44 protein-coding genes (1 of these 44 only partly in view) are annotated in these 44,489 nt (G+C 57.5%); 30 read left to right on the plus strand and 14 right to left on the minus strand.

Annotated elements, in window-relative coordinates; all coding sequences use genetic code 11:
* From BFP70_RS04710 to BFP70_RS04740, 7 genes are all read left to right on the plus strand, one after another.
* Positions 1–280: the 3' end of an ABC transporter substrate-binding protein gene (locus BFP70_RS04710; RefSeq protein WP_066010213.1), read on the plus strand. It extends 1,304 nt beyond the left edge of the window; the window shows 280 of its 1,584 coding nt (coding positions 1,305–1,584); its start codon lies beyond the left edge, outside the window; the stop codon is at positions 278–280.
* A gap of 93 nt (positions 281–373) precedes the next feature.
* On the plus strand, positions 374–1,312 hold the full coding sequence (locus tag BFP70_RS04715) for an ABC transporter permease (protein ID WP_066010214.1): 939 nt from the start codon (positions 374–376) through the stop codon (positions 1,310–1,312).
* Positions 1,312–2,181 (plus strand): ABC transporter permease, encoded by an 870-nt coding sequence (locus BFP70_RS04720; protein ID WP_066010215.1) that lies wholly within the window; start codon positions 1,312–1,314, stop codon positions 2,179–2,181. The genes BFP70_RS04715 and BFP70_RS04720 overlap by 1 nt, the downstream gene beginning before the upstream one ends.
* Before the next feature lies 1 nt (position 2,182).
* Positions 2,183–3,805 (plus strand): ABC transporter ATP-binding protein, encoded by a 1,623-nt coding sequence (locus tag BFP70_RS04725; RefSeq protein WP_066010216.1) that lies wholly within the window; start codon positions 2,183–2,185, stop codon positions 3,803–3,805.
* 11 nt (positions 3,806–3,816) lie between these two features.
* The gene (locus tag BFP70_RS04730) at positions 3,817–5,325 is read left to right on the plus strand and encodes a M81 family metallopeptidase (protein WP_066010217.1); all 1,509 of its coding nucleotides are present in this window, start codon (positions 3,817–3,819) and stop codon (positions 5,323–5,325) included.
* The gene (locus tag BFP70_RS04735) at positions 5,325–6,482 is read left to right on the plus strand and encodes a M20 aminoacylase family protein (RefSeq protein ID WP_066010218.1); all 1,158 of its coding nucleotides are present in this window, start codon (positions 5,325–5,327) and stop codon (positions 6,480–6,482) included. Before BFP70_RS04730 ends, BFP70_RS04735 begins: the two co-directional genes overlap by 1 nt.
* On the plus strand, positions 6,479–7,630 hold the full coding sequence (locus BFP70_RS04740) for a M20/M25/M40 family metallo-hydrolase (RefSeq protein ID WP_255356589.1): 1,152 nt from the start codon (positions 6,479–6,481) through the stop codon (positions 7,628–7,630). The genes BFP70_RS04735 and BFP70_RS04740 overlap by 4 nt, the downstream gene beginning before the upstream one ends.
* A gap of 22 nt (positions 7,631–7,652) precedes the next feature.
* Here the strand turns inward: BFP70_RS04740 and BFP70_RS04745 are convergent, their stop codons facing one another.
* Positions 7,653–8,201: a cupin domain-containing protein gene (locus BFP70_RS04745; protein ID WP_066010219.1), complete on the minus strand. Its 549-nt coding sequence runs from the start codon at positions 8,199–8,201 to the stop codon at positions 7,653–7,655.
* 147 nt (positions 8,202–8,348) lie between these two features.
* On the opposite strand from BFP70_RS04745, the gene BFP70_RS04750 reads away from it, so the two are divergent.
* The 3 genes from BFP70_RS04750 (at position 8,349) to BFP70_RS04760 (ending at position 12,118) form a co-directional block, all read left to right on the plus strand.
* Positions 8,349–9,713, plus strand: a complete 1,365-nt coding sequence (locus tag BFP70_RS04750) for an aspartate aminotransferase family protein (protein ID WP_066010220.1) — start codon at positions 8,349–8,351, stop codon at positions 9,711–9,713.
* Between the two features lie 195 nt (positions 9,714–9,908).
* The gene (gene tig, locus BFP70_RS04755) at positions 9,909–11,243 is read left to right on the plus strand and encodes a trigger factor (protein WP_066010221.1); all 1,335 of its coding nucleotides are present in this window, start codon (positions 9,909–9,911) and stop codon (positions 11,241–11,243) included.
* Between the two features lie 245 nt (positions 11,244–11,488).
* Positions 11,489–12,118: a VPLPA-CTERM sorting domain-containing protein gene (locus BFP70_RS04760; RefSeq protein ID WP_176715493.1), complete on the plus strand. Its 630-nt coding sequence runs from the start codon at positions 11,489–11,491 to the stop codon at positions 12,116–12,118.
* Between the two features lie 103 nt (positions 12,119–12,221).
* Here the strand turns inward: BFP70_RS04760 and rplI are convergent, their stop codons facing one another.
* The 5 genes from rplI to uraH all read right to left on the minus strand — a co-directional run bounded on the left by rplI (position 12,222) and on the right by uraH (position 15,362).
* Positions 12,222–12,830 carry a 50S ribosomal protein L9 gene (rplI, locus tag BFP70_RS04765; protein ID WP_066010223.1) on the minus strand — a complete coding sequence of 203 codons (609 nt, stop codon included), beginning with the start codon at positions 12,828–12,830 and terminating at the stop codon, positions 12,222–12,224.
* A gap of 12 nt (positions 12,831–12,842) precedes the next feature.
* Complete coding sequence (gene rpsR, locus BFP70_RS04770; protein WP_066010224.1) at positions 12,843–13,067, minus strand: 30S ribosomal protein S18; 225 nt, start codon at positions 13,065–13,067, stop codon at positions 12,843–12,845.
* Positions 13,068–13,088: 21 nt separating this feature from the next.
* Positions 13,089–13,442, minus strand: a complete 354-nt coding sequence (rpsF, locus tag BFP70_RS04775; protein ID WP_066010225.1) for a 30S ribosomal protein S6 — start codon at positions 13,440–13,442, stop codon at positions 13,089–13,091.
* A gap of 168 nt (positions 13,443–13,610) precedes the next feature.
* A complete protein-coding gene (locus BFP70_RS04780; RefSeq protein ID WP_066010226.1) occupies positions 13,611–14,846 on the minus strand; it encodes a urate hydroxylase PuuD in 1,236 nt (411 codons plus the stop codon).
* A gap of 159 nt (positions 14,847–15,005) precedes the next feature.
* On the minus strand, positions 15,006–15,362 hold the full coding sequence (gene uraH / locus BFP70_RS04785) for a hydroxyisourate hydrolase (RefSeq protein WP_066010227.1): 357 nt from the start codon (positions 15,360–15,362) through the stop codon (positions 15,006–15,008).
* Between the two features lie 111 nt (positions 15,363–15,473).
* On the opposite strand from uraH, the gene puuE reads away from it, so the two are divergent.
* Positions 15,474–16,889: an allantoinase PuuE gene (gene puuE / locus BFP70_RS04790; RefSeq protein ID WP_066010228.1), complete on the plus strand. Its 1,416-nt coding sequence runs from the start codon at positions 15,474–15,476 to the stop codon at positions 16,887–16,889.
* A gap of 9 nt (positions 16,890–16,898) precedes the next feature.
* Positions 16,899–17,738 (plus strand): bifunctional allantoicase/(S)-ureidoglycine aminohydrolase, encoded by an 840-nt coding sequence (locus BFP70_RS04795; protein WP_066010229.1) that lies wholly within the window; start codon positions 16,899–16,901, stop codon positions 17,736–17,738.
* A gap of 33 nt (positions 17,739–17,771) precedes the next feature.
* Here the strand turns inward: BFP70_RS04795 and BFP70_RS04800 are convergent, their stop codons facing one another.
* From BFP70_RS04800 to BFP70_RS04810, 3 genes are read right to left on the minus strand one after another with little or no spacing between them, the layout of a single operon-like run.
* A complete protein-coding gene (locus BFP70_RS04800; RefSeq protein WP_066010230.1) occupies positions 17,772–18,128 on the minus strand; it encodes an ArsC/Spx/MgsR family protein in 357 nt (118 codons plus the stop codon).
* Complete coding sequence (locus tag BFP70_RS04805; RefSeq protein WP_066010231.1) at positions 18,119–19,177, minus strand: quinone-dependent dihydroorotate dehydrogenase; 1,059 nt, start codon at positions 19,175–19,177, stop codon at positions 18,119–18,121. Before BFP70_RS04805 ends, BFP70_RS04800 begins: the two co-directional genes overlap by 10 nt.
* Entirely contained in the window at positions 19,174–19,509 is a 336-nt protein-coding gene (locus BFP70_RS04810; RefSeq protein WP_066010232.1) for a DUF952 domain-containing protein, read from the minus strand. The genes BFP70_RS04805 and BFP70_RS04810 overlap by 4 nt, the downstream gene beginning before the upstream one ends.
* Positions 19,510–19,677: 168 nt before the next feature.
* Here BFP70_RS04810 and BFP70_RS04815 point away from each other — a divergent pair, with 168 nt between their 5' ends.
* The 3 genes from BFP70_RS04815 (at position 19,678) to BFP70_RS04825 (ending at position 24,839) form a co-directional block, all read left to right on the plus strand.
* The gene (locus tag BFP70_RS04815) at positions 19,678–21,249 is read left to right on the plus strand and encodes a bifunctional UDP-sugar hydrolase/5'-nucleotidase (protein ID WP_066010233.1); all 1,572 of its coding nucleotides are present in this window, start codon (positions 19,678–19,680) and stop codon (positions 21,247–21,249) included.
* Positions 21,250–21,392: 143 nt separating this feature from the next.
* Positions 21,393–22,652: a glycerate kinase gene (locus BFP70_RS04820; RefSeq protein WP_066010267.1), complete on the plus strand. Its 1,260-nt coding sequence runs from the start codon at positions 21,393–21,395 to the stop codon at positions 22,650–22,652.
* A 207-nt stretch (positions 22,653–22,859) separates the two neighbouring features.
* Positions 22,860–24,839: an enoyl-CoA hydratase/isomerase family protein gene (locus BFP70_RS04825; RefSeq protein ID WP_066010234.1), complete on the plus strand. Its 1,980-nt coding sequence runs from the start codon at positions 22,860–22,862 to the stop codon at positions 24,837–24,839.
* On the opposite strand, the gene BFP70_RS04830 is transcribed toward BFP70_RS04825, so the two are convergent.
* Positions 24,840–25,055, minus strand: a complete 216-nt coding sequence (locus BFP70_RS04830) for a hypothetical protein (RefSeq protein WP_066010235.1) — start codon at positions 25,053–25,055, stop codon at positions 24,840–24,842.
* A 219-nt stretch (positions 25,056–25,274) separates the two neighbouring features.
* Between BFP70_RS04830 and BFP70_RS04835 the strand changes: the two genes are divergently transcribed.
* Positions 25,275–25,526, plus strand: a complete 252-nt coding sequence (locus BFP70_RS04835; protein WP_066010236.1) for a DUF2312 domain-containing protein — start codon at positions 25,275–25,277, stop codon at positions 25,524–25,526.
* 78 nt (positions 25,527–25,604) lie between these two features.
* Here the strand turns inward: BFP70_RS04835 and BFP70_RS04840 are convergent, their stop codons facing one another.
* Positions 25,605–26,240 carry a GntR family transcriptional regulator gene (locus tag BFP70_RS04840; protein ID WP_066010237.1) on the minus strand — a complete coding sequence of 212 codons (636 nt, stop codon included), beginning with the start codon at positions 26,238–26,240 and terminating at the stop codon, positions 25,605–25,607.
* 107 nt (positions 26,241–26,347) lie between these two features.
* Here BFP70_RS04840 and BFP70_RS04845 point away from each other — a divergent pair, with 107 nt between their 5' ends.
* Entirely contained in the window at positions 26,348–27,010 is a 663-nt protein-coding gene (locus tag BFP70_RS04845; RefSeq protein ID WP_066010238.1) for a pyrimidine 5'-nucleotidase, read from the plus strand.
* Between the two features lie 236 nt (positions 27,011–27,246).
* A complete protein-coding gene (locus BFP70_RS04850) occupies positions 27,247–28,467 on the plus strand; it encodes a UbiH/UbiF family hydroxylase (RefSeq protein WP_066010239.1) in 1,221 nt (406 codons plus the stop codon).
* A gap of 23 nt (positions 28,468–28,490) precedes the next feature.
* Here the strand turns inward: BFP70_RS04850 and BFP70_RS04855 are convergent, their stop codons facing one another.
* Positions 28,491–30,794 (minus strand): M23 family metallopeptidase, encoded by a 2,304-nt coding sequence (locus BFP70_RS04855; protein ID WP_066010240.1) that lies wholly within the window; start codon positions 30,792–30,794, stop codon positions 28,491–28,493.
* A gap of 12 nt (positions 30,795–30,806) precedes the next feature.
* Entirely contained in the window at positions 30,807–32,204 is a 1,398-nt protein-coding gene (locus BFP70_RS04860; RefSeq protein WP_066010241.1) for a hypothetical protein, read from the minus strand.
* Between the two features lie 262 nt (positions 32,205–32,466).
* Here BFP70_RS04860 and BFP70_RS04865 point away from each other — a divergent pair, with 262 nt between their 5' ends.
* From BFP70_RS04865 to BFP70_RS04890, 6 genes are all read left to right on the plus strand, one after another.
* Positions 32,467–32,964 carry a PaaI family thioesterase gene (locus BFP70_RS04865; protein ID WP_066010242.1) on the plus strand — a complete coding sequence of 166 codons (498 nt, stop codon included), beginning with the start codon at positions 32,467–32,469 and terminating at the stop codon, positions 32,962–32,964.
* 166 nt (positions 32,965–33,130) lie between these two features.
* Entirely contained in the window at positions 33,131–34,096 is a 966-nt protein-coding gene (locus BFP70_RS04870) for an aspartate carbamoyltransferase catalytic subunit (protein WP_066010268.1), read from the plus strand.
* The gene (locus BFP70_RS04875; protein WP_066010243.1) at positions 34,089–34,508 is read left to right on the plus strand and encodes a hypothetical protein; all 420 of its coding nucleotides are present in this window, start codon (positions 34,089–34,091) and stop codon (positions 34,506–34,508) included. Before BFP70_RS04870 ends, BFP70_RS04875 begins: the two co-directional genes overlap by 8 nt.
* 63 nt (positions 34,509–34,571) lie before the next feature.
* A complete protein-coding gene (pyrC, locus tag BFP70_RS04880; protein WP_066010244.1) occupies positions 34,572–35,855 on the plus strand; it encodes a dihydroorotase in 1,284 nt (427 codons plus the stop codon).
* On the plus strand, positions 35,852–36,439 hold the full coding sequence (gene plsY / locus BFP70_RS04885) for a glycerol-3-phosphate 1-O-acyltransferase PlsY (protein ID WP_066010245.1): 588 nt from the start codon (positions 35,852–35,854) through the stop codon (positions 36,437–36,439). The genes pyrC and plsY overlap by 4 nt, the downstream gene beginning before the upstream one ends.
* A 76-nt stretch (positions 36,440–36,515) precedes the next feature.
* On the plus strand, positions 36,516–36,935 hold the full coding sequence (locus BFP70_RS04890; protein WP_083217356.1) for a DUF805 domain-containing protein: 420 nt from the start codon (positions 36,516–36,518) through the stop codon (positions 36,933–36,935).
* A 98-nt stretch (positions 36,936–37,033) separates the two neighbouring features.
* On the opposite strand, the gene BFP70_RS04895 is transcribed toward BFP70_RS04890, so the two are convergent.
* A complete protein-coding gene (locus tag BFP70_RS04895) occupies positions 37,034–38,404 on the minus strand; it encodes a glutamate--cysteine ligase (protein WP_066010246.1) in 1,371 nt (456 codons plus the stop codon).
* A 255-nt stretch (positions 38,405–38,659) separates the two neighbouring features.
* Between BFP70_RS04895 and gorA the strand changes: the two genes are divergently transcribed.
* The 6 genes from gorA (at position 38,660) to BFP70_RS21315 (ending at position 44,187) form a co-directional block, all read left to right on the plus strand.
* A complete protein-coding gene (gorA, locus tag BFP70_RS04900; RefSeq protein ID WP_066010247.1) occupies positions 38,660–40,015 on the plus strand; it encodes a glutathione-disulfide reductase in 1,356 nt (451 codons plus the stop codon).
* A gap of 101 nt (positions 40,016–40,116) precedes the next feature.
* Complete coding sequence (gene hflK / locus BFP70_RS04905; RefSeq protein ID WP_066010248.1) at positions 40,117–41,271, plus strand: FtsH protease activity modulator HflK; 1,155 nt, start codon at positions 40,117–40,119, stop codon at positions 41,269–41,271.
* Positions 41,271–42,161, plus strand: coding sequence for a protease modulator HflC (gene hflC, locus BFP70_RS04910; RefSeq protein WP_066010249.1), 891 nt, complete (start codon positions 41,271–41,273; stop codon positions 42,159–42,161). The genes hflK and hflC overlap by 1 nt, the downstream gene beginning before the upstream one ends.
* A gap of 134 nt (positions 42,162–42,295) precedes the next feature.
* Positions 42,296–43,582 (plus strand): AcvB/VirJ family lysyl-phosphatidylglycerol hydrolase, encoded by a 1,287-nt coding sequence (locus BFP70_RS04915; RefSeq protein WP_083217357.1) that lies wholly within the window; start codon positions 42,296–42,298, stop codon positions 43,580–43,582.
* A gap of 271 nt (positions 43,583–43,853) precedes the next feature.
* On the plus strand, positions 43,854–43,988 hold the full coding sequence (locus tag BFP70_RS21310) for a hypothetical protein (protein ID WP_255356591.1): 135 nt from the start codon (positions 43,854–43,856) through the stop codon (positions 43,986–43,988).
* 46 nt (positions 43,989–44,034) lie between these two features.
* Entirely contained in the window at positions 44,035–44,187 is a 153-nt protein-coding gene (locus BFP70_RS21315) for a transposase (protein WP_255356592.1), read from the plus strand.
* The last annotated feature ends 302 nt before the right edge of the window (positions 44,188–44,489 follow it).

The raw sequence follows: 44,489 nt of genomic DNA on the forward strand, positions 1-44,489 counted from the left end.
GGCCAATATCATGTTGAACGGGCGGGGTGATAATGCCTGGTTCGGCTGGCCCGAAGATCCGGAGATCGAAGGCTTGCTGAGCGATTATGCCGCTGCAACTGATTTGGACGGACAAAAATCCGTAGCCGAACAGATTCAGGCCCATGTGATGGACAATGTGAATTACATCCACCTTGGTCAGTATTACTCCCCCTCGGCATGGCGTTCCGACACGTTGTCCGGTGTCAGCGAAGCCCCGTTCCCAATTTTCTGGGGCCTTGAGAAAAGCGTTTCAAACTGATCGTTTTGGCGATGACCGTGAGGGGCGCTGTGGCGGCCCTCACTTCCTGACCGGATCTGCCCTTCGCAGACCGTCCGACCGGAAGGACCCCCAATGCTTTATCTGTTACGCCGCGCGCTTGCCGCCATTCCGGTGATGCTGGTCGTGGCCGTCTTTGTGTTTTTGCTGCTGCGGCTTACCCCAGGCGATCCGGCTGCCATTCTGGCAGGCGATATGGCCACGCCAGAGCAGCTGGAGCGGATCCGAACCTCGCTGGGATTAAATGAGCCGCTGACCGTGCAATTCTTCGGCTGGATGGGTGATTTACTGCGCGGTGATTTTGGCACGTCGCTGATTTCGGGAAAGCCGGTATTGGATCTCGTCGCCGACCGGATGTGGCCCACAATCTGGATTGCTTTGATCACCATCACGCTTTCGGTCATCATTGCCGTACCAATGGGCGTAGTGGCCGCGTGGAAACATAAAACCTGGATTGATCATATCGTCATGACATTTTCGGTGTTGGGGTTTTCCATCCCGGTATTTGTCATTGGCTATCTCCTGATCAAACTCTTCGCCCTGGATTTGAAATGGTTGCCGGTGCAGGGCTATGTGGCGCCGTCCAAAGATATTGCGGGCTTTGCCGCGCGTTCCGTTCTGCCGGCGCTGACACTGGCGTCGATTTATATAGCGCTGATTGCACGGATGACCCGCGCCAGCTTGCTTGATGTGCTGGGCGAAGATTACGTTCGCACCGCCCGCGCCAAAGGGTTGACGGAAAAGCGCGTTCTGTTTCGCCATGCGCTGCGCAATGCCGCAGTGCCAGTGATGACCGTGATCGGGACCGGATTTGCCCTGTTGATTTCGGGCGTTGTGGTCACTGAATCTGTGTTCAACATCCCTGGTCTGGGACGGCTGACAGTCGACAGTATCTTTGCGCGTGACTACCCCGTCATTCAGGCGCTGATCCTATTGACCTCTGGCATCTACGTTTTGGTCAACCTGTTGATTGACCTATCTTATTCCCTTCTTGATCCAAGGATCCGCTACTGATGGCCGAGAAAACTTTGCGGGCTGCCTTTCCGATCTTTACCCGCAAGATCACCGCCCATGTGGGAATTGCACCGATCTTGGCCGCTGTTGTATTGGCATTGATCGTCCTGGGCGCGCTTTTGGCGCCGTGGGTCGCGCCACATGACCCGATCGCGCAAAACCCGATCATGCGGCTGAAACCACCGGGACCGGACTTCTTGTTGGGCACGGATGCCTATGGCCGCGATCTGCTGTCGCGGGTGATTTATGGCGCGCGTGTGTCGTTGCTAATCGGGTTGGGTGTGACCGTGATGGCCGTGGTTCTGGGGCTTGCAATCGGTCTGGTATCAGGCTTTTTCCGGGTCGCGGATGCGATCATCATGCGGATCATGGACGGGTTGATGGCCATGCCGTCGGTCCTGCTGGCAATTGCGATCGTGTCGCTGATGGGCGCATCGATCTGGACCGTGATGGCGGCGATCACCATTCCCGAAATTCCCCGCGTTGTGCGACTGGTCCGCTCTATTGTGTTGGGGGCGCGCGAGGAACCCTATGTTGAAGCAGCGATTTCGCTGGGAACTTCGATGCCGCGGATTTTGTGGCGCCACCTGATGCCCAACACATTTGCACCGCTGACGGTTCAGGCCACCTATGTCTGCGCATCGGCGATCCTGACGGAGGCGATCTTGTCCTTTCTGGGCGCGGGCGTCAGTACCGAAACCCCCACCTGGGGCAATATCATGGCCGAGGCGCGGATCTATTTTCAGCTGAAACCGTCCCTGATCTTATGGCCCGGTGTCGCGCTGTCACTGTGCATCTTGTCGATCAACCTTTTGGGTGATGCCGCCCGCGATATCTTGGATCCACGCATGGGCAAACGGGAGAATTGAGATGAGCATTCTGGACATCCAAGACCTGCATGTCAGCGTCGATCAGAAAGACGGCGCGACGGTCGTTCGCGGGATCTCGTTGCACATCAACGCCGGTGAGACAGTCTGTCTGGTTGGTGAAAGCGGGTCTGGCAAGTCAGTTTCGTCTTTGTCAACGATGGGCCTGTTGCCCAAAGGCACGCTGAAAGTGACATCAGGAAAAATCCTACTGGAGGGCGAAAACCTTCTGGATCTGTCGCCTGCACAGCTGCGCGACCGCCGCGCCAGCCGTATGTCGATGATCTTCCAAGAGCCGATGACCGCGCTGAACCCTGTGATGAAAGTGGGCGATCAGATTTCCGAGGTTTTGCAAGCCCATACCAAACTGTCCAACGCCGAGGCGCATACACGTGTGATGGAGATACTGAATCATGTCGGCCTGCCCGATATTGAACGGATTGCAAAATCCTATCCGCATCAACTGTCGGGCGGACAGCGCCAGCGTATCATGATCGCTATGGCGCTGATTTTGGAACCCAAGCTGCTGATTGCTGATGAACCTACGACCGCGTTGGATGTCACTACGCAAAAGCAAATTTTAAAACTTATCAAGGACTTGCAGGTCAAACATGGCACTGCGGTTTTGTTCATCACCCATGATATGGGCGTGGTCGCAGAAATTGCGGACCGGGTCTATGTGATGAACCGTGGCGATTTGGTCGAACATGGGCCGGTCATGGATATTCTGGCGCGCCCATCGAAAGACTATACGCGCAAGCTATTGGCCTCGGTCCCGTCCTTGGTACCGCGCAAGGCCCGGCCGGTCGTGGAACGCGCCACCGCGCTGGAGGTGACAGAGCTGAACAAAATCTACGGCAGCGGCGGGGTCTTTGCAAAATCCAAAACCACCCATGCCGCCCGCGAGGTCAATCTGAAGCTGAAAGCCGGGCGCACGTTGGGCATTGTGGGCGAAAGCGGTTCGGGAAAATCCACCGTCGCGCGCTGTGTAATGCGCCTGATCGATCCATCTTCGGGCGGAATCCGCGTCGGCGGAGAGCAGATTTCCGGGCTGAACCGCACCGGGCTGCATCCGCTGCGCAAAAAGACGCAAATGGTGTTTCAAGACCCCTACCGCTCGTTGAACCCGCGTATCAGTGTCGAAGACAGCATTATCGAAGGTCCAGTGAACTACGGCATGCCCCGTGCGGCGGCACGCGCCCGTGCTGCAGAGTTGCTGGAATTGGTGGGGCTGCCGGCCTCTTCTGCAGCGCGCTACCCGCATATGTTTTCGGGCGGACAACGTCAGCGGATCGCGATTGCCCGGGCCTTGGCGATGGAGCCTGACCTGCTGGTCGCAGACGAGGCGGTTTCGGCGCTTGATGTCTCGGTGCAAGCCCAGGTTCTGGACCTTTTGGCAGAGGTGCAAGAGCGCACGCAAATCGCGATATTGTTCATCACCCATGATCTGCGCGTGGCCGCGCAAATCTGCGATGAGGTCGCGGTGATGCAACGCGGGCAGGTTGTGGAATACGGGCTGACCGGCGCAGTTTTGGGTGCACCGCAACATGAATACACCCGGTCGTTGTTACAGGCCGCCCCTGGCCGGGATTGGGACTTTCCCAATTTCCGTCCTGTCGCAGCATAGGGTCACATATCATGGCACCAAAAATTGCAATTGCCGCATTCTTGCATGAAACCAACACCTTCGCGCCCAGTAAGGCGACATATGATGATTTTGCCCATGGCGGTGGCGCGGGCAGAATGTTACGCGGACAAGAGATCATCGACCATATGAGCGATGTAAATGCAGCCATTTCAGGTGCAATCCGATATGGCCGTGATGCGGGTTGGGACCTATGTCCGGCACTGGCCTGCGCGACATCGCCATCGGCCCATGTCACGATGGATGCGTTTGAACGGATCACCCACGAAACAATTGACCGTATCGTGGCCTTTGGCCCGTTGGACGGGGTGTTCTTGGATTTGCATGGCGCAATGGTCACCGAGCACCTGGACGATGGGGAGGGAGAATTTCTACGCCGTTTACGCGCCGCGATTGGCACGGAAATTCCTATCGTCACCTGTCTGGATCTGCACGCAAATGTCACGCAGCTGATGTTCAGTCATGCCGATGTGTTGGAAAGCTACCGCACCTATCCCCATGTCGACATGGCACAAACCGGGCTGCGCGGGGCGCGTGCCTTGGATGCGATGCTGACTGGCGCGCGGCCACAAAAGGCGATGCGCATAGCCCCCTATTTGTCGGCCATCGCGTGGCAATGCACGGCCGATGCCCCTGCAAAGGGGCTGTATGAACGCTTGAGCGAACTGGCAGGAAAAGATCGTCAAATGTCGTTCAACATGGGATTTCCGGCCGCTGATTTCCCCGAGTGTCAGATGAGCGTTCTGGCCTATGGTCCGGACGCAGACGACGCAGCCGATCAGATGATCGCCGCCGTCATCGCCGCCGAACCTGCGTTCAAGGGCCGCGTGTATACGCCCGAAGACAGCGTGGCGCAGGCAATGCGCATCGCGGCCACCGCGCCGGGGAAACCCGTGGTGATATGCGACACACAAGACAACCCCGGCGCCGGCGCCGATAGTAACACCACCGGAATGATCCGCGCGATGGTCACCGCCAATGCAAGCGGAGCCATCGGCAATCTTTATGATTGTGATGCAGCACTGGCGGCCCATCAGGCCGGTGTGGGCGCACAGATTACCGTGGCGCTGGGCGGGCAATCGCGGGTGGACGGCGATGCCCCCTTCACCGCGACATTCACCGTGACCCATCTGTCTGATGGCACATTCCCTGCACAAGGGCCGTATTATCGCGGAAAAACCATGAATATGGGCTTGTCTGCCTGCTTGCAGATCGATCAATTGAAGATCGTCGTCGTCTCGGCCAAGGCGCAAATGGCCGACCGCTCTATGTTCGCACAGGTTGGGATTGACCCGCAACAAGAGCCGATCCTGATCGTCAAATCTTCTAACCATTTCCGGGCCGATTTTGACCCGATATCCGCAGCCCTTCTGACCTGCGCGGCCCCCGGGCCGATGGCTGTGGACCCTGCTCTATTGCCCTGGACCCGCCTGCGCAATGGAATGCGCATGGGCGCCTTGGGTCCGGCCTTTCAAAACGATAGCACAAAGGAACCTGCCTGATGCCGGTGATCGACTATATTGCTGATTTCGCGGATGAGCTGACCGCCATTCGCCGCGACATCCATGAACATCCCGAACTGGGGTTTGAAGAGGTCCGCACCTCTGCGATCGTGGCGCAAAAGCTGACAGAATGGGGGATCACCATCACCACTGGCCTTGGCAAAACCGGCGTAGTCGGGGTGTTGGATGGCACGCGGCCAGGGCGCACGATCGGGTTGCGCGCCGATATGGACGCCTTGCCAATTCACGAAGAAACCAACCTGCCCTATGCATCAAAAACACCGGGCGTGATGCATGCCTGCGGCCATGATGGCCATACGACCATGCTGCTGGGGGCGGCAAAATACCTTGCCACACATCGAGATTTCGCCGGCCGCGTGGTATTCATCTTTCAACCCGCCGAAGAGGGGCTGGGCGGTGCACGCGCCATGATCGCAGACGGTCTGTTTGAGAAATTCCCCTGTGATGAGCTATATGGCATGCACAACTCTCCTATGGATCCGATGGGGGTTGCGGGACTACGCAAAGGACCCGCGATGGCAGGGTCGGATTTCTTTGACATCACCATCAAAGGGCGCGGCAGCCACGGCGCGCGCCCCGAAGACAGTATCGACCCTGTCGTGATCGCATCGGCCATGGTCACGCAGATGCAAAGCATCGTGGCGCGCAATGTCACCCCAACACAGCCCGCCGTTCTGTCGGTGACGAAAATCCATGGCGGCGACGCCTATAATGTGGTGCCTGAAACCGTTACGTTAGGCGGAACAATCCGCTTTTTCGATGCCGATACCGGTGCGTTGATTTCACAGCGGATCCGCGATCTTTGCGCGGGGATGGCGCAAAGCTATGGCTGTGACATTCATGTGGATCTGCGCAATACATTCGATGTGCTGATGAATGATGATACGCTGGCCGATCACCTTCTGGCGGCTGCGCAATCGGTCATCGGAGACGGTGCCACCCTGCGCGATGAGCTGATTATGGGCTCTGAGGATTTCGCAGATATGCTGCGGGTCGTGCCCGGCGCCTATTTGCATATCGGCCATGACGGCGATGTGCCGGTGCACAATCCGGGCTTTGTTCTGGATGATAAATTGCTGCCACTAGGCGCATCGATTTTCGCCAATCTGGTCCAAGCCCGAGGAGAGGCCGCATGAAGGATATGACCGCAACCAATTGGCAAGAGCTGGCCTTTGACACCGACGACATCATCACCGGGCTAAAGCCCTGGATCGAATGCGAAAGCCCTACATATGACGCACAGGCCGTGGGTAAGATGATGGACCTAGTGGCCGTGAAATGCGCCGAACTGGGCGCAACGATTGAGGTCATTCCCGGCTCTCAGGGGCTTGGCCCATCGGTGCGCGCCCGCTTTGCCCATCCCAAAATGGATCAGCCTGGCATCTTGATTTCGGGCCATTTTGACACGGTGCATCCGATCGGGACCTTGACTAAAAACCCATTCCGACGCGAGGGCGGCAAGGTTTATGGTCCTGGCATTCAGGATATGAAAGGCGGCAATTACATCACCTTAGAGGCGATCCGCGCGATTATTTCGGCTGGGATTGAAACCCCTTTACCCATCGTGGCGCTGTTCACCCCAGATGAAGAAATCGGAACCCCCGCCACACGCACCATGATCGAGGCAGAGGCAAAGCGGGCCAAATATGTGCTGTGTCCAGAACCCGCCCATGCCGATCTGGGCGTCTGCACCGGGCGGTATGCCATCGCGCGTTTCAACCTGACGGCCACCGGCAAACCCAGCCACGCAGGCGCCAATGTCAAAGGCGGCATTTCCGCCGTACGCGAGCTGGCCCGCCGGATCATCGAAATTGAAGAAATGACCTCTGAGGAATGCACGTTTAGCTGTAACGCCATCGCATCGGGGCAATGGGTGAATTGCGTACCCTCATTTGCTTCGGCTCAATGTCTGTCGATGGCGATGAAACAAGAAGATCTGGACGCAGGCGTGGAAAAGATGCTGGCGCTGAATGGCACACGAAATGGTGTGACCTTCACCGTGACGCGCGGCGTGACCCGGCCTGTTTGGGAGCCTGGTCAGCCAGGCACGATGGCCCTGTATGAAAAGGCCCGCGCAATTTCGCAATCTATCGGGCTGGACATGCCTCATGCCAGCGCGGGTGGCGGATCAGATGCCAATTTCACCGGAGCAATGGGCATTCCCAGCCTATGCTCATTGGGCGTGTTGGGTGATGGGCTGCATACATTGGACGAACATATCATCGAAGATATGATCGTGCCGCGCACCCGCATCATTGCCGGTTTGCTGTGCACATTGGAATGATCCCAACGCCCCGCCCGGCGCGTCAAAAACTGGGCGGGGTGCAGGCGCTGATCACATGGCACGGTTCGGCGCCCGAATTGCGAAAGCGATGCGGCAGGTGGCTGTCAAACGCATAGGCATCCCCCGGCCCAAGCAATTTGCGCTGCCCGTCCACCGTGACCTCTAAGCGCCCTTGCAGCACATAGCCGACCTCTTCGCCAAGATGGCTAAGCGGCACTTTCCCTGTATCCGCGCCGGGTTGATACTGCTCCACCAACATTTGCACTGCGCCGCCCTCCCCGATCTGGCGATAAGACACCCGGCCCCGGCCGATTTCGCGTAATTCATCAGCGGCAAAGAACACTTTGCGCGGCAGATCCGGTTCAAAGGCAAAAAATTCTGCCAAGCCAATCGGCACGCCATCCAAAATCCGTTTTAACGCACCAATCGTCGGATTGGTCTGACCGCTTTCAATCAAGGAAATGGTGGAATTTGGCACGCCGACCCGGCGTGCCAATGCGCGTTGTGACAGGTTGCGCGCCATGCGCAAAGCCCGCAACCGCCCACCGATATCCACATCTTCATCCGCCATCGCGCCCTGCCCTGTTCTACATGTTCATTCAGCGGCAACACTATGCGATCGAAGACCAAAATTCAAAGAGTTAGCAATAGTATAAAAAGGATTGTCGCCGCGGAAAAATTGTCGACACTTGTCAAAACCTCAAGAGGATCTCACGCCATGCTGACCAATGATCTGACCGCTGTAACCGAAGCAGACCGCGCCCATATTTGGCACCATTTGCTGCAACATAAATCATTGGAAACCAATGACCCACGCATCATCGTCAAGGGCGCGGGCATACGTGTTTGGGATCAAAAAGGCACAGAGCTGTTAGATGCGGTTTCGGGCGGGGTCTGGACCGTCAATGTGGGCTATGGCCGCGATTCCATTGCCAATGCTGTGCGCGATCAATTGATTGAATTACCTTATTTTGCAGGCTCGGCCGGATCAATTCCCGGATCGATTTTTGCCGAGCGACTGTTGACGAAAATGCCGGGCATGAGCCGGGTCTACTACGCGAATTCAGGATCAGAGGCCAATGAGAAGGTCTTTAAAATGGTCCGTCAAATCTCGGCCAAATACCACGGTGGTAAAAAATCCAAGATCTTGTTCCGGGAACGCGATTATCACGGCTCTACGCTGGGCACGCTGGCCGCCTGTGGTCAGCCTGAACGCGCCGCACAATACGGGCCGCTGCCCGGAGGCTTTATTGAAGTGCCGCATTGCTGCGAATATCGGGCGCAATGGGATGTGGAGAACTACGGCCAACGCGCAGCCGATGCGATTGAAGAAGTCATCTTGCGCGAAGGGCCAGATGAAATTGGCCTGCTGTGTCTGGAACCTGTCACCGCGGGCGGTGGCGTCATCGTGCCGCCTCAAGGATATTGGGAAAGGGTGCAGGAAATCTGCACCAAATATGACATCTTGCTGCATATTGACGAGGTCGTGTGCGGTATGGGGCGCACGGGCGTTTGGTTTGGCTATCAAAACTATGGGATTCAGCCCGATTTCGTGACAATGGCCAAGGGTGTGGCCTCTGGCTATGCAGCGATTTCGTGCTGCGTTACAACAGATGCGGTGTTTGAAAAATTCAAGGACTCCGAGGATCATCTGGGCTATTTCCGCGATATCTCGACCTTTGGAGGCTGCACGGCAGGGCCTGCGGCGGCATTGGAAAACATGCGCATCATCGAAGATGAAAACCTGTTGCAAAACACGCTGGATATGGGGGCGCGCTTTTTGTCTAATCTGAACGGGTTGATGGAAAAGCATCCCGTCATCGGGGATGTACGCGGGGCCGGTCTGTTCGTAGGGGCCGAATTGGTCACCGACCGTAGAACGAAAGAGCCCGTAGATGAAAAAATCGGCGCGCAGGTCGTGGCCGAAGCCGCAAAACGTGGCGTGATCATTGGAATCACCAATCGATCATTGCCCGGATTGAACAATACGCTGTGTTTCAGCCCTGCCCTGATCGCCACGTCCGACGATATCGATCAGATCACCGAGGCAGTCGACGGTGCCTTAACCGCAGTGTTTGGCTAATCCCCCAAGCCAATGCGCGGCACCTTGCCTGTGCGCGGTGCCGCAAACCCGTGAATGGGCTGCGAAAACACGGGTTCGCACAGGCGGAACCTGTTTTCGCCTTGCCACGCAGGCCCCTGATCAATAGAAAACGCGGGAATTAAGTTGCGGCCCCTTCGGACATTCCGTCGGGGCAGTCAAGAAAAAGGACATCATATGCAGGTCACCGAGACCCTGAACGAAGGCCTCAAGCGCGGCTACAAGATCACCATCACAGCGGCCGAGCTGGAAGAAAAAGTTACGGCAAAGCTGAAAGAAGCGCAGCCGGAAATCGAGATGAAGGGCTTCCGCAAAGGTAAAGTCCCGATGGCGATGCTGAAAAAGCAATTCGGCGAGCGCATGATGGGCGAAACCATGCAGGAATCGGTCGACGGCGCGATGCAAGAGCATCTTGAAAAGTCGGGTGATCGTCCTGCGATGCAGCCTAAAATCGAGATGGAAGGCGGCGAACAGTGGAAGCCCGGTGACGACGTTGTCGTGGCTGTAGAATACGAAGCCCTGCCAGAGATCCCCGAGTTTGATGCCGCTGGCCTGAAGCTGGAAAAGCTGGTTGTCAAAGCATCCGACGAAGCGATTGAAGAAGCGCTGAACGGTCTGGCCGAAAACGCTCAGAACTTTGAGAAAAAGCGCAAAGGCACCAAAGCCAAAGACGGCGATCAGGTTGTCATCGACTTTGAAGGTTTCGTAGATGGCGAAGCGTTTGAAGGCGGCAAAGGCGAAGACTATCCGTTGGTGCTGGGCTCGAACTCTTTCATCCCGGGCTTCGAAGACCAATTGGTCGGCGCAAAGCAGGAAGACGAGCTGGACGTAAACGTATCCTTCCCTGAGCAATATCAGGCTGAGCATCTGGCCGGCAAAGCCGCCGTGTTTAAATGCACCGTCAAAGAAGTTCGCGGCCCCAAAGCTGCGGAAGTTGATGACGAGCTGGCAAAGAAATTCGGTGCCGAAGATCTTGATGGTCTGAAAAAACAGATCGCTGAGCGTCTGGAAGCAGAATACACCGGTGCTGCGCGTCAGATCCTGAAGCGTGGTCTGTTGGACCAGCTGGACGACAAAGTGACCTTTGAACTGCCACCTTCTCTGGTTTCAGCGGAAGCATCGCAGATCGCGCATCAGCTGTATCATGAAGAAAACCCAGAAGACACGGGCCATGATCATGGCGCGATCGAGCCCACTGACGAACACAACAAGTTGGCAGAGCGCCGCGTGCGTTTGGGCCTGTTGTTGGCTGAGCTGGGCCGTAAGGAATCGGTTGAAGTCACCGATGCCGAAATGACCCAAGCCGTTATGAACCAGGCCCGCCAATACCCGGGCCAGGAACGCCAGTTCTTTGAATTCATTCAGCAAAACCCGCAGATGCAGCAACAGCTGCGCGCACCGATCTTTGAAGACAAAGTCGTCGATCTGGTCGTAGAAAAAGCTGACGTGACTGAAAAAGAAGTGTCGAAAGAAGAGCTTCAAAAAGCGGTCGAATCGCTCGACGAAATCTAAGTCGATTTTGATTGGAATTTTAAAGGGGCGGTCATTTGGCCGCCCCTTTTTGCATGCCCAGCCTCAGCCGCACAGCGCAAGACGAACCGCCCAAGATCGCGTCTTTTGCAAGGCATCTTCCTGAAGGTATGGCATGACATGCCCCAAAGCGGCCCCAAAATCGCCATCGATATTTAGCAAATATTAGGAATCTCGGACCTGCGCCTTGCGTGGTCTTGTCGGTAAAGAGGTTACGAATGACTAATATGTTGAGACGATCGTTGGTGCCTGCGATTGCACTGTCGGCGGGCATCGCCCTGCATGGCATTGCTCAGGCCGCAGTGATCCAGGAATATCCCCTGTCTAATACGTCCAGCGTGGACTTGAACCAAGACGGTGTTACGGATGTACAATTCAATGAAACCCTCACCAGCTTGGGGCGTTTTGTGATCACACATTCTTTGGAAGCTGCTGGAACGGGCAGCAACATGGTGTCGAGTGGCCGTCCACTGTCGGATGGGTTTGTAATTGACGGCACAACCGGTTGGAGCTCATCTGAAACGCTGTACAATTTCAATGTTGGCCGCGCATTGTTTGGTCGGAACGCACTTCGGGGCGCATGGGTCGAACGCGGAGGCTTGCGATCTGGCTACCTTGGGGTAGCGTTCGCGGCAGAAAATGGCGCAACCCATTATGGCTGGTTAGAGCTGGCGGCGGATGCGCTCGGCAACAGCCAGCTGGTCAGCTATGCGTGGGAAACCGTGGCAGGCGTGGGCATCGCGGCCGGGTCGACCGAAACCTTGGCCCCCGTGCCATTACCAGCGTCACTTGCGCTTTTTGGGACAGCCATTGGCGGCTTAGCCCTTGTAAAACGGCGCAAAAAGAAATCCTCGTAAAAATATGGTTTGATCCGGAGAACGGATCAAACCACCGCTTAAAAATGAAAAAAACCGCACCATCGCTGGCGCGGTTTTAATTTTTACATCAATCCGCTTAGGATCAATCTTCGTCAGACGCCGATGCATCGTCGGATGCGTAATCGTCGTCACGACCGGCAGCGCCGATATCGTCGAACAGGTTCGCCACTTCGAATTCGCCTTCGGCTTCTGCTTCAGCAGCCAGATCCTGAATGGATTTGCCCGATGCCTGCAGTTCCGCTTCTTCTGCCGAACGCGCAACGTTCAACTGAATGACAGCGTCAACTTCAGGGTGCAGCGCGACGTGAACGTCATGCAGACCAAGATCTTTGATCGGACGCGGCAGGGAAACCTGCTTACGGTCCACTGAGAAACCAGCCTCTGCCGCAGCATCAGCCGCGTCACGGGTTGTCACCGAACCATACAGCGCACCTGCGTCGGAGGCCGAACGGATAACGATAAACTGCTGACCGGTCAGCTTTTCAGCCGCTGCTTCAGCTTCTTTTTTGGTTTCAAGGTTGCGTGCCTCAAGCTGAGCTTTGCGATCTTCGAAGGACGCAATATTTGCGGCCGACGCGCGAAGCGCTTTGCCCTGTGGCAACAGGAAGTTACGACCGTAACCGTCTTTGACGGAAACGACATCGCCCATTTGACCAAGCTTGGCCACACGTTCCAGAAGGATGACTTGCATGTGCTTGACTCCTTACTTCACAGCGTAGGGCAGCAGAGCGAGGAAGCGAGCGCGCTTGATCGCGCGTGCCAGCTCACGCTGTTTTTTCGCCGAAACGGCGGTGATGCGTGCGGGAACGATTTTGCCGCGCTCAGAGATGTAGCGCTGCAGAAGACGTGTGTCTTTGTAATCGATCGCAGGCGCGTTATCACCCGAGAACGGGCAGACTTTGCGGCGACGGAAAAACGGTTTTGCCATGGTATATGTCCTTTCCGAAGATCAGCGACGTTCGCGACGGTTGTCACGCTCGTCACGTTTTTGCATCTGCACGGACGGGCCTTCTGCATGTTCTTCAACCTTGATGGTCAGAACGCGCATCACGTCGTCATGCAAGCGGCACAGACGCTCCATTTCCTGAACGGCGGCCGATGGCGCGTCGGTCTTCAGGAAGGCGTAGTGGCCTTTGCGGTTTTTGTTGATCTTATAGGCCATCGTTTTGACGCCCCAGTACTCGGATTCGACGACTTTACCGCCGTTATCTGCAAGCACCGTGGAGAAATGTTCGACAAGGCCTTCGGCCTGCGTGTTGGACAAGTCCTGACGCGCAATGAGGACATGCTCGTAAAGCGGCATATCTGCTCCTGTTTTCAAGGGCGGCTTCATAGGCGGGTTTACCCTTCCGCGCCCCGCCACGAGAGGCATCGCCGGTTCAGATGAACTGCGGAAGTTCGTGGTCCATACGCAAGACGTGCCAAAAACGCAAGGATTAAACGCCCACATGCGGGTAGCAATTGTCCCGGCTTACCCATCAGCCATAGCGGCACGATACCATGCGCGGATGGCAGCGCGTTCTTCGGGCTCCATAAAGCTAAGGTTGCCAGGCGGCATCGCGTCACTGACACCGGCTTGCAGATAGATCGCCTGCGCAGCCTGTGCAATTTGTGACGGGGTTTCCAGATGCACATCTTTGGGTGCTGCGCCGATACCATCATATCCTGGATCTTGCGCGTGGCACATCGAACAGCGCCCCATGATCATATAGGTGACATCTTCAAACCCTGCGGCATCGGCAAATCGCTGCGAAGCAGGAGTGTAGTCTTCCGCCGTGTCCCACGGATCGCCCTGCGCCTCTGCCCCAGCGGCAGACAGGGCCATAATCGCGGCAAAAAGCGCGGCGGTCACACCCCAAGTCCACCACAGATACCCGCCATGCCCATGATGCGTATTAAAGAAATGCCGGATCGAAACACCCATCAAAAACACCAAGGACGCAATCAACCAATTGTAATCATTAGCAAAGGCCAATGGATAATGGTTCGATAGCATTAAAAACAACACCGGCAAGGTCAGATAGTTGTTGTGCGTTGAACGTTGCTTGGCGATCTTACCATATTTCGGATCAGGCACGCGACCGGCCATCAAATCCGCCACAACGATTTTCTGGTTCGGGATGATCAGAAAGTAGACATTGGCCGACATAATCGTCGCAGTAAACGCGCCCAGATGCAGCAAGGCCGCACGGCCTGAAAACACCTGACTATAGCCCCATGCCATCACCACCAGCACAATGTATAAAAACACCATCAAGCGGGTGTTGTCCTCGCCGAACTTCGATTTACAGATCCAGTCATAGGCCAGCCAACCGATGGTCAACGACCCGGCCGAGATCAAAATCCCAACCCATACTGGCATCTCCAGCACGCGCGGATCTATCAGGTAAAACTCTGCCCCGGCCCAATAGACCAGCATCAACATGCCCAACCCCGAAAGCCATGTGATATAGCTTTCCCATTTGAACCATGTGAGCTCTTTTGGCATCGAATCCGGCGCGACCAGATACTTCTGGATATGATAAAAGCCGCCGCCATGCACCTGCCAGGCCGCGCCATGCACCCCATCGGGCGCATTTGCCTCGGGCCGTAATCCCAGATCCAAGGCAATGAAATAAAACGAGGAGCCAATCCAGGCGATCGCGGTAATCACATGCAGCCAGCGCATGGCAAACTGCGCCCATTCAAGCCAGAACGTATAATCCATTGGTCCCCTCGTAAAACCCATGCTGTTACACTGACCTTGGCCAAGCAGCTCTTACGCAGCAAGCGGTTGTCGCGCCAGGGTGGCCAGAGCAAATTATCTTCGCATGAATTATAGACTGTGTCGCCTAAATTTTATGCGACACAGAATATCACGTCACGCTTAGCTGCCGCGATAAGTCGACATGCCATAGGGCGACAGCAACAACGGCACATGGTAATGCGCCTGGGCATCATTGATCCCAAACCGGATTGGCACCTGATCCAAAAACAGCGGCTCTTGATTGACTTGGCTGCTACCACGAAGGTAATCACCGGCGTTGAAGATCAACTCATAAACACCTGTTTTAAAATCACCTTTAGGCAATATCGGGGCATCCGTCCGCCCGTCGTCATTGGTCGTCATCCGCGCCAATTCGACTCGGTCTTCGCCCACAATCCGAAACAAGGTGATCTGCAGCCCCGCCGCCGGGCATCCACGCGCCGTGTCCAAAACATGTGTTGTTAAATATCCGCTCATCATACCCTCCATGTCCTTTGACACAGTGGCGCGCCTGTGCCCGCGCTGCAAGCACCCCTCTTGCAACCGCCCAAGATTTAGGCCTTTCATCAGGGGATGAAGGAGAGCCAGATGACCCGATACCCCCGTGACATGCGCGGCTATGGAGCCAATGCGCCAGATGCGGCATGGCCCAATGGTGCCAAGCTCGCGATTTCTTTGGTACTGAATTACGAAGAAGGCGGCGAGAATAACATCTTGCACGGGGACGCCGCATCCGAGGCGTTCTTATCCGACATTGCAGGCGCCGCGATGTGGCAAGGCCAGCGACATTGGAACATGGAATCAATCTATGAATACGGGGCGCGGGCCGGATTTTGGCGGCTGCATCGGCTGTTCACAGGGTTGAACCTGCCGGTCACGATTTACGGCGTGGCCACCGCGCTTGCACGCAACCCCGAACAAGTGGCTGCGATGCAATCGGCAGGCTGGGAAATCGCCAGCCACGGATTGAAATGGGTCGAACATAAAGACATGCCAGAGGCCGAGGAACGCGCGCAGATCGCGCAAGCCATCCGCCTGCACACCGAGGTCACCGGCAGTCGTCCGCGCGGCTGGTATACCGGCAGATGCAGCGCGAATACCGTGCGCCTGACGGCCGAGGAAGGCGGGTTCGACTGGATCTCTGACACTTATGATGATGACCTGCCCTATTGGCGCGAAATGGGGGAGCGCGATCAGCTGGTGATCCCTTACACACTGGAAGCCAATGATATGCGCTTTGCCACAGCGCCGGGATATATCGAAAGCGAGCAATTCTTTCAGTATCTGAAAGACAGTTTCGATGTGCTGCATGCCGAAGGGGAGGCAGGTCAGGCCAAGATGTTCTCAATTGGGTTGCACAACCGCCTGATTGGCCGTCCGGGAAAGCTGGCAGGGCTGAAGCGATTCTTGCTTTATGCGATGGCGCGGGGCGATGTCTGGTTTGCGACCCGTGGTGAAATTGCCGCACATTGGGGAACCCATCACCCCCATATTCGCCGCGAACGCCCCAGCCAGATGACGCAAACGCGGTTTGTCGAGGCCTTTGGCGCGATCTATGAACACAGCCCGTGGATTGCACAGCGCGCCTATGGGTTAGAGCTTGGCCCCGCGCATGATTGCACCGAAGGCGTGGCCTCGGCGCTGGCGCGGGTATTTCGCACCAGCACCGACCAAGAACGGCTTGGGGTTTTGACCGCCCATCCAGATCTGGCCGGAAAATTGGCACAGGCAAAACGGTTGACCGCCGAAAGCACCTCGGAGCAGGCCAGCGCCGGGTTGGATGCGCTGACAGATGCCGAACGCGATGAATTTGAACGGCTGAACACTGAATATGTCGCACAGTTTGGCTTTCCGTTCATTATCGCGGTAAAGGACCATGACAAGGCATCAATCTTGGCGCAGTTCCAGTCACGGCTTCGCAATACGCGGGACGTGGAATTCGCCCAAGCCTGCCGGCAAGTAGAGCGGATCGCCTGGCACCGCTTGCACGCAATGGATCTTTAAGGCGCTGATATGAAATTCGTACCGACCTATTACGCCCCGACGGGGGGCTTGCCCGATCAAAACCAACGCGCGCGCGAAAGGGCGCATTTCACCGAAAGCTATGCGGTTATTCCGCGCGGCACGATGTCCGATATTACCATCTCATACCTACCGGGATGGGATAAATCCCGTGCATGGGTTTTGGCGCGGCCATTGACCGGGTTTTCAGAAACATTCGCACAGCTGGTGGTCGAGGTCGCGCCGGGTGGCGGATCAAAGCAGCCCGAACCCGATAAGGATGCGCAGGGCGTCATTTTTATTTTGGAGGGCCATCTGCGCGTCACGATCAAAGACCAGACATATGAGCTGGACCCGGGTGGCTATGTCTATCTGGCACCGGGGGAGGATTGGACAATCGCCAATACCGGCGACACGCCCTCTACATTGATGTGGGTGCGCAAAATTCATGAACGCGCCCCCGGCATTGATCTGCCCGAAAGCTTTGTGACCGCCGATAAAAACATCACACCGATCGAGATGCCCGACACCGCCGGATATTGGTCCACCACGCGCTTTGTCGACCCGTCCGATATGCGCCATGATATGCATGTGAATATTGTGACATTCATGCCCGGCGGCACGATCCCCTTTGCTGAAACCCATGTGATGGAACATGGGTTGTATGTGCTACAAGGGCGTGGTGTTTATCTGCTCAACCAAGACTGGGTCGAGGTAGAGGAAGGCGACTTCATGTGGCTGCGCGCCTTTTGCCCGCAAGCCTGTTATGCGGCGGGACGCCGACCGTTCCGGTATCTGCTGTATAAAGACGTGAACCGTCATGTGAACCTGCGGGGAATTTTCTCGCGCTAGATCAAAGTCTGGCCTGGCCTAATCAAAGCCCGCTCAAAGAATCTCCAGAATGGCTTCGGGAGGGCGACCGATCCGGGCCGCTGTTTGGGTCAGCCCGATAGGCCGCTCAATCCATTTGGGTTGTGCGGCCAATGCAGAAAATATCGTCACTGCATCGGACCCGTGATCCAGCGCGTCTTGTCCGCCCGCTTTCGCTTGGCGGACGTCCTTCCAGCGCACCATATCCGCAGCTGGACAGCCCAGCTTTTGCTGGACCTCCATCAGCTCGGTCACCGTTGGTACATCTTGCAGATAAAGCCGCACGTCCACCACCTGCCCCGCCTGTTCCAACAGCGTCAAGGCCGCGCGCGACTTTGAGCACCGCGGATTGTGCCACAGCGTTACAGCCATGCGTCCCGTCCCGTTCCAACCGCTTGATCTATGGTTGCAAAGCCATCGCGTTCCAGCAGCGCATCCAACCCTTTAGCGATACGGCCCGCCAATGACAGTCCTTCGTAAACCAACGCGGAATAGACCTGAACCGCGCTTGCCCCGGCACGGATCTTTTCATAGGCCTGTTCGGCGGAGCCTACGCCCCCCACACCGATCAATGGTACTTTTCCGTCCAATTTTTGACTAAGCTGTGCCAAAACACGGGTGGATTTTTCAAACAAAGGCGCACCGGACAGACCGCCTTTTTCCTGCGCATAGGGGCCCGACACTTTGTCCCGGTCCAACGTGGTATTGGTAGCAATCACACCGCTGATGCCCGAGGCAATAGCAACCTCTGCGATTTGCGCAATTTCATCTGGCTTCAAATCCGGAGCGATTTTCAAGAAAATCGGAATTGGGTTGGCCAAGGCGCTGCGTGCCTCCATGACACCTTCCAACAGGGCCGAAAGGGCTGCGGCCCCTTGCAGATCGCGCAATTGTTCGGTGTTGGGCGAGGACACATTGACCGTCGCAAAATCAACATGCGGTCCGGCGTGGGCCAGAACCTGCGCGAAATCGGCGCTGCGGTCCACGCTGTCCTTGTTTGCCCCAAGGTTCAACCCGACAGGCACGCCCGAAGGGCGGGCGGCAAGCCGCGTCGTGATCGCGCTCATCCCCTCATTGTTAAAGCCGAAACGATTGATCACTGCACGGTCTTCGGTCAGACGAAACAGACGCGGCTGCATATTGCCCGGCTGCGGCCGTGGCGTCGCCGCGCCGACCTCTAGAAACCCGAAGCCCGCCCGCATCAGTGGCGCCACGGCCTCGGCATTTTTGTCATAGCCTGCGGCCAGACCTACCGGATTTGGCAAGGACAATCCCGCCACCTGCGTCGCAATCCTTGCGGAGGTAAACACCCCTGCCAAGGGCACGACACCCGTATTCAGCGCCTTGATCGACAAACCATGTGCGGCCTCTGGGTCCAGCCTATGCAGCGCGAACAACCCGGCGCGTTCGATGATATTCATGTCATATCCTTTGGGAAAGCGTGGGTGCCACCGATCAGCGGCAAATCATAACGCGTCACGACATCGTCCAGTCGCAGCTTTCGATACAGATGTGGGAACAACGCCCCACCGCGCGAAGGCTCCCATATCAGCGCCTCCATTTTATCGGCTTCACAGGCCAGCAGCACCAGCCCATCTTCCCCTGCAAAATGTTTCGCGGCGGTTTCTTGCGCCTGCGCGGCGGTCGAGAAATGAACATAGCCATCGGCCAGATCAACAGGCGCCCCCGCCGTTTCACCGGCGGCTTCAAAGTTCAGCCACTCTGGCTGGCGGAATATTTTATAAATCAGCATGAGACACCCAATGACCTTTGCCACAAAAATAATCAATCCAGAGCCTGAGTGCATCTGTCATTTTACCGTCACGCAACGAAAGCACAGTAGCGCGGCAATCGGGTTTTGACAGTTTGGTCAAAGTAACGAGACTGTAAAAGATATATGACAGAATCTCCGGAGGGATCTATGAAGACGCGCTTTCTTGCAGGCACCGCAGCCGCACTTGGCCTGATGGCCGGTGCCGCCCAAGCTGATTACACGCTAACGGTTCTGCATACCAATGACTTTCACGCGCGGTTTGAGCCGATCAGCAAATATGATTCGACCTGCGGCTCAGAGGACAACGCAGCCGGGGATTGCTTTGGTGGAACTGCACGTCTGGTGACCGCCGTTGAAGAGGCCCGTGCACGCGCCGGAAATTCCATCCTTGTGGATGGCGGTGACCAATTCCAAGGCACGCTGTTCTACACCTATTACAAGGGAAAGATGGCCGCCGAATTCATGAATAAGCTGGGCTATGACGGGATGACTGTCGGCAACCACGAATTCGACGACGGGCCAGAGGTTCTTGCCGGTTTCATGGATGCGGTCGACTTCCCGGTTCTGATGTCCAACGCGGATGTTTCAGCAGAGCCCGCGCTGGCCGATAAGCTGATGAAATCCACGGTAATCGACGTGGGCGGTGAAAAGATCGGCCTGATCGGCCTGACACCGGAAAACACCGACGAACTGGCAAGCCCCGGCCCCAATGTCACCTTCTCTGACCCCGCACAGGCCGTGCAAGGTGAGGTCGACAAGCTGACCGCCGAAGGTGTCAACAAGATCGTTGTGCTGTCGCATTCGGGCTATGATGTTGACAAGATGGTGGCCGAGAACACCACCGGTGTGGATGTGATCGTGGGCGGTCACGACAATTCGCTGCTGGGTGATATGGATGGCGCGAAAGGACCTTATCCTACGATGGTGGGTGATACTGCGGTGGTGCAGGCCTATGCCTATGGTAAATTCCTGGGCGAGCTGAACGTCACATTTGATGATGATGGCGTCATCAAAACCGCAGCCGGCGCGCCGTTAATCATGGACGCTGCCGTGACCGAAGACGAAGGCACTGTCGCGCGTATCACGGAATTGGCCCAGCCATTGGAAGAAATCCGCAACGAGGTCGTGGCACAAACCGCCGCACCAATTGACGGATCGCGTGACAACTGCCGCGCGAAGGAATGCGAGATGGGCAACCTTGTAGCCGATTCCATGCTGGACCGAGTAAAAGATCAGGGCATTCAGATCGCGATCGCCAATGGCGGCGGGCTGCGGGCCTCGATCGACGAAGGCGAGGTAACGATGGGCGAAGTGTTGACGGTCCTTCCGTTCCAAAACACTTTGGCCACCTTCCAGGCATCAGGTCAGGTGGTGCTCGATGCGCTTGAAAGCGGCGTAGGCCAGATTGAAGAAGGGGCGGGACGTTTCCCACAGGTATCGGGCGTGACCTTCACAATCGACGCTGCCGCAGACCCCGGCAGCCGCGTTTCTGACGTGATGGTAGATGAAGATGGCGAATGGGTGGCACTGGATCCGGCAAAAACCTATGGCATCACCACCAATAACTATGTTCGCAACGGTGGCGACGGCTATAAAATGTTCATCGATGGCGAAAACGCCTATGATTACGGCCCTGATTTGGCGGATGTCGTGGCGGAATATTTGATCGAGAACGGTCCGTATACGCCCTATCTGGACGGCCGCATCACGCTGAAATAACGCTATAATTTTTAGCATCCACGGGGGCCATGGGGAAACCTTTTGCCCCCGTTTTCATGACATTTGCCTGCGCCTTACCCTGTCCCCTTGCAAATGATTTCGCCCTGCTCAACTGTTGGGGCATCGCTGAAAAAGGACATTTCATGCCCGATATTGCCCCCGCCGAATTTTTGCGTGCTCTTTTTGATGCCTCTGTCACGGCGGCCGATCCGATGATCTGCGTGCCGCAGGCGCTTGGGCCCAAACCAGCGGGCCGCGTGGTGGTGATTGGCGCGGGCAAGGCCTCGGCGCGGATGGCCGAAGCGTTAGAACAGGCATGGGGCCCGTGCGAAGGATTGGTGATCACCCGCTACGGCTATGGCCGCCCGCTGCGCGGTATCCGTTTGGTAGAGGCGGCGCATCCCGTGCCTGATCAGGCCGGGGTGGACGCCACGTGCGAATTACTGACACTGATGCAGGGTTTGGGCGCGGACGATACGGTGATTGCACTGATCTCTGGTGGCGGATCTGCCCTTCTATGTGCGCCGGCGGGCGAAATTACCTTGGCCGAAAAACAGGCAGTGAATGCGGCGCTGCTGGCCTCTGGTGCGACAATCGACAAGATGAACACGCTGCGCAAACACCTGTCGCAGGTTAAGGGCGGGCAGCTGGCAGCAGCAGCTTTCCCGGCGCGTCTTATCTCCTTGTTGATTTCCGATGTGCCCGGCGATGACCCTTCCTTCATTGCGTCGGGTCCGACTGTCGGCGATGTCACGACGGCGGCCCAGGCGATAGCCATTGTGGAACGTCATAACATCGCGCTTCCACCCTCTGTGCGGGCGGTACTGGACGGTCCGCGCCATGTGATTTCGCCTGATGACCCGCGCCTGTCCAAGGCCCAAACCCAAGTGATCGCAGCCCCTGCCCAATCGTTGGAGGCAGCGGCGCAGATTGCCCGCGCAGCCGGCGTAAAAGTGCGTGTCTTGGGTGATGCGTTGGAAGGCGAGGCACGCGATCTGGCCCGGACCCAGGTTGAATTGGCGCAATCGCTGCGCGATCAGGCCCCGATCGTACTGCTTTCAGGCGGAGAATGCACCGTAACGCAGGAAAAACCAGTTCCCGGCGCCAAGGGGGGGCCAAATGCAGAATTTATGCTCTCGGCTTTGATTGCATTAGACGGTGCGCGCGGAATTTGGGGCATTGCCTGTGATACTGATGGGGTGGATGGCGCAGATGAGGTCGCAGGCGCGATCATCGGCCCCGATACGCTGCACATCGCACAAACACGTGGGATGGACCCGGTGCAGGCATTGCACGATCACGATGCACATGGGTTCTTTGCGGCCGTCGGCGCTCAGGTCGTGCCCGGCCCAACCTTGACCAATGTAAATGACTTCCGCGCGTTTCTGATCCTGCCCGATTAACCCGCCGTCCAAACGCGCGGCCACTTTGGCAGCAATATCGGCGGCACGAGTGTGGTTGCTGGTGAACATGATGTAACTGTGTCGCGTTACGGGGGATATGCCCGTTTCGCACCGCTTAGCCATTGCACCCGCTGGCATTGGGCGGCATTTTGCTGAAAACAACACTTGTGCGCCAATGTACTGTCACGGCGCAGACAGGGAGCAGGCATGTCTGATCGGGTTAAGGTGAATCGCAGCGAGGATCTCGCTTTCATCACAATGCCCGAGCATTCCGGCGGCTTTGATGCGGTCTTGCGCCGATCATTGGGGGCGGCAGTGCAGCTTTGTTTGGAACAGCCATTGCCCCGCGCGATTGTTCTGCGCGCGGGGGGCGCCTGGCCCCTGACGCAGACGCCGATGGATGATTACGGCGATGATGATGCCCCCAGCCTGCGCGAAATTTGCGAATACCTGTCGGGCGCGAATGTTCCGATTTTGGCAATCTTATCGGGCCGAATTTCAGGGGCGGCTTTGGCGCTGGCGCAGGCGGCGGATTTGCGGCTGGCGCTGGATGGGGCGGTGTTTGACATCCCCGAATACAGCCATGGCCTGATCCCATCCGGGGGCGGCTGGGTGCGATTGGTGCGCAGGCTTGGCCCCGCACGCGCAATGGATCTGCTGACTTCGGGCCGCGGACTGGATGCACAAGGGGCACAGGTTGCTGGGTTGATTGACGCGGTCACATCGCAGCAGGCCCTGGCCTCACAGGCCGTGATAGAGGCCGTCAAAGCGGCAGAGGCCGATCCCGCCCTTCGCAGCCTGCGCGATCAGGCGTTGAACGACCCGAAAACCTTTATGGAAGAGCTGGCGCAATGGCGCAAAGACCCCGTTTCGGGTCCGCTGGCACCCGTGGCAGAGCAGGCGCTGACGGTTGCCGAAGGCGCGATGTTGCTGCCGATCGCCGCCGCGCTGGATCTGGAGGCAGTGACCTATGCCGATCTGGCTTCGGCGGAATTGGCCTGCGCCCTGGACCATCTGCGCAAAAGCGGTGTGCAAGCCGCAGACGCGGTACGCGACGATATCTCTGCGAAAACGATCGGGCCGCGGCAGATCGCGCTGTGGAACGGGTCCGAACAGCTTGCGTTTCGGTTGCTGAGCGCAGGCCACCGTCTGCGCATCGGCTCTGGCGACCCCGGGCAATTGGAAACGCTGCTGGGTGGGATCGCCAGACGGCAGGAAATCGCGGTGCATGCCGGGCGACTACAGGCTGGTGCGCGCGACGCGGATTGGGACCGTTTGGATGCGGCAGCGGATGCCTCTGGCACCGTCTCGGGTGCGGATTTGGTGATTGCCGCACCAGAAACTGAAAATGAAATTAACGCTTTGCGATCTGCGCGCCGGGATGGTCAGCCCTTGGCGATCGAAACAACCTTGGCCGAACGTGATGAAGTTCAGCTGATGCGCTATGGCCGTCATGTCGAATGTCGTGGGATCGGGCCAGAGGCGGATTTAACCGCAGCGATTTTGCTGGCGGGTGGTGATATTGTGCTGCGCATGGCGCCGGGGCCGGGGCTTGCGCGCCCGATGGAGGCTGCGATGTGGGCCGCCGCCGAACGCTGTGTGATGGCGGGTGCCACGCCGCAGGCGGTGGATAGCGCGATGGAAGCCTTTGGCCTATCCGAAGGGCCGTTGATGCGCGCCGACCGTCTGGGTCTGGATATTGCTTGTAAAGCAATGCGTGCCACGGGTCATCCGCCTGGCGCGCTGTTCACCTATCTGACGATGGAGGGGCAGACCGGGCGCACAAAAGGGCGCGGGATTTACGACTGGCGCCGCGAAGATGCCCAGCCCCTGTCCGATCAAGACCCGCTGCTGCAGGCCCTGCGCGAAGAAGCCGGCATGACAACCCCTGCCCCGACAGCGCCGCAGATTGTCATTCGGATTTGTGCGGAAATGGCGAATGCCGCTGCCATGCTCTTACAACACGGTGCGGTGGACCGGGCCGGCGATCTGGATCTTACGGCCGTGCATGCACTGGGATTTCCACGCGCAAAGGGCGGACCATTGTTTCAGGCCGATCAGACCGGGCTTTTGGCGATGCGCAAGCATCTGCGCGCCCTGGCAGAAGAGGGCGCCCCCGCCCCCGTTACCCTATGGGATGTGTTGATCCGCAATGGCCGCCGCTTTGCCGATCTGGCGGATGGGTAATCAGCCCAGCACAATTCCCAGCACGACTATCATCAATCCCAGCACTGACACAAGCAGCGCCACAAGATTGACCGTGACAACCGACTTCATTTTGGCCCGCAGCGCAGCATCATCCAAACCTGCGCGTTTGGCACCGGTGACGGTCAAAATGCACCATAAAATCCCGCCCAAGCCGATCACCGAGACACCCGCCCCGATCCAGACCAAAACATCCATATCCATACTCCTGCGATCTGGCCCGAATATGGGCAATCTGACAGCTATTCGGCCTAGCGGCTCTGCCCGCCCATGACAAGAGCAAGAGCCTTGCGGTGCGCCCGCGAAAGCCGTATCCAAACGCCCAAGCGAAGGCCTTGCCGATATCGGGCCGCGATCACACACTGACCACGCGGCCTGCATCCAAGCCGCAGATGATACAAGACGACAGGAGGCCCCATGCCTAACGATGCAGCTTATAACGTGACCGCCGACGAATTGCGCCAATTCATTGAGCAATACGAATCCCTTGAAGCCGAGAAGAAAGACATCTCGGAGCAGCAAAAGGACATCATGTCTGAAGCCAAGGCACGCGGTTACGATGTAAAGGCAATGAAAACCATCATCAGCCTGCGGAAGCGCGACAAAGATGACATTGCCGAAATGGAAGCCATCATCGAGATTTATAAACAAGCCTTGGGTATGGAATAACCCGCAACGATGTTGCGCAGGCCCGGGCCCTTAAGTAGGGCCCGGGCATTGGCCATTACAGCGCAAAAGCTAAAGCCGTTAATAATCAATCCGCGATTTAGCCGCATCGCTTTTCAGCCGCGTCACGAACGCCTCTGAGATATGTCTGCGCAGGGCGGCGGCGGCGCCATCCTCATCCTGTTCGCGGATCGCATCCACAATCGCCTGATGTTCCTTTAGCGCGGCGGTCCCGCGCCCCTCTGCCGCCAAAGAGGTTGTCGCTAAAAGCGCCATTGAACGATGCACCAGATCCAACTGCTGAACCAGATAGCGGTTATGTGATGCTAGGTGGATCTGGCGGTGAAACAGCTTGTTCGACCGGCTCATCGCGATTGGATCGCCCAGCTGATTACGATCTTCGTCAATCATATCTTGTAACACGCGCACCTCCTCTGGGGCGGCATGTTTCGCGGCCAAACGCGCGGCCAGCGCCTCCAACTCGGCGCGGACGGTATACAGCTCTGCCAACTGATTGTGATCAAGCGATGCAACAATCAGGGAACGCCCGTCGCGGGCCAACATGGATTGCGTTTCCAACCGTTGCAGCGCCTCGCGCACGGGGGTCCGTGACACGCCAAACCGTTCGGCCAGCTCAGATTCCACCAAACGATCTCCGGGGCGATAGGTGCCCGCATCAATCGCCTCAAGGATCAGCGTATAGGCGTCTTTTTGCATCACTCTCTCTTTTCGCAACCGCATCGAGCGTAGGCCTACTGCCCGCCGGTGACAAGACCGGAACGGCACGGATTGCCCTGCCTGCCTCACCGCGATATGGTCCGCGGATGAACGATTTTACACATGTGACGGACTGGGTCTTTGACCTGGACAATACACTTTATCCCCCAAGCGCGCGCCTGTTCGATCAGATCGAGGTAAAGATGACAGAGTATGTCATGCGCACCGCCGGGGTGGATCGTGGCCGCGCGGATCACCTGCGCAACCACTATTGGCAGTTATACGGCACAACACTGGCCGGGTTGATGCATGAACATGATGTCGACCCCTTGCCGTATCTGGTCGAGGTGCATGACATCACGTTGGATCATCTGGCACCGGATCTGGCGCTGCGCGATGCCATCCGCGCCCTGCCCGGTCAGCGGATCGTTTATACCAATGGCAGCGGCCCCTATGCCGAGCGTGTGTTGCACGCGCGCGGCCTGGATGGGCTGTTTGACGCGATTTACGGCGTAGAACATGCGGATTTCCACCCAAAACCACGGATGGAGGCCTTTAATACCGTTTTCGCCAAGGCCGGAATTACCCCGAGCAAAGGCGCAATGTTTGAAGATGATCCGCGCAATCTGGCGGTGCCCTATGATCAAGGCATGCGCACCGTCCTGGTTGCCCCATCGCCGAGCCAACCCGCGCCACATATTCACCATCACACAGATGATCTGGCCGGGTTCTTGACGCAATTGGCGCAAGGCCGATTTGATCCGGCGTGACATGCCGCCAACCGATACTGGCGCAGCTGCGACGCCATGCCGCGCGCACGCACATGGGCAACGGAGTTATTTGATGGATTGAATACGCGTGCCCGCCGGCAGATTTAAATCTCACAGGTCCAAATCCCCGACGGCCCATGCGTAGGCCGGATCTGAAGCCGGGCATGCAAAACCCGATCTGGCCTTTCACCTGCGCTGCGCTATCATAGCCGTGTTCCCCGATGGATGGAGTTCCCATGTCTGACCGCCCTGCCCACCTCCGTGATGTCAGCGCCGATATCCTGATCTCTGGCGGCGGTGTTGCCGGTCTGACGGCGGCGGCAGCCTTTGGTGCGGCCGGGTTCACGACCGTATGTGTCGATCCATCCCCGCCTGTCACAAATGGCGATGATCCAGCAGCAGATATGCGCACTACGGCGATGTTGCAGCCCTCACGCACGGTGCTGCGCGCGGCGGGCGTATGGGATCAGCTTGTACCATTTGCCGCCCCGCTACAGGTGATGCGGATCATTGATGCGGGCGGCGATATGCCCGTGGCCCGGCTGACGCGCGAATTTGATGCCGCCGATGTGTCCGAAGATCCTTTCGGATGGAATTTCCCCAACTGGCTGCTACGCCGGGAATTATTGGCGCGGGTAAACGATTGCGCACTGGTGGATTTTCGTCCCGGCGTTGCGACAACAGATCTGTTGACCCGCACCGATAGCGCGCTTGTCACCTTGTCTGACGGCAGCCGCGTCACCGCGAAGCTGGTGATTGGTGCGGATGGGCGCGACAGTTTCATCCGTCAGGCTGCTGGCATTTCGGCGCGCATAACGCGTTACGGCCAAAAGGCACTGGCCTTTGCGGTCACTCATCCGATTGCACATGAAAACGTGTCGACAGAGGTGCATCGCTCTGGCGGGCCGTTCACATTGGTGCCCCTGCCCGACCGTGATGGCCGCCCCTGCTCTGCTGTTGTGTGGATGGAAACGGGCCCAAAGGCAGACCGTCTGGCCACGCTGCCCCTACCGGAATTTGAGGCACAGATGCTGGAACGATCGACCGGAATATTAGGGCCATTGACCGTGTGTACGCGCCGCGCGGTCTGGCCAATGCGGGCGCAAATCGCGCAAAGCTTTGTCGCGCAACGCGTCGCCCTGATTGCAGAGGCTGCTCATGTAATCCCGCCCATCGGCGCTCAGGGTCTGAACATGAGCCTGAGTGACATCGCAACCCTACTGGAGCTATGCGACGCAGATCCGGCGCAGCTGGGTAGCCAGCAGATGCTGGACCGTTTCAACCGCCGCCGCTGGCCGCAGGTAAAAGCCCGTATTGCCGGGATCGATGCATTGAACCGCGCCTCTATGCTGCACCCCCGCCCCCTACGTGATTTGCGTGCTGCCACGCTTGGCGCGCTTTACAGTATTAAACCGTTGCGCCGCACGATCATGCGCGCGGGGCTGGGCCTGCGCTAAGCACCCTTACAGCGGCGGCTGGATCAGCCCGCCTCTTTCAGTGCAAGATCAATCGCCGTGCGATACGCCAGGACAGAGGCCGGAACGACGACTTGACGCATGGGCGCTGACGCGCCGGCACCTTGCATTTTGCGATCCGCCCAGCTGCGCAATTGCGCAATCGTTTTGCCGCGTAAAAATGGGTTGGCACCCACGACCGCAGGCCCCAACACTGATAGCACGCTGCTGTCACCCGGGGCGCGCAGCGCCAGATCTGCCCCCGCCGGGCCCAGGAAATGCGCCAGATACAGCCGCCCTGGCGTGACGCGATGATCGCGCGCGCGCAGATAGCTTTCGTTTTCACGCGCCAGATGCCTTACCATTTCACGCGAAAGCGCAGCGTCCGTGCGCAGCGCCAAAAGTTGGGTGCGATCCAATGTCGCTACCAGATCCGGGCGATAACTGCGCATCATCCGCAACCATGTGCTGTCGATAAACTGTCCCAGCCCCGTGGCGCTGGAACGGGTGTTTTTCGCATCCGCCTTTCCGGCACTTTCCACATGGATAATGCGATTGACCAATGCGGGCACTGCCCCACCACCCCCGGCCACAGCGGTGCCACCATAGGACATCGGATCCACGGCCACACCGCTGACCCGCAATTCAAAATGCAAATGCGGCCCGGTGGAGCGCCCGGTCGTGCCCACCTTACCAATCTCTTGTCCTGCTGTGACGGGCTGACCTGCCGTGATCCCCGGCGCGAAACCTTGCAAATGCGCGTAGCGGCTTTGCACCCCGTCATCGTGATCAATGTAGATGACATTGCCATAGCTGCCGCCGTTACCTGCGACCTTGACGATGCCATCGGCCACCGCATGAACCGGTGTGCCGCTGGGGGCGGCCCAATCCACGCCGTCATGGTCACGCACCTGGCGCAAGATTGGGTGATGACGCGGTCCAAAGCCAGAGGTCTTTACCCCATTCACCGGCACCAAAAGCCCACCGCCAATCACCCCACTGGCCGCAGGCCCGGCGTTTGGGGCATCAAAATTAAAACAGCTATATCCACCGCCTTGTGTCATCGGCACTACATAGCAGGGCATCTGCCCAGACGGTCCCGCGATCCCGGCAAAAAGCAACTGCCCCACCCCTGCGCCCTGCGGGCCGGGTGCAGTGGCAAAAAGCAACGTTACATGGTCTTCGGGACTGACAAACCGTTCCAAATCAAATCGTTGCGACATAACAACGATCAGCTCGCCGACCAAATCAGTCGGCAGTCCATTGCGGATCGCCGCGGAATACAACGCATCCAACAAGCGAATGTCCTGTGGTGCCATCGCTGCCTGCCGCAGCCCGCCCGAGCGCGCCAAAAGATCCTCTTTCAACCACGGATCAGCAGCACGGCTGTACCGCCCTGCACCAATTTGCGCCAGCGTCGCCAGATACCCGTCGGGTCCGTAAAGTGACATTTGCAGCAATCGTGGCCCCTGGGCGGTGGGTTTCACCCGCAATGCCACGATAGAGCCGCTTTGCAATTGCACTGGTAACTGCAGCTCGCGCAGGGCGGCTTGGGTGATTTGGCGCGCGCGGCCTTCATCGAACCCGTTGCTACGCAAGACCTCGTCTAAGGCACGCGGCGCATTTAACACCACAATCACATCTTCAAAGAGCGCAAGCCGCTGGGTGTCACGCAAGGTCAGCGCAACGCTTGTGGTGTTTTCGATCTGCGTCTCAATATAGGTTGCGGGCTGCGCTTGCGTATCTTGCGGATGCGCATCGGCCGCAATGAATGCGCCCCAGCTCCCACCATCGCCATCGCCATCTCCCACGCTGACGACAGTGCCCGGCCCCGCCTGCACACGGTTTGGCGGGGCCGGCGTGCCCTGATCGAGCGCCTGACTACGGCTGGCTTGAAACAGTGCAAAATCATCACGACTGGACGGCAACGTGGTCATCAACCGTTTTTCTGCCACAAACAAATCGTCACGCAGCAAAGACAACCGCTGTGGGCCTACCGGCCCGACCCGTTCAATCGCCAGTCCGTCTGGCCCGGCAAAGCGGATCACATGATCCTGTGCCTGAGTATCAAAATGCAAGATCATCGGATCGCGCGCCAGATCGACAAAGGCGCTGCGCGGTGGGGGTTCCGGCGCGGTCGTCTGGGTTTGAACCATCGTCAAATTGTCCGAAGCGTTGGGCGGTGCGTTCAGCGCCCCCCACCCAATCGCGACCGCGCACAGCATGATACCACCCATGCCCCATGCGAACAGCTTGGCCCGGCGGGCCTGCCGCCGCTTCTTCGCCTGCGCGCCGCTGTTGCGAAATGCTGGATCGATTTCAAATGTCACGCCCGCGCCCGCTTATCGAAACACACCCAATGTTGTGCCGGATTGAATTTTACGCGTGTTCGGCGCCGGTGCCTGCGCTGCGGGTTTTGCCGCCGCCGGGGTGGCGCGGCGTGTGGGTGCAGCAGCAGGGCTGGTCGTTTGGCGCACATTTCGCGCAGCTGCGACAGGTGCCGGGCACGTCACATCATCGGCGGTAATAATCTGGCGAAACAACTGTGCTGCCGGCTCCATCGTTGTCGCCGCCACATCAGAGCGCTGCGCGAAATAGCGCCCCACCGCATTGCGTGATCCATTGCCCCAGATACCATCAATCCCAGTGGTATAGCAGCGCATACGGGCCAGCTCGGTCTGGATGGCCAGGGCCACCAGGCTGGGCGGCGGGTCAAAGGCACCAGCCTGTGCCAATTGCGCGAAAAGCTCTGGCTCTGCATGGCGCAGATTTTGTCGTGCAACCAGATTATCATACGAAATCTCGGCCGTATCTTGTATATCCTCGCCGTCAATCAGGCCAACAATCACCGATGGCTCTGGCAGACCCGCGCGCAAGGCCCGCGCGGCCATCTGCGTCTGAGGTGGCGGCATAAAAATTACCACGGTTTCGCCCTGCGTTGCCTTTGAAGAAATCACTTGGCGGGATGCCGGTGCGCTGGCCAAAATTGGCTGGACCTGTGCGCGCGCGCTGGCCGGAAGGCTTACAGGTGAAATCCGCACCACATCATTGGCCACTATAGACACGGCATCATAGACATCAGTCGGCGCCAAGCTTGACGGTGGCGCGGCGAAAGGGCGCATGGTCGATGCGGCCTCAGCTGCGCGCTGCCAGGCCCCGGCCAGCGTCACGTTTATCGGCTGGTCTGGCTGCGCCGCGGCACCGGATAATTGATCGGTCAACCGGCCCGCTTGGCCGGGGCATGTGCCACCGGGCCCCGCACTGGCGGCAATAAACAGATCCACCTTCTGCGGTGTCGGACCAATCTGCAGGCCTGCGGCCTGTGGACCGGTGCAATCTTCGATCAACAATGCGACCTGATTTGTGCCGCGATCTGACAAACGCTGCACAATTTCGAAAAGCGCGAGCCCGCCACCGCGCAGCAATATCGTTTGCCCATCATCCCCCAGTGGCGCGGCAATATAAACCAGCACCCGTGGCACGCCCGCAAGCGAATCAATCGCGTCTTCGATATCGGCCCGTGGTCTGTCGCGCAGCAGCTGAAGTTCAGTAATCTGCCCATCGCGCAGCGCTTGCGCTGCATGAAACGCATCGGCAAACGCCCCTTCTGCACCTGGTCCAGGTTGGCCAATCACGACCGCCTGCCAAGGCTGTGACTGCGCAAATGCAACCGTGGCGCAGGCACAAGCACAGGCCAAAACCACCATGCTCAGAACCGATTTCAGCAGCGGATGACGCACGCGACCTCCCTTTAAAACAGCGCAACACGGATCCGATTTGTGCCGCGAACGATAAAATGACCAAAACAATCGATATCAGCCTATACCATAGCGCGCCGACCACAGAAGACCCAAGCCAGTAAAATTCTGACCGGTCATTGAGCAAACGCTATCATCTGGCCCTGTGGCGCGAACCACTGGCGCAGCGCGTCCCAAGCGATATCGGCTCGACATTCTGGCGACAGCACCGATGATGGGACCGTCAAGAACAGGAGCCTCCGCCATGCAAGACCGTGCGAAATTTGCGCAATCCGCCAATGACTTCCCAACCCGAGATGAGGTCATCGCGACCTCCGGGCTGGAGTATATGCACAAGATCATTTCGGGCGAGGCCCCGCATCCAACCGTGGCCCGAAGCATGAATTTCCGGGTGATCGGGGCAGAAAAAGGTCAAGTCACCTTCAGCGGCAGCCCCGATCACGGTCAATCCAACGCCTTCGGATCGGTACAGGGCGGATGGTATGCGATGGTGCTCGACAGCTGCATGTCGATGGCGGTGATCTCAGGGCTGGCCAAGGGACAGTTTCAATCGACAATTGAAATCAAGGTCAATCTGATCCGGGCGATTGCGCCGGGAACGGCGCTGACCATCACAGGAAATCTGTCCCACCTGGGTCGCTCCACCGGGGTGGCAACGGGCGAAATTCGCGGCACGCTAGATGATAAACTTTACGCACAGGGCTCTTGCACCTGTTTCATTCAAGGCACAGCGCAAGACTGACGCGCCCCGAAGCGCGCAGCCTGCGCGCGACCGCCGCGGCCGGGACTCAATGCCGCGGCTGCGGCGTCCTTTGCTGCGCTGCACCGCGCTTTGGCCCGATCGCCGCTGGACGAAAGCCGCGCCATTTGCGATAAGCAGCGCAACAATCGGAACAAAAGAGGTCGCGATGGCATTCCGCGCAAGGCACCTTCTGGGAATCGAACACCTGACCCAGGATGATATCCGCACCGTTCTCGACCTTGCTGACAGCTATGTTGATCTGAACCGGCGCACGGTGAAAAAAACCGACGCGCTGGAAGGCATGACCCAGATCAACATGTTCTTCGAGAATTCAACCCGCACCCAAGCCAGTTTTGAACTGGCCGGAAAACGTCTGGGCGCGGATGTGATGAATATGTCGATGCAGACATCCTCGGTTAAGAAAGGCGAAACGCTGATCGACACCGCGATGACGCTGAATGCGATGCATCCCGATCTACTGGTCGTGCGCCATCAAAATTCCGGTGCCGTCGATCTTTTGGCGCAAAAAGTCGAGTGCGCGGTGTTGAATGCCGGGGATGGCCGCCATGAACATCCGACGCAGGCGCTGTTGGATGCGCTGACAATCCGGCGCGAAAAAGGCCGAATTCAGCGCCTTACGGTGGCGATCTGCGGCGATATCGCGCATAGCCGCGTGGCCCGATCCAATCTGATCTTGCTGGGCAAGATGGAAAACCGTGTCCGCCTTGTCGGCCCCCCGACATTGATGCCCGCAGGCGTCGCTGAACTGGGCATAGAAGTTTATGATGATATGCGCGAAGGCCTGCGGGACGCAGATGTCGTGATGATGCTGCGGCTTCAAAAAGAGCGGATGGACGGCGGCTTCCTTCCGTCCGAGCGGGAATATTTCCACCGCTATGGCTTGGATGCCGAAAAGCTCTCTTATGCAAAGGATGACGCGATCGTCATGCACCCCGGTCCGATGAACCGCGGCGTTGAAATTGATGGCACGATTGCCGATGATATCAACCGTTCGGTCATTCAGGAGCAGGTCGAAATGGGGGTCGCTGTACGCATGGCTTGTATGGATTTGCTGGCGCAAAACCTACGCCGTGAACGTGGTCGCGCCCTAACTGAGGGACAGTATGTCTGACGAGATCAAGCTGGCCACATTTACCGCCGACAAACGCCGGTTCTTTTCAGTGCGGATTTTCTGGTGCCTGCTGCAATTAGCAGCCCTGATCGTTGTCGCGCGTTTCTTTGCCAGCGGTGGCCGAATGTGGCTGTTGATCGGCATCATTCTCGCCGCGCAGGTTTTTGGGACATTCATTGCCTATCGTCGCACCTTTGCACGTGCCTGGCTGCTGACGGATCGGCGGCTGGTCAATTCCAAAGGCCATGGTTTGGGATTGGGGGAAATTGCGCAAATCCATACATTTTTGGGCGATGTGCATATTAAATCCCATAATGGTCCCAAATTCCGCATCGAACATCTGGCCGACCCGGAAGAGGCCAGCGCACAGATCCAAGCCGCCAAGACCGCCCGGGCTGCCGTTGCGGCCTGACGACATTCACCGCCTTGAGGCCGCTGTAACGCCGCCCGCAAGAAGACCGTACAGAGGACCGCGATGACCCTGTTTTTGCAAAACGCACGCCTGATCGACCCGGACGCCCTGACCGAAACGGTCGGCAACCTTATCATCGATAATGGTGTGATTGCCGCCATCGGTGACAAACAGGCCCCGGCAGATGCTAAGGTGATTGATTGCCGCGGCAAATGTCTGGCGCCGGGCATCGTGGATATTGGCGTGAAAATCGGTGAACCAGGTGAACGCCACCGAGAGAGCTTTCGCTCGGCAGGGATGGCGGCGGCGGCGGGTGGGGTGACTACCGTCATCGCCCGCCCGGACACCGACCCTTGTATCGACAATCCCGAAACGCTGGAATTTGTGACCCGGCGTGCGGCACAGGCCCCGGTGCGCATCTTGCATCTGGCTGCATTGACCAAGGACCGCGCGGGACATGAGATGACCGAAATCGGCTTTTTGCTTGATACCGGGGCAGTGGCATTTTCGGATGTCTATCACGTGGTCAAGGACACCAAGGTGTTGTCACGCGCGATGGTCTATGCCCGGTCACTGGGCGCCTTGATCATCGGCCACCCACAAGAACCGATCTTATCTAAGGGTGCTTGTGTCACCAATGGTAAGTTTGCCTCGCTGCGCGGCTTACCCGGTGTGTCCCCAATGGCAGAACGGATTGGGCTGGACCGTGACCTGGGTCTGGTTGAGATGACCGGCGTGCGCTATCACGCAGATCAGATCACGACATCGCGCGCCCTTCCCGCGTTGGAACGTGCAAAGGAAAACGGGTTGGACGTGACCGCAGGCGTGTCTATCCATCACCTGACGTTGAATGAGTTTGATGTTGGCGACTACCGTACATTCTTCAAGCTAACCCCGCCGCTGCGCGCCGAAGAAGACCGGCAGGCGATGATCGCCGCCGTGGGCTCTGGCTTGATTGATATCATCTGCTCGATGCATACGCCGGCGGATGAAGAATCCAAACGTCTGCCCTTTGAAGAGGCCGCCAGCGGCGCGGTCGGACTTGAAACATTTATCCCGGCAGCAATGCGCCTGTATCATCAAGGCGGGCTGACCCTGCCGCAGCTGTTCCGGGCGATGTCTTTGAATCCAGCCAAACGTCTGGGGCTGCCGCAGGGCCGCATGGCCGAAGGCGCACCGGCAGATTTGGTGTTGTTCGATCCTGATGCGCCCTTCGTGTTGGACCGCTGGACGTTACAATCAAAATCCAAAAACACTCCCTTCGACACCCAGCGGATGGAGGGCAAGGTTCTGGCCACATTCGTCGGCGGCACCTGCGTCTATAACGCCCAGGAGATGCCCGCATGATCACCTTGATTGTAGCCGCCATGGGCGGATATTTGTTGGGCTCTGTGCCTTTTGGTCTGGTGATATCACGCAGCTTGGGATTGGGTGATTTGCGTCAGATCGGCTCGGGTAATATCGGGGCAACCAATGTGCTGCGCACCGGGCACAAGGGGGCGGCGCTCGCCACGCTGTTACTGGATTCAGGCAAAGGGGCGATTGCGGTGCTGGTCGCGCGCTATCTTTTGGGCGAAGAGGCCGCGAATATCGCCGGTGTGGCCGCATTTTTTGGCCATTGCTTTCCGGTCTGGCTGGGTTTCAAAGGCGGGAAAGGTGTTGCGACCTTCCTTGGCACAATGCTGGCATTATCATGGCCGATTGGGCTAATCGCCTGTGCCACATGGGGGCTGGCCGCATTGATCGGGTGCATTTCCTCACTTTCGGCATTGATTGCGGCGGTTGTCGCCCCGATCGCCGCCTATGGGCTGGGCATGCATTGCGTCGCACTGTCGGGCGCGATCATGGCCGTGCTGATCTATTGGCGCCACAAGGCCAATATTGCGCGTATCATCGCCGGGACCGAGCCGAAGATCGGCAAAAAAGGATAGGACGGAACCTACGCCCGTCACGGGTCGTTATCCATATAAGCAGGCATGAAAGCCCGCATTACGAAAGGTCCGTCTGATGTCGATGAAATCCGCTGTTGAGACTGTATTAAAACGCAATTATGCGAATTTCTCTGGCCGTGCGAAACGGCCTGAATTCTGGTGGTTCGTGCTATTTGTCTGGCTGGGGCAGCTGGTCTTGTCCATCGTCGATTCCGCCCTGTTTGGAGAGTTGTTTTACGGCGCAGCGGATGGCCATGCGTGGTTCTCGGTCAATGGTGGGCCGCTGACATTCTTGTTCTCTCTTGCCATGCTGATCCCCAGTATTGCGGTGGCCGTGCGCCGCTTGCATGACGTCGACCGCACTGGCTGGTGGATGTTGCTGGCATTCGTTCCGCTGATCGGGACAATCATTTTGATCGTCTTCTTGGCTGGGCGAAGCCGCCCCGACCAAAACCGCTTTGACGGCGGTCTTGGCGCGCCGGTGACACCTGCTTGATGATATCCGCGCAACCATGTTGATCCCACAAAACCAAACAAAACGCGGGCAACTTTGCCCGCGTTTTTTTCATGTTATTGATGTGGTGTGGGCAACGATTAGTAGCTGTATTCGCTATAGATCTTGCTTAGATCTCCGCCCCACGGCCCGTGGTATTTCTCAAGTAATTCATCTGCGAGGGTCTTACCCGATTTCACGCTTTCCTCCAACGCGTTCAGGAAATGGGTCTCATCCGGGATCAAGCCACCCGCGCCCGGTTTGGCACGCGCTTTCAGACCGGATTTGGAAATCGCCACGGTTTCGCGCGCAAGATCCAACATATTGATGCCGTTATAACTGCCTTGCAGCCCGTCTTGGGCGGCAGCGGCACGCAGGCCTGTCCGGGTGTCGTGATCCCAACCTTTGACCAAATCCCACGCAGCATCCAGCGCGCCCTGATCATAGGTCAGCCCTACCCAAAGCGCAGGCAAAGCACATAGGCGCCGCCACGGCCCCCCATCTGCGCCACGCATTTCAATGAATTTCTTCACCCGCGCTTCGGGGAAGACCGTGGTCATGTGATCGGCCCAATCCGATAATGTCGGCTTTTCACCAGGAAGCGCGGGCAGCTCCCCTTTCAGGAAATCACGGAACGATTGCCCCAGCGCATTAATGTATTTTCCATCTCGGTAGACAAAATACATAGGTACATCAAGAACATAGTCCACCCATGCTTCATATCCGAACCCGTCTTCAAACACAAAGGGCAACATCCCCGTGCGCGTGTCATCCAGATGTGTCCAGACATTGCTGCGCCAGGATTTCATGCCATTGACCTTACCATCCAGGAATGGCGAATTGGCGAATAATGCGGTGGCAACCGGCTGCAAGGCCAAGGCAACACGCATTTTTTGCACCATGTCCGCTTCGGAGCCGAAATCCAGGTTCACCTGCACGGTACAGGTCCGGTACATCATGGTTTTGCCCATTGTGCCGACCCGGTCCATGTAATCCGTCATCAACCGATAGCGGCCCTTGGGCATCATTGGCATCTCGGCCTCTGACCACATGGGTGCCGCCCCAAGCCCGATAAAACGCGCACCGATTTTGTCTGCAATTTCTTGCACTTCACGCAGGTGGCCGTTCACCTCATCGCAGGTTTGATGGATGGTTTCCAACGGCGCACCGGACAGTTCCAGCTGACCACCGGGTTCAAGGCTAATATTCGCCCCATTGGATTCCAGGCCAATAATATTACCCTGCTCCAACACCGGGTTCCAGCCAAAGCGGTCCCGCAGCCCCTCCAGCATTGCTTTGATCGAACACGCGCCTTCATATGGCAGCGGTTTTTGCGCATTGGCACAATATCCGAACTTTTCATGCTCAGTCCCGATACGCCAATCGGATTTGGGTTTTTCACCCGATTCCATATAAGCAGCAAGCTGCGCAAAATCTTCAATCGGGCCACCGCCCTGCTGAGGTATCGACATGGGACATCCTTTCGCGGTGATCGGCCCGTTGGGTCATCACAGGTGACGCGTCATCACGGCCAAGTCAAGCCATTGCCAGCGCACATTTCATGCGCAGGTGCCCTTGATGGCCCAAGATACGATCCGTGGATCATGGGACACGCCGTTATGTGATGCAAAAACGGATGTCTGCAGACGTGGGGGAACGGCAGCGCCTCTGGTAAAGCCATGCGCTTTGTGGTCTATCTCCAACGCGAAAACAGACGGAGACACCCCATGAGCGATTTCGACTTCGACCTTTTCGTCATCGGCGGCGGATCTGGCGGCGTGCGCGCTGCACGGATCAGTGCAGGTTACGGTGCCAAAGTGGCATTGGCAGAAGAATACCGTCTGGGCGGCACATGCGTTATACGCGGCTGTGTCCCAAAGAAATTGATGGTCTATGCCTCGGGTTTTCCCGGCGCTGTGGAAGAAGCCCAGGCCTATGGTTGGGATGCGCAGATCGGCGCGTTTGACTGGACCAAATTTCGCGGCAAACTGGACGCAGAATTGACCCGACTGGAGGCGATCTATCGCCGCGGACAAGAAGGCGCTGGTGTCACCTTATATGATCAGCGCGCGACAGTGGTTGCACCGCATGAGGTTCAGCTGGCCGATGGCACCCGTGTCAGTGCCAAACATATTCTGGTGGCCGTGGGTGGCAAACCCTTTGTGCCGGAATTTGAAGGCTGCGAACATGTGCTGACATCCAATGACATGTTCAAATTCGACACATTGCCCAAGACCATGCTGATTGTTGGCGGCGGCTATATTGCCTGTGAATTCGCCTGTATCATGGCTGGGTTGGGGGTCGATGTGACCCTGTTTAACCGCTCGCCTTTGCTGCGTGGCTTCGACACCGATGCGCGTGATGTGATCATTGGTCAGATGGAACGCGCAGGCATCAAGATCCACACTGGTGTTGTCATCGACAAGGTTGAATGTCTGGGCGATGATTTCCGCATTCATGCTTCCGACAATCGTGATGAGGTCTTTGACGCGGTGCTCTATGCGACGGGCCGTGTGCCATTGACCGAGGGGCTTGGCCTAGAGGATGCAGGCGTCAAGCTTGGCAGCCGTGGCGAGGTATTGGTTGACGCCTATTCCCAGACCAACATTCCATCAATCTTTGCCGTGGGCGATGTGACCGACCGTATTGCGCTGACCCCGGTGGCGATCCGTGAAGGCCATGCTTTTGCCGATACGATCTTCGGGGCCAAGCCTACGACAATGGACCATGATCTTGTCGCCTCAGCGGTTTTTACCCAACCCGAATTTGGCACATGCGGGCTGACCGAAGACGAGGCGCGCGAAAAAGGCCCGGTGGAAATCTATCTGTCCAGCTTCAAACCAATGAAATCGGCCTTTGCGGGCAACCCCGAACCGGTATTCTTAAAATTGGTGGTCAGCAAAGAGCATCGGACCGTTTTGGGCTGCCATATCGTGGGCGAAAGCGCTGGCGAGATGATTCAGATGGTCGCGATTGCAATGAAAATGGGCGCCACCAAAGAGCAATTCGACGCGACCTGCGCCGTGCATCCGACCATGGCCGAGGAGCTGGTGACGATGCGCAGCCCGGCGCGCACGGATTAATCAACATGAAACAAAGCCGTGCGACGTTCCGCACGGCTTGCATTCAGCCGCTGCGATACCCAAGTTGACGACTGAACACGATAACGAGAGTGAGGAGATCCATGAGCAATCCAGGTCCCTGGGGAACCGGCGGCGGCGGCGGCGGCGACAAAGACAAGCCGCACGATCCCGGCAAACGGTCCGGCCAACGTGGTCCGGGCAATGATCAGGGTATCCCCGAGATCGAAGAGTTCATGAAAAAAGGCTCTGAGCAGCTGCGCGTCTTGATGGGCGGCGGCGGCTCTGGTGGCCGGTCTAATGGCGGAGGGCGTGGTCCGGGCGGACAGGGTGTCGGTTTCGGCACGCTTGCGCTGATCGCTGTGGCGGCTGTTGGCCTGTGGGCATGGGCGTCGTTTTACACGGTGCGACCAGAAGAGCGTTCTGTTGAACTGATGTTTGGCCGCGAATATTCGATGGGCAATCCAGGTTTGAACTTTGCGCCTTGGCCAATTGTGACCCATGAAATTGTGCAGGTGACGCGCGAACAGACTGTGGATGTTGGATCGGGCCGCGCCGGTGACAATGATACCGGGCTGATGCTGACCGGGGATCAGAACATCGTCGATGTGGAATTCCAGGTTGTTTGGAATATTTCGGATCCGTCGCAATATCTGTTCAATCTGGCAGATGCCCCGGACACGATCCGTGCGGTGTCAGAATCCGCGATGCGCGACATTATCGCCCGCTCTGAATTGGCGCCGATTTTGAACCGTGACCGCGGCGTGATCGCCGCTGACTTGCGTCAGGCCGTGCAATCCACTCTGGACAGTTATGATGCCGGGATCAATGTAATCCGGGTCAACTTTAACCGTGCCGACCCGCCGTCAGAGGTTATCAACAGCTTCCGTCAGGTGCAGGCCGCACAACAAGAGCGTGACCGGCTGGAAAAAGAAGCCGACGCCTATGCCAACCGTGTAACAGCGGCTGCGCGTGGTCAGGCGGCCCAGCTGCGCGAAGAGGCGGAAGCTTATCGCGCCCAGACCGTCAATGACGCACAGGGTGAGGCTGCACGCTTTACCTCTGTCTATAATGAATATGTCAAAGCACCCGATGTCACCAAACGCCGTATGTTCCTTGAGACCATGGAAGGCGTGTTGCAGGGCTTGGATAAAGTCATTGTGGATCAACCGTCTGGCGGTCAGGGTGTTGTCCCCTATCTGCCACTGAATGAGCTGAACCGCTCATCCAATACCACGACAACCGGAGGGTCGAACTGATGCAAAAAGCAGCCATCATCATCCCCGCAATCGTTGTGGCAGCCGTCATCGGCATGAGCTCGGTCTTTGTGGTCGATGAACGTGAAAAAGCACTGATCTTGCAGTTTGGGCAGGTCAAACAGGTGAAATCCGACCCCGGCTTGGGCTTTAAATTGCCCCTGATTCAGGATGTCGTAACCTATGATGACCGGATCTTGTCGTTATCGACCCGCCCGTTGGAGGTCACGCCGCTGGATGACCGCCGTTTGGTCGTGGATGCCTTCGCGCGTTGGCGCTTGGTGGATGTGGTTCAATTCCGCGAAGCCGTGGGCCAAGGTGGTGAGACCGTTGCGAAATCGCGTCTGGATTCGATCATCAACGCCGCCATCCGCGAGGTTCTGGGCTCGGTCCCGTCAACCACCGTCTTGTCGGATGACCGCACACCGCTGATGAACCAGATCCGTGATCTGGCCCGCCGTGAGGCTGCAAGCCTGGGTGTGGACGTGATTGACGTCCGTTTGACCCGCACCGACCTGCCCGAGCAAAACCTTGAAGCGACCTATGCACGGATGCGCGCAGAGCGCGAACGTGAGGCCGCCGATGAAATCGCTCGCGGTAATGAGGCCGCGCAACGTGTGCGGGCGACCGCAGACCGGACCCGGACCGAGCTGACATCAGAGGCGCAAAAGCAGGCCGAGATCGTGCGCGGTCAAGCCGAAGCCGAAGCGAACGGGATCTATGCGCAATCATACGGTCAGGATCCGACCTTCTTCGCCTTTACCCGGCAGCTGGATTTCTATCGCAAATCTTTGGCAAGCGACACATCGTCATTGGTAACGCAGCCTGACAGTCTGTATTTCGACTATGATCGCTTTTTACAATCTATCGGTGATGCACCTGCTGCACGCTAAGATTTTGATATAATTTTCAAAAGGGCGGGAGGATTTTCCCGCCCTTTTCTATGGGATCCGTGTTTTCTCCGTAGGTTTAACCAAACGGCAGGGGTTCATGCCTATCATCCGAACCAACCAATCCGGAGGGTTTGATGCAGTGTCTTTTGCGAATGTTCACCATCGTAATCATGGCCTGTTTTCCACGGTTTCCAGCGGCGCAAACTGTCGCGGACTATATCAAGGCCGTCGTTGCGCCCGATGCGATGGACGCACGTTCAATCGCGCTGGTTGTGACCGGCCCTTCAGGATATGACCCGCATCTACAGCGCCGCAGCGCGAAATTAGCGGGAATGCATACGCTGGTCATTGTTGTCGATGCCGCTGAAATGGTTGCGACCTATGGCAATTGTACGGCCGCTGCCGCAGCTCTTGGACCACTGGCACAAAAGCTGCGTGATCAAAATGATGCCGCCCGGCGCGCGCCGGTTTTAACCGGTATTGGTGCCGGGGCCAGCTTGGCGTTGATGGCCGCCAACCTTTATCCCAACACGTTCAAAGGGCTTGTGACTGAGGCGCTATCTGCTGCAAACGATCCATGTCGGTCCATCGCAGCCGCTCTTGCACCCGAAGATGGGAAAAGCCCGCTGCGTTGGCATGATGTTGCACACGCCTCCCTCGCGGCTGATGTGGCCGGTGTCCGGTTCTATGATCCCCAAAGCCATGGCTCGGATGAGGCATTTTATCAAGCTTATCTGACACTGGCCGGAACGGATCATGCATTTGATACGGCGACAGTGGCGGGCGGAGATCTGTCCGACCTTCCGATCACCGTGCATCAAGATCCCAGTGCGCCCCCCTCTGGGCGCTATGCAATTTTCTTATCGGGTGATGGCGGTTGGGCCAAATTTGACGAGGAAATCGCCGAACGGCTGGCGCAGTCAGGTGTCCCTGTGGTTGGAATTTCCTCTATGCGCTACCTTTGGAAAGAAAAATCACCGCTGCAGATCGCAGAAGATATCACGCGTATTGATAGAACATATGCGGGACAATTCGAAGCACCGACGGTGATACTTATTGGGTTTTCACTTGGCGCCAATGTCATGCCGTTTTTTGCCCCATCCTTACCGACATCACTACAAAAGCGGATTACAGGCTTAGTATTGCTATCGCCCGAACGCCAAACCGGTTTTGAAATCGTTATGGGCGGCTGGATGGGCATAGTCACCGGTCAACATGATGTCGCCCAAGCCATAATGACGGCAACGGACTCGTTTCACATCTTCTGCCTATATGGCACAGAAGATAAGAACAGTGTCTGCCCGGCTGTGGACCAACACGTAACCCACCAAAGCTATGAAGGCGGCCACCATTTGAACGCTGATTACGACGCAGTGGCTGCAGAAATTCTGTCTGATTGGGCACCAACACCATTACAGTAATGCACTACCCCTGTGAGAGCCTAGTCCGTGCTATATGGAAGACCCCCGCGTGTCTGAAGTCCGAACATGACGGACAAATATGATGACTTAAACAATCGAGGTTCCTGCGTCATCGTGGCGTTCAAGGAGCGACATAAAACGCCCCCCGTTTCGCATAGGCTTGGACGTAGAATTTACGCGGCCATTTTCAGTTTCTGGGCGGGTGAGATGAGAGCGTCAGATCTTCTGTGTACCGTAGATCTGGTCTATGCTTCACCGAAAGGAAGCATGCATGACGATCTCTAAGGAACTTCTGAATGAATTTCTGAAGGACGTTGAGCGCCCCGAAAATTTGCTTGGCGGCACCGGGCTGATGAAAGAGCTGAAGATCATGGAACGGATGCTGGGCGCCGAACTGACGGCGTAATGGCGCGTCAACCAAAATACTGAAAGGTCAGGACGGAGAGATGCCTGTGGCAGTGCCCCGCGATCGTGACAGCAGCTTTGAGCCCAAGCTGGTAAAGAAGGGCAAGACCCGGATCGACGGCATTGATGACAACATCATCGGGCTCTATGCCGCCGGACTGTCAGTGCGCGATATTCAGACCCATCTCGAAGACCTTTAAGGCCTGCGCGTCTCGCCTGACCTGAACAGCCGGGTCACTGCGGCTGTTCTGGATGAGGTCCGAGAGTGGCAGTACCGGGCATTGGACCGGGGATTTATCCGATCGTGATCTTTGACGCGCTGCGGGTAAAGATCTGTGACGCAGACTGAATCGCCCCGAGTTTGTCGGAGACCATCAACTTAAGTAAGGATGATGGTTATGACAAAAAGCAAAATGGCAAATCGCTACTCGCCAGAAGTTCGCGCGCGGGCGGTCCGGATGGTGTTTGAACATCAAGGTTCATATGAAACGCAAGCGGGCGC

This window comes from Thioclava sp. SK-1 (assembly GCF_001705665.1).
Classification (GTDB): Bacteria; Pseudomonadota; Alphaproteobacteria; order Rhodobacterales; family Rhodobacteraceae; genus Thioclava.

What these genes read in the sequence shown, in the direction of transcription:
- BFP70_RS04715 (WP_066010214.1), top strand. Translation starts at nt 374, where the DNA reads ATGCTTTATCTGTTACGCCGCGCGCTTGCCGCCATTCCGGTGATGCTG.
- BFP70_RS04720 (WP_066010215.1), top strand. Translation starts at nt 1,312, where the DNA reads ATGGCCGAGAAAACTTTGCGGGCTGCCTTTCCGATCTTTACCCGCAAG.
- BFP70_RS04725 (WP_066010216.1), top strand. Translation starts at nt 2,183, where the DNA reads ATGAGCATTCTGGACATCCAAGACCTGCATGTCAGCGTCGATCAGAAA.
- BFP70_RS04730 (WP_066010217.1), top strand. Translation starts at nt 3,817, where the DNA reads ATGGCACCAAAAATTGCAATTGCCGCATTCTTGCATGAAACCAACACC.
- BFP70_RS04735 (WP_066010218.1), top strand. Translation starts at nt 5,325, where the DNA reads ATGCCGGTGATCGACTATATTGCTGATTTCGCGGATGAGCTGACCGCC.
- BFP70_RS04740 (WP_255356589.1), top strand. Translation starts at nt 6,479, where the DNA reads ATGAAGGATATGACCGCAACCAATTGGCAAGAGCTGGCCTTTGACACC.
- BFP70_RS04745 (WP_066010219.1), bottom strand. Translation starts at nt 8,201, where the DNA reads ATGGCGGATGAAGATGTGGATATCGGTGGGCGGTTGCGGGCTTTGCGC.
- BFP70_RS04750 (WP_066010220.1), top strand. Translation starts at nt 8,349, where the DNA reads ATGCTGACCAATGATCTGACCGCTGTAACCGAAGCAGACCGCGCCCAT.
- tig (WP_066010221.1), top strand. Translation starts at nt 9,909, where the DNA reads ATGCAGGTCACCGAGACCCTGAACGAAGGCCTCAAGCGCGGCTACAAG.
- BFP70_RS04760 (WP_176715493.1), top strand. Translation starts at nt 11,489, where the DNA reads ATGTTGAGACGATCGTTGGTGCCTGCGATTGCACTGTCGGCGGGCATC.
- rplI (WP_066010223.1), bottom strand. Translation starts at nt 12,830, where the DNA reads ATGCAAGTCATCCTTCTGGAACGTGTGGCCAAGCTTGGTCAAATGGGC.
- rpsR (WP_066010224.1), bottom strand. Translation starts at nt 13,067, where the DNA reads ATGGCAAAACCGTTTTTCCGTCGCCGCAAAGTCTGCCCGTTCTCGGGT.
- rpsF (WP_066010225.1), bottom strand. Translation starts at nt 13,442, where the DNA reads ATGCCGCTTTACGAGCATGTCCTCATTGCGCGTCAGGACTTGTCCAAC.
- BFP70_RS04780 (WP_066010226.1), bottom strand. Translation starts at nt 14,846, where the DNA reads ATGGATTATACGTTCTGGCTTGAATGGGCGCAGTTTGCCATGCGCTGG.
- uraH (WP_066010227.1), bottom strand. Translation starts at nt 15,362, where the DNA reads ATGAGCGGATATTTAACAACACATGTTTTGGACACGGCGCGTGGATGC.
- puuE (WP_066010228.1), top strand. Translation starts at nt 15,474, where the DNA reads ATGACCCGATACCCCCGTGACATGCGCGGCTATGGAGCCAATGCGCCA.
- BFP70_RS04795 (WP_066010229.1), top strand. Translation starts at nt 16,899, where the DNA reads ATGAAATTCGTACCGACCTATTACGCCCCGACGGGGGGCTTGCCCGAT.
- BFP70_RS04800 (WP_066010230.1), bottom strand. Translation starts at nt 18,128, where the DNA reads ATGGCTGTAACGCTGTGGCACAATCCGCGGTGCTCAAAGTCGCGCGCG.
- BFP70_RS04805 (WP_066010231.1), bottom strand. Translation starts at nt 19,177, where the DNA reads ATGAATATCATCGAACGCGCCGGGTTGTTCGCGCTGCATAGGCTGGAC.
- BFP70_RS04810 (WP_066010232.1), bottom strand. Translation starts at nt 19,509, where the DNA reads ATGCTGATTTATAAAATATTCCGCCAGCCAGAGTGGCTGAACTTTGAA.
- BFP70_RS04815 (WP_066010233.1), top strand. Translation starts at nt 19,678, where the DNA reads ATGAAGACGCGCTTTCTTGCAGGCACCGCAGCCGCACTTGGCCTGATG.
- BFP70_RS04820 (WP_066010267.1), top strand. Translation starts at nt 21,393, where the DNA reads ATGCCCGATATTGCCCCCGCCGAATTTTTGCGTGCTCTTTTTGATGCC.
- BFP70_RS04825 (WP_066010234.1), top strand. Translation starts at nt 22,860, where the DNA reads ATGTCTGATCGGGTTAAGGTGAATCGCAGCGAGGATCTCGCTTTCATC.
- BFP70_RS04830 (WP_066010235.1), bottom strand. Translation starts at nt 25,055, where the DNA reads ATGGATGTTTTGGTCTGGATCGGGGCGGGTGTCTCGGTGATCGGCTTG.
- BFP70_RS04835 (WP_066010236.1), top strand. Translation starts at nt 25,275, where the DNA reads ATGCCTAACGATGCAGCTTATAACGTGACCGCCGACGAATTGCGCCAA.
- BFP70_RS04840 (WP_066010237.1), bottom strand. Translation starts at nt 26,240, where the DNA reads ATGCAAAAAGACGCCTATACGCTGATCCTTGAGGCGATTGATGCGGGC.
- BFP70_RS04845 (WP_066010238.1), top strand. Translation starts at nt 26,348, where the DNA reads ATGAACGATTTTACACATGTGACGGACTGGGTCTTTGACCTGGACAAT.
- BFP70_RS04850 (WP_066010239.1), top strand. Translation starts at nt 27,247, where the DNA reads ATGTCTGACCGCCCTGCCCACCTCCGTGATGTCAGCGCCGATATCCTG.
- BFP70_RS04865 (WP_066010242.1), top strand. Translation starts at nt 32,467, where the DNA reads ATGCAAGACCGTGCGAAATTTGCGCAATCCGCCAATGACTTCCCAACC.
- BFP70_RS04870 (WP_066010268.1), top strand. Translation starts at nt 33,131, where the DNA reads ATGGCATTCCGCGCAAGGCACCTTCTGGGAATCGAACACCTGACCCAG.
- BFP70_RS04875 (WP_066010243.1), top strand. Translation starts at nt 34,089, where the DNA reads ATGTCTGACGAGATCAAGCTGGCCACATTTACCGCCGACAAACGCCGG.
- pyrC (WP_066010244.1), top strand. Translation starts at nt 34,572, where the DNA reads ATGACCCTGTTTTTGCAAAACGCACGCCTGATCGACCCGGACGCCCTG.
- plsY (WP_066010245.1), top strand. Translation starts at nt 35,852, where the DNA reads ATGATCACCTTGATTGTAGCCGCCATGGGCGGATATTTGTTGGGCTCT.
- BFP70_RS04890 (WP_083217356.1), top strand. Translation starts at nt 36,516, where the DNA reads ATGTCGATGAAATCCGCTGTTGAGACTGTATTAAAACGCAATTATGCG.
- BFP70_RS04895 (WP_066010246.1), bottom strand. Translation starts at nt 38,404, where the DNA reads ATGTCGATACCTCAGCAGGGCGGTGGCCCGATTGAAGATTTTGCGCAG.
- gorA (WP_066010247.1), top strand. Translation starts at nt 38,660, where the DNA reads ATGAGCGATTTCGACTTCGACCTTTTCGTCATCGGCGGCGGATCTGGC.
- hflK (WP_066010248.1), top strand. Translation starts at nt 40,117, where the DNA reads ATGAGCAATCCAGGTCCCTGGGGAACCGGCGGCGGCGGCGGCGGCGAC.
- hflC (WP_066010249.1), top strand. Translation starts at nt 41,271, where the DNA reads ATGCAAAAAGCAGCCATCATCATCCCCGCAATCGTTGTGGCAGCCGTC.
- BFP70_RS04915 (WP_083217357.1), top strand. Translation starts at nt 42,296, where the DNA reads ATGCAGTGTCTTTTGCGAATGTTCACCATCGTAATCATGGCCTGTTTT.
- BFP70_RS21310 (WP_255356591.1), top strand. Translation starts at nt 43,854, where the DNA reads ATGACGATCTCTAAGGAACTTCTGAATGAATTTCTGAAGGACGTTGAG.